The organism is Paraburkholderia ferrariae NBRC 106233 (assembly GCF_000685035.1).
In the GTDB taxonomy this organism is placed as follows: domain Bacteria; phylum Pseudomonadota; class Gammaproteobacteria; order Burkholderiales; family Burkholderiaceae; genus Paraburkholderia; species Paraburkholderia ferrariae.
Window position 1 is genome coordinate 57672 of the sequence record NZ_BAYB01000009.1, and the last position, 55951, is coordinate 113622.

The 55951-nt window shown below is 65.8% G+C and carries 52 protein-coding genes (2 of these 52 only partly in view); 24 read left to right on the forward strand and 28 right to left on the reverse strand.

Annotated features, from left to right (window positions below; genetic code table 11):
- Positions 1–1345 carry the 5' portion of a cellulose biosynthesis cyclic di-GMP-binding regulatory protein BcsB gene (locus BFE01S_RS10830; RefSeq protein ID WP_042337542.1) on the reverse strand. Its footprint begins 869 nt before the window's first position, so 1345 of the gene's 2214 nt are visible here — the first part of the coding sequence; it begins with the start codon at positions 1343–1345; the stop codon falls past the left edge of the window.
- Between the two features lie 155 nt (positions 1346–1500).
- Positions 1501–2697, reverse strand: coding sequence for a non-hydrolyzing UDP-N-acetylglucosamine 2-epimerase (gene wecB, locus BFE01S_RS10835; RefSeq protein WP_028225502.1), 1197 nt, complete (start codon positions 2695–2697; stop codon positions 1501–1503).
- 1405 nt (positions 2698–4102) lie between these two features.
- On the opposite strand from wecB, the gene BFE01S_RS38260 reads away from it, so the two are divergent.
- Positions 4103–4888 (forward strand): response regulator transcription factor, encoded by a 786-nt coding sequence (locus tag BFE01S_RS38260; protein ID WP_042337485.1) that lies wholly within the window; start codon positions 4103–4105, stop codon positions 4886–4888.
- A 399-nt stretch (positions 4889–5287) separates the two neighbouring features.
- Here the strand turns inward: BFE01S_RS38260 and BFE01S_RS10845 are convergent, their stop codons facing one another.
- From BFE01S_RS10845 to BFE01S_RS38265, 7 genes are all read right to left on the reverse strand, one after another.
- Complete coding sequence (locus tag BFE01S_RS10845) at positions 5288–5590, reverse strand: putative quinol monooxygenase (RefSeq protein WP_028225503.1); 303 nt, start codon at positions 5588–5590, stop codon at positions 5288–5290.
- Positions 5591–5614: 24 nt separating this feature from the next.
- Positions 5615–6190, reverse strand: a complete 576-nt coding sequence (locus BFE01S_RS10850) for a glycerol-3-phosphate responsive antiterminator (protein WP_028225504.1) — start codon at positions 6188–6190, stop codon at positions 5615–5617.
- A gap of 9 nt (positions 6191–6199) precedes the next feature.
- The gene (locus BFE01S_RS10855; protein ID WP_028225505.1) at positions 6200–7750 is read right to left on the reverse strand and encodes an FAD-binding oxidoreductase; all 1551 of its coding nucleotides are present in this window, start codon (positions 7748–7750) and stop codon (positions 6200–6202) included.
- A complete protein-coding gene (locus tag BFE01S_RS10860) occupies positions 7747–9426 on the reverse strand; it encodes a glycerol-3-phosphate dehydrogenase/oxidase (RefSeq protein ID WP_028225506.1) in 1680 nt (559 codons plus the stop codon). Before BFE01S_RS10860 ends, BFE01S_RS10855 begins: the two co-directional genes overlap by 4 nt.
- Positions 9427–9443: 17 nt before the next feature.
- Positions 9444–10967, reverse strand: coding sequence for an FGGY family carbohydrate kinase (locus BFE01S_RS10865; protein WP_028225507.1), 1524 nt, complete (start codon positions 10965–10967; stop codon positions 9444–9446).
- Entirely contained in the window at positions 10964–12427 is a 1464-nt protein-coding gene (locus BFE01S_RS10870; protein WP_028225508.1) for an MFS transporter, read from the reverse strand. Before BFE01S_RS10870 ends, BFE01S_RS10865 begins: the two co-directional genes overlap by 4 nt.
- A gap of 313 nt (positions 12428–12740) precedes the next feature.
- Positions 12741–13841 (reverse strand): DUF3443 family protein, encoded by a 1101-nt coding sequence (locus tag BFE01S_RS38265; RefSeq protein ID WP_052420856.1) that lies wholly within the window; start codon positions 13839–13841, stop codon positions 12741–12743.
- On the opposite strand from BFE01S_RS38265, the gene BFE01S_RS45000 reads away from it, so the two are divergent.
- Entirely contained in the window at positions 13822–14217 is a 396-nt protein-coding gene (locus BFE01S_RS45000) for a hypothetical protein (RefSeq protein WP_169742619.1), read from the forward strand. The genes BFE01S_RS38265 and BFE01S_RS45000 overlap by 20 nt on opposite strands.
- Before the next feature lie 4 nt (positions 14218–14221).
- On the opposite strand, the gene BFE01S_RS38270 is transcribed toward BFE01S_RS45000, so the two are convergent.
- Positions 14222–14794 carry a DUF2844 domain-containing protein gene (locus BFE01S_RS38270; RefSeq protein ID WP_052420858.1) on the reverse strand — a complete coding sequence of 191 codons (573 nt, stop codon included), beginning with the start codon at positions 14792–14794 and terminating at the stop codon, positions 14222–14224.
- Between the two features lie 322 nt (positions 14795–15116).
- Between BFE01S_RS38270 and BFE01S_RS10885 the strand changes: the two genes are divergently transcribed.
- Entirely contained in the window at positions 15117–16202 is a 1086-nt protein-coding gene (locus BFE01S_RS10885; RefSeq protein ID WP_028225509.1) for a porin, read from the forward strand.
- 147 nt (positions 16203–16349) lie between these two features.
- On the opposite strand, the gene BFE01S_RS10890 is transcribed toward BFE01S_RS10885, so the two are convergent.
- The 4 genes from BFE01S_RS10890 to BFE01S_RS10905 all read right to left on the reverse strand — a co-directional run bounded on the left by BFE01S_RS10890 (position 16350) and on the right by BFE01S_RS10905 (position 21574).
- On the reverse strand, positions 16350–17636 hold the full coding sequence (locus tag BFE01S_RS10890; protein ID WP_052420859.1) for a lactonase family protein: 1287 nt from the start codon (positions 17634–17636) through the stop codon (positions 16350–16352).
- 13 nt (positions 17637–17649) lie between these two features.
- Positions 17650–19020, reverse strand: coding sequence for a GntT/GntP/DsdX family permease (locus BFE01S_RS10895; RefSeq protein WP_028225511.1), 1371 nt, complete (start codon positions 19018–19020; stop codon positions 17650–17652).
- Positions 19021–19087: 67 nt separating this feature from the next.
- Positions 19088–20224, reverse strand: coding sequence for a porin (locus tag BFE01S_RS10900; RefSeq protein WP_174464446.1), 1137 nt, complete (start codon positions 20222–20224; stop codon positions 19088–19090).
- A 144-nt stretch (positions 20225–20368) separates the two neighbouring features.
- On the reverse strand, positions 20369–21574 hold the full coding sequence (locus BFE01S_RS10905) for an aminotransferase class V-fold PLP-dependent enzyme (RefSeq protein ID WP_028225513.1): 1206 nt from the start codon (positions 21572–21574) through the stop codon (positions 20369–20371).
- A 124-nt stretch (positions 21575–21698) separates the two neighbouring features.
- On the opposite strand from BFE01S_RS10905, the gene BFE01S_RS10910 reads away from it, so the two are divergent.
- Together BFE01S_RS10910 and BFE01S_RS10915 are read left to right on the forward strand one after the other, a co-directional pair.
- The gene (locus BFE01S_RS10910) at positions 21699–22616 is read left to right on the forward strand and encodes an IclR family transcriptional regulator (protein ID WP_028225514.1); all 918 of its coding nucleotides are present in this window, start codon (positions 21699–21701) and stop codon (positions 22614–22616) included.
- A 53-nt stretch (positions 22617–22669) separates the two neighbouring features.
- Positions 22670–23146: a RidA family protein gene (locus tag BFE01S_RS10915; RefSeq protein WP_028225515.1), complete on the forward strand. Its 477-nt coding sequence runs from the start codon at positions 22670–22672 to the stop codon at positions 23144–23146.
- 23 nt (positions 23147–23169) lie between these two features.
- Here the strand turns inward: BFE01S_RS10915 and BFE01S_RS38275 are convergent, their stop codons facing one another.
- The gene (locus BFE01S_RS38275) at positions 23170–24132 is read right to left on the reverse strand and encodes a LysR family transcriptional regulator (protein WP_063834414.1); all 963 of its coding nucleotides are present in this window, start codon (positions 24130–24132) and stop codon (positions 23170–23172) included.
- 122 nt (positions 24133–24254) lie between these two features.
- Between BFE01S_RS38275 and BFE01S_RS10925 the strand changes: the two genes are divergently transcribed.
- The 4 genes from BFE01S_RS10925 (at position 24255) to BFE01S_RS10940 (ending at position 28513) form a co-directional block, all read left to right on the forward strand.
- Positions 24255–25448, forward strand: coding sequence for a M20 aminoacylase family protein (locus BFE01S_RS10925; protein WP_028225516.1), 1194 nt, complete (start codon positions 24255–24257; stop codon positions 25446–25448).
- Positions 25449–25603: 155 nt separating this feature from the next.
- Complete coding sequence (locus tag BFE01S_RS10930) at positions 25604–26800, forward strand: porin (RefSeq protein ID WP_028225517.1); 1197 nt, start codon at positions 25604–25606, stop codon at positions 26798–26800.
- 22 nt (positions 26801–26822) lie between these two features.
- Entirely contained in the window at positions 26823–27221 is a 399-nt protein-coding gene (locus tag BFE01S_RS10935; protein WP_042337487.1) for a BON domain-containing protein, read from the forward strand.
- Positions 27221–28513, forward strand: a complete 1293-nt coding sequence (locus BFE01S_RS10940) for an MFS transporter (RefSeq protein WP_028225519.1) — start codon at positions 27221–27223, stop codon at positions 28511–28513. The genes BFE01S_RS10935 and BFE01S_RS10940 overlap by 1 nt, the downstream gene beginning before the upstream one ends.
- Positions 28514–28519: 6 nt before the next feature.
- Here BFE01S_RS10940 and BFE01S_RS38280 read toward each other — a convergent pair whose 3' ends face one another.
- The 6 genes from BFE01S_RS38280 to catA all read right to left on the reverse strand — a co-directional run bounded on the left by BFE01S_RS38280 (position 28520) and on the right by catA (position 34058).
- Positions 28520–29227: a trimeric intracellular cation channel family protein gene (locus tag BFE01S_RS38280; protein ID WP_084169757.1), complete on the reverse strand. Its 708-nt coding sequence runs from the start codon at positions 29225–29227 to the stop codon at positions 28520–28522.
- A gap of 141 nt (positions 29228–29368) precedes the next feature.
- Positions 29369–30163, reverse strand: coding sequence for a benzoate diol dehydrogenase BenD (gene benD, locus BFE01S_RS10950; protein WP_245621082.1), 795 nt, complete (start codon positions 30161–30163; stop codon positions 29369–29371).
- A gap of 2 nt (positions 30164–30165) precedes the next feature.
- Positions 30166–31188: a benzoate 1,2-dioxygenase electron transfer component BenC gene (benC, locus tag BFE01S_RS10955; RefSeq protein WP_028225521.1), complete on the reverse strand. Its 1023-nt coding sequence runs from the start codon at positions 31186–31188 to the stop codon at positions 30166–30168.
- Between the two features lie 40 nt (positions 31189–31228).
- Positions 31229–31717: a benzoate 1,2-dioxygenase small subunit gene (gene benB, locus BFE01S_RS10960; protein ID WP_028225522.1), complete on the reverse strand. Its 489-nt coding sequence runs from the start codon at positions 31715–31717 to the stop codon at positions 31229–31231.
- Positions 31714–33072, reverse strand: coding sequence for a Rieske 2Fe-2S domain-containing protein (locus BFE01S_RS10965; RefSeq protein ID WP_028225523.1), 1359 nt, complete (start codon positions 33070–33072; stop codon positions 31714–31716). Before BFE01S_RS10965 ends, benB begins: the two co-directional genes overlap by 4 nt.
- A 65-nt stretch (positions 33073–33137) precedes the next feature.
- Positions 33138–34058: a catechol 1,2-dioxygenase gene (gene catA, locus BFE01S_RS10970; protein WP_028225524.1), complete on the reverse strand. Its 921-nt coding sequence runs from the start codon at positions 34056–34058 to the stop codon at positions 33138–33140.
- Between the two features lie 246 nt (positions 34059–34304).
- Between catA and BFE01S_RS10975 the strand changes: the two genes are divergently transcribed.
- The 4 genes from BFE01S_RS10975 (at position 34305) to BFE01S_RS10990 (ending at position 38171) form a co-directional block, all read left to right on the forward strand.
- On the forward strand, positions 34305–35222 hold the full coding sequence (locus tag BFE01S_RS10975; RefSeq protein WP_028225525.1) for a LysR family transcriptional regulator: 918 nt from the start codon (positions 34305–34307) through the stop codon (positions 35220–35222).
- 124 nt (positions 35223–35346) lie between these two features.
- A complete protein-coding gene (locus tag BFE01S_RS10980) occupies positions 35347–36492 on the forward strand; it encodes a muconate/chloromuconate family cycloisomerase (protein ID WP_028225526.1) in 1146 nt (381 codons plus the stop codon).
- Positions 36493–36528: 36 nt separating this feature from the next.
- Entirely contained in the window at positions 36529–36807 is a 279-nt protein-coding gene (catC, locus tag BFE01S_RS10985) for a muconolactone Delta-isomerase (RefSeq protein WP_028225527.1), read from the forward strand.
- A 254-nt stretch (positions 36808–37061) separates the two neighbouring features.
- Positions 37062–38171 carry a branched-chain amino acid aminotransferase gene (locus tag BFE01S_RS10990; protein ID WP_028225528.1) on the forward strand — a complete coding sequence of 370 codons (1110 nt, stop codon included), beginning with the start codon at positions 37062–37064 and terminating at the stop codon, positions 38169–38171.
- A gap of 69 nt (positions 38172–38240) precedes the next feature.
- Here BFE01S_RS10990 and BFE01S_RS10995 read toward each other — a convergent pair whose 3' ends face one another.
- On the reverse strand, positions 38241–39578 hold the full coding sequence (locus BFE01S_RS10995; RefSeq protein WP_028225529.1) for a type II toxin-antitoxin system HipA family toxin: 1338 nt from the start codon (positions 39576–39578) through the stop codon (positions 38241–38243).
- A 3-nt stretch (positions 39579–39581) separates the two neighbouring features.
- Positions 39582–39845, reverse strand: a complete 264-nt coding sequence (locus BFE01S_RS11000) for a helix-turn-helix domain-containing protein (RefSeq protein ID WP_028225530.1) — start codon at positions 39843–39845, stop codon at positions 39582–39584.
- Between the two features lie 498 nt (positions 39846–40343).
- Between BFE01S_RS11000 and BFE01S_RS11005 the strand changes: the two genes are divergently transcribed.
- The 4 genes from BFE01S_RS11005 to BFE01S_RS11020 all read left to right on the forward strand — a co-directional run bounded on the left by BFE01S_RS11005 (position 40344) and on the right by BFE01S_RS11020 (position 43526).
- The gene (locus BFE01S_RS11005) at positions 40344–41504 is read left to right on the forward strand and encodes a porin (protein WP_028225531.1); all 1161 of its coding nucleotides are present in this window, start codon (positions 40344–40346) and stop codon (positions 41502–41504) included.
- Positions 41505–41681: 177 nt separating this feature from the next.
- On the forward strand, positions 41682–42368 hold the full coding sequence (gene lepB, locus BFE01S_RS11010) for a signal peptidase I (RefSeq protein ID WP_028225532.1): 687 nt from the start codon (positions 41682–41684) through the stop codon (positions 42366–42368).
- Between the two features lie 17 nt (positions 42369–42385).
- Positions 42386–42889: an ASCH domain-containing protein gene (locus BFE01S_RS38285; protein WP_052420860.1), complete on the forward strand. Its 504-nt coding sequence runs from the start codon at positions 42386–42388 to the stop codon at positions 42887–42889.
- 43 nt (positions 42890–42932) lie between these two features.
- Positions 42933–43526, forward strand: coding sequence for a histidine phosphatase family protein (locus tag BFE01S_RS11020; protein ID WP_042337492.1), 594 nt, complete (start codon positions 42933–42935; stop codon positions 43524–43526).
- On the opposite strand, the gene BFE01S_RS11025 is transcribed toward BFE01S_RS11020, so the two are convergent.
- The 4 genes from BFE01S_RS11025 to BFE01S_RS11040 form a co-directional block, all read right to left on the reverse strand.
- Positions 43523–44914, reverse strand: a complete 1392-nt coding sequence (locus BFE01S_RS11025; RefSeq protein WP_028225534.1) for an LLM class flavin-dependent oxidoreductase — start codon at positions 44912–44914, stop codon at positions 43523–43525. The two genes, BFE01S_RS11020 and BFE01S_RS11025, sit on opposite strands and share 4 nt — an antisense overlap.
- Positions 44914–46167, reverse strand: a complete 1254-nt coding sequence (locus BFE01S_RS11030) for an SfnB family sulfur acquisition oxidoreductase (protein WP_028225535.1) — start codon at positions 46165–46167, stop codon at positions 44914–44916. The genes BFE01S_RS11025 and BFE01S_RS11030 overlap by 1 nt, the downstream gene beginning before the upstream one ends.
- Positions 46168–46170: 3 nt before the next feature.
- The gene (locus tag BFE01S_RS11035; RefSeq protein WP_028225536.1) at positions 46171–47421 is read right to left on the reverse strand and encodes an SfnB family sulfur acquisition oxidoreductase; all 1251 of its coding nucleotides are present in this window, start codon (positions 47419–47421) and stop codon (positions 46171–46173) included.
- A 192-nt stretch (positions 47422–47613) separates the two neighbouring features.
- Positions 47614–48945, reverse strand: a complete 1332-nt coding sequence (locus tag BFE01S_RS11040; RefSeq protein WP_028225537.1) for an LLM class flavin-dependent oxidoreductase — start codon at positions 48943–48945, stop codon at positions 47614–47616.
- A 268-nt stretch (positions 48946–49213) separates the two neighbouring features.
- Between BFE01S_RS11040 and BFE01S_RS11045 the strand changes: the two genes are divergently transcribed.
- Complete coding sequence (locus BFE01S_RS11045) at positions 49214–50047, forward strand: MetQ/NlpA family lipoprotein (protein ID WP_042337493.1); 834 nt, start codon at positions 49214–49216, stop codon at positions 50045–50047.
- A gap of 201 nt (positions 50048–50248) precedes the next feature.
- Positions 50249–50584 (forward strand): DUF4148 domain-containing protein, encoded by a 336-nt coding sequence (locus BFE01S_RS11050; RefSeq protein ID WP_028225539.1) that lies wholly within the window; start codon positions 50249–50251, stop codon positions 50582–50584.
- A gap of 27 nt (positions 50585–50611) precedes the next feature.
- On the opposite strand, the gene BFE01S_RS11055 is transcribed toward BFE01S_RS11050, so the two are convergent.
- Entirely contained in the window at positions 50612–51499 is an 888-nt protein-coding gene (locus tag BFE01S_RS11055) for a LysR family transcriptional regulator (protein ID WP_028225540.1), read from the reverse strand.
- Positions 51500–51713: 214 nt separating this feature from the next.
- Between BFE01S_RS11055 and BFE01S_RS11060 the strand changes: the two genes are divergently transcribed.
- The 5 genes from BFE01S_RS11060 to BFE01S_RS11080 form a co-directional block, all read left to right on the forward strand.
- The gene (locus tag BFE01S_RS11060) at positions 51714–52460 is read left to right on the forward strand and encodes an SDR family NAD(P)-dependent oxidoreductase (RefSeq protein ID WP_028225541.1); all 747 of its coding nucleotides are present in this window, start codon (positions 51714–51716) and stop codon (positions 52458–52460) included.
- A 78-nt stretch (positions 52461–52538) separates the two neighbouring features.
- Entirely contained in the window at positions 52539–53639 is a 1101-nt protein-coding gene (locus BFE01S_RS11065) for an alkene reductase (protein WP_028225542.1), read from the forward strand.
- A gap of 241 nt (positions 53640–53880) precedes the next feature.
- The gene (locus BFE01S_RS11070) at positions 53881–54627 is read left to right on the forward strand and encodes an SDR family NAD(P)-dependent oxidoreductase (RefSeq protein WP_028225543.1); all 747 of its coding nucleotides are present in this window, start codon (positions 53881–53883) and stop codon (positions 54625–54627) included.
- A gap of 56 nt (positions 54628–54683) precedes the next feature.
- Complete coding sequence (locus BFE01S_RS11075) at positions 54684–55829, forward strand: alkene reductase (protein ID WP_028225544.1); 1146 nt, start codon at positions 54684–54686, stop codon at positions 55827–55829.
- Between the two features lie 34 nt (positions 55830–55863).
- Positions 55864–55951, forward strand: the 5' end (the start) of a protein-coding gene (locus BFE01S_RS11080) for a DUF427 domain-containing protein (protein ID WP_028225545.1). It continues 302 nt past the right edge of the window; only the first 88 of its 390 coding nucleotides appear in the window; the start codon lies at positions 55864–55866; its stop codon lies off the right edge, out of view.

Here is a 55951-nt window from a genome sequence, read left to right on the forward strand (position 1 = left end):
CCGCGTTGTTCGCGGCCGGTGCGGCGGCCACGTCCAGCACCACGGCGCCCGGCAGCTTGCCGTCGCCGGACGCGGCGCCGAGATCGAAGCTGGCGTCCCACGTCGCACGGCCCTGCACGTCGAGCGTGCGCGGCTCGCCGCCCAGCAGTGACAGCGCGATCTCATCGCCTTTGGTATTCGGCGCGTTGTCGATCTCGTGTACCACGAGGCGGTTCGTCACGCCAATCGGGCGCCACGCGCGCGCGAGCACCGACACGCCGGAGGTGTCGCCCACCACGATCACGGCCTGGCCGCCGGGATGCGCGAGGCGCACCTCGCCGGGCTCGAGCGGCGCGGCGAGAGGACCGGTCACGCTGTTGCGCCAGGCGTCGAAGACCTCGCCCGCGTTCGGCGCGACGCTCGCCACCTGGGCGCGCAGCGCATCGAGCGAAGTCTTGAGCGCGGCGCGCAGCGTGTCGTCGGCGACGATCACATCGGGCGCGAATGCCGTGCGCGGCGCGAGCGCAATCAGCGCCCCCACTTCGGCCGGATTCGCGAGTGTGTGCGAGCCGCCCGCGGCAAGCGCCGCAAAAGCGGGAATGGCGCGCAGCGGCGCGGGCACGTCCACCTGGCCCAGATCCACCGTCTCGCCCACCGCCGGCAACGCGTGCGTGACCGGCACGCGGCCGTCGCGCTGCAGCAGCGCCTCGGTGCGCCACGCCGCATCGAATGCGGGCGTGCCCAGCGTGCGCGAGCCGAGCATCACCACGGGATGATCGGGCAACGCACTCCAGGCGCCGCGCAGATCGACGATGGCATTCGGGTCGAAACGATACGTGAGGCGCGAGGTGGGCGCGATACGCCAGACATTGCCGATCGCCGTCTGGTCGGCGCAAAGGTTGTCGCTCAGCACCGAGGACCAGTCGAGACCCACGCGCACGAAGCCCGTCTTGCGCGGTGCACCGTCCACGCCGACCGCCGCCGAGGCGTCGCCGCGATCCTGGGTGGGCGTGTTCGCAAGCACCGGCGAGCCGTCGATCGACACCAGCAGGGTCACGCGGCCGCCGTTGGCGCGCAGATAGGTGCCGTCGATCTGCAATGCGGCGTCGGTGAGCGGCACGCCGGCGGGCACCGGCAGATACAGTTCCTGGCGAGCGTCCGGCGCATGCAGCACGATAGGTTCGCGAATGCCGAGCTCGGCGAGCGATACCGTACGTGTGGCGAGGCGATTGCTGCCGAGCTGGGCGAAACCGCCGGCGAGATCGACGGGCTGCTGTGCGTGAGCACTCGCGCAAATCAGGAACAGCGCGGGCAGCACCGGCAGACGGGCGCGCACAATCGCGCGCCAGGGCGTGAGGGGATTCATGATGTGTTTATTCTCCAGGTGCGCACCTGGCACGGCCAGGCCGGCGCGCATCGTTTGTCGGGTGAAGCCGGGCTGGCGTGTCGCCGGGCTCTGTCTCTCGTTCCTTGCGGTTCTATGGGTATCGGCGTGCGATACCTGCTGCGCTGCCGACCGTACTAATAAACGGCAGCGGCAAGCGATGCGCGGGCGGCAGCAGGCGCCACACCGGTCTCGCCTGCGTGGAAGGGTTCGAATGCGCGTCCGGTAAGCGCCGCGACGATGCGCTGCGACGCGTAGCCGTCACCGTAGGGATTGATGCGGCGGGCGAACTCGGCGCGGGCCCCCGCGTCGCCCAGCAAGCCCGTCACCGCGCTCACGATCGATGCGCGTTCCGTGCCGACGAGGCGCACCGTGCCGGCCACTACCGCTTCCGGGCGTTCGGTCACGTCGCGCATCACGAGCACGGGCTTGCCGAGCGCGGGCGCCTCCTCCTGCACGCCGCCCGAATCGGTGAGAATGATCGACGCCCGCTGCATCAGCCGCACGAAACCGAGGTAGTCCATCGGCTCGACGAGGTGGACGTTGCGCGCCCCGCTCAGGGTTTCCTGCACCGGGCCGCGCACATTCGGGTTCAGATGCACCGGGTAGACGATCTGCACGGCGTTGGTACTCGCAAGATCGGCGAGCGCGCCACAGATGTTCGCGAAGCCCGCGCCGAAGCTCTCGCGCCGATGCCCCGTGACGAGCAGCAGCGGCAGCGCGTTGTCGAGAAACGGCAGGCGCGCGTCGAGTTCGGCGCGCAGGGCCGGCGTGTTGTCGATGCGTGCCGTGGTGAGGTTCAGCGCGTCGATCACCGTGTTGCCGGTCACGACAATGCGGCCTTGCAGCGACTCGCGTTCGAGGTTTGCCTTCGAGCTCGCGGTGGGCGCGAACAGAAGGTCGCTCACCACATCCACGGCGCGGCGGTTCATCTCTTCGGGCCACGGCTGTTGCAGGTTGCCGGTGCGCAGCCCCGCCTCCACGTGCCCCACCGGAATGCCGCGGTGAAACGACGCGATGGCCGCGGCGAACGCCGTGGTCGTGTCGCCGTGCACCAGCACACGGTCGGGCCGCACGGTGGCGAGCACGTCGTCGAGCGCCGCGATGAGCTTCGCGGCCAGGCCGTTGAGCGTCTGGTTGCCCGTCATCAGGGCGAGGTTGACGTCCGGTGCGATCTCGAACAGGTCGAGCACCTGCTTGAGCATCTCCTGATGCTGCCCCGTTACGCACACTACGGACTCGACGTGGGCACTGGCCTGCAGCTGCATGACTAGCGGCGCCATTTTGATGGCTTCTGGCCGCGTGCCGAAAATCGACAAAATCTTCGTTCGCATGGTCTCTCTAGCTCTTTTCAATTGGGGCGGCCAGGCTGACGCCTCTCCGTCCACGTGCGGAACCGCCCACCCGGCTCTGCGGCCCGGAAAGCGCTTCCCCGTTGCGAGCGCCTGTCTGGTGAAGTTCCGATTTACCCGCAAGACTTACATACCGCTCACGGAGAATATTTTCTTCTAGCGGAAAAAATGTTTACTCCAGGGATTCGCCACCTGCAATCTGTCAATTCTTGACAATTTTCACCCCCGAGTAATCCCGGATCGGCTCGGAAAATAGCGAAAGCGAACGATCATTCGCTATTTTTTGAAATCGTCGATTTATGTGTGCATTCGAATCGCCCCTGGCAACCGGATATCGTCGCCCTGACGAATGCAGGCGGTAGTATAACAACCTGATTCATCAGCGAGAACTCGGCAATACAAACCCGAATCGGAAATGAGACAAAGCGTCACACGTCATTTCAGGGAATCATTCCATTGACGTACCCAGGGTAAATCCTGAAACCGCGTTGCGCCCCACCGTTACGAGCGACACATCAATCCACCTCGTCCGACACCCGCAAAGCACCGCCGGCATTCGGCCTCAAGGTCTTTTTGTATGTGACGGCGTATGCAGGCGAGCCCCGTGATAGTGCTTGAAGTACTTTGCGCCGTTAATTGACTGCCGCCCCCTGAACCTGAACACTGAATACCCTATCGGCACTCACTATTCCCGGATGCAAACGTTTTACGCGCGGAAATAATCCGGTAACTTCGGACAACTCCAAAAATTTACAATATTGAAATATCTACCCGGTAAGGATGGAAACTGGCTACCCGCCATTCTTCTCGACTCGCTTTATTCCCTGCCGTCCACTTCGAGATCGTTTGATGCTGCAATGCAGTTTGATGCATAATCGTGTAGCGCGATTTTGACGTACCCAGCGGAAACGACTGGCATTGCCGCCATCAACCGTGATTTTCTCTTTGCTCCCTTCGGCACAAAACCCGTGCCGAGTGCATGACGAAATGCGCTTAGCAGCGCACGCAGACATTTTCATTTCCCCATTACCGGCGATACACCCAGCAACCGCGATCGGGAAAAATTCCGGCTTTTCGAACCGGGCGAAGTTTCAGAAGCGCCTGTCGCGCGTTTCGGCACGACACCGAAAGAAGCGCGCCGGCAACGCCGTACTGTGGTGCCGGCAACAGACGGCGCCACGCATTTTATCGAATCATCTTGCGGCATTCGGCGCGACGCACAACGACGGCCGCCGCCACCGCGTGACGCGTCCACGCGAGCAATTCATACCGACAAAGACCGTCATGAGCTTCCAATGCCAACAGCGCCAACAGCGACCGGCTTTCGGGCCAGGAGTCGAGGGGCATGCCACATCGTTCAGCCCACCGAGATTGACAGCATTGCACCATGTTCGAGGACAAGCACATACTCCTGGTCGATAGCCAACCCGACGACCTGTACCTGCTCATCGCCGCGCTGCGCAATACGCGCTGCCGCATCAGCATCGTGTTCGACGGCGAACAGGCCTACCACCGCGCGCAGGCCCAAAAGCCGGATCTGATCGTGATGGACGTGAAGATGCCGCGCATGGACGGGCTCTCCGCCTGCCGTCTGCTCGCGGCCACCCCGGCCACGCGGGGCATTCCCGTGATCCTGCTGACGGGCGCCGACGATCTCGCCACACGTCTGGACGGATTCGACAGCGGCGCGGTGGACTTCGTGACCAAGCCCTACGAGCCCGCGGAGATGATCGCGCGTATCCGCGTGCACCTGAGACGTTCCGCCCATGCCGATGCCCACGCATTGCCGGATCTCGGCCATTCGGCGGACGCCTCGCTCGTGCGCGCGGCGCTTCAGTATCTGGCGGCCAATCTGAGCGATCCGCCTTCGCTCGACAACCTGGCCCGGCGTCTCGGGACGCACGAGAAGCGGCTGTCGCGCGCTTTTCGTGAACATCTGGGCCAGAGCGTGTTCGAGCACCTGCGCGAGAAGCGGCTTGATCAATCGCAATACCTGCTCACTTATACGTCGCTCAGCATTGCCGCTATTGCCGACGAAACCGGTTTTTCGAGCGCGGCGAATTTCGCCACTGCATTCCGGCGGCGATTCCTCAAAACGCCTTCCGAGTACCGGCGGGAAATGCAGCAGAATGGAGCCGGTCAGTCGGAGTCGTTCGAAGCGATAGAAAAATGATGCGTGGCCGCCCGGCGCATTGAATGCGCATTCATTCTTGATTGCACAAAAAAAAAGGACACCCCTGAAGGTGTCCTGAAAGAGGGCTCTACATTTACCTGGCCACAGGCTTGGTCAGCCCCTACCCAGGCCCGGCAAGTGTGCCGTTCAACCCCGACCCGGTCAATCGATTTCCGCGAATGAAAAGAAACGTCTGCGCAATCAAACGCGGCAATTCCGTCAGCTTTCGCTGTGTCATTTTTTAAGGGGATTTAATTCCCTCTTTCGGTTGCCAGTCGAAACATTTTCTATTGGATTTATCACAGCCTACCCGTAGGGAGGGTTCAGTCTTTAATGGGTTGTCATGTCAATGCGCCCGCAACGACCCCGCAAAGAAATGCCCTCTATCCCGGCACCCTCTCACGCCTCGTTGACCATATGGCTCGTCACTTCGCGCCGCTCCAGCAGCGGCACAATGGATTGGAGGCCAAGGCGCTGGAAATGCGCCGTCTCGCGATGCCCGGCAAGTCCGCTCGCGTCGCTGTACTGCTCGAGTATCACGAAGTGGTCGGGAATGGCCGGCGAGCGGAAATAGTCGTAGTAGAGATTCTTCGGCTCGCCGCGCGTGGCCACGGCCAGTTCTCCCAGCAGGGCCGCGACACTCTCGCCATGGCCCGGCTTGACGTGGTAATGCGCGATCACCTGCAAATAGGTCTTCGCCATGAGTCGCTCCTGAAATCGTGCTGTTCAACGTTCGAGTTTCATGTTCCACATCGCGCTCTCGCTCGTCGAAACGGCAATCGCGCCGCCCTTGAGCGCTTCGAGCGCATCCGCCTCGTTGCAGACGAACCCCGAGGCCACGATGGGCGGCAGCGCGCTGCGGTCCTGCTGGGAGAGGCGCGCGAGCATGGGAGCCGGCATCAACTGCACGATGTTCGGATCGCTCTGCTCGAGCGCCTTCACGCTGCGCGGCCAGGTGGAGCGGTCCGTCACGAACACCTTCTGGATCGTGACGAGGCCCGCACGGTTGCCGCGCTGGATCGTGGCCACCCGGGTGGAAACGAGGCTCGTCACGCCGATATCGGCCAGGTACTCCACGCCGCCCTTGTCCTGCGAAAGGCCGTCGCAACTGTCGATATTGACGATCACGTATTTGGCCGCCTTCGCGAGCGCCGCGACCACCCGGTGCAGCTTGCGCAGATCGACGTTCGCGACGATGGCCACCTCCGCCGCGCTCGTCACGAAATCGTCGAACTGCTCTACGCCGTAGAGCGTCGCGATGACCGGATGGCGGGCGAGTCGCGCCCCGAGTGACATATCCATGTAGATCGGTTACTTCGCTTCGTGTTCGAGCGTATCGGTCAGGCCGAGCTTGCCCGGGTTGAGAATGTTCTTCGGGTCCAGCGTGCGCTTGATCGCCTCCAGCAGCGGGAAGGCGCTGCCGAGCGAATCGCGCATGTAGGGCGCGCGCAGCAGACCTACGCCGTGGTGGTGGCTCAGCGTCGCATTGTATTGGATGATCACGCGGTTCGCGGCATCCCACGCGGTGCGATACCAGTGCGCGCGGTCGGCCACCTCTACGTCGCCGCGCAGCGAGAAGTACAGGCAGGCGCCATCGACATAGGCATGCGACTGGTGCGCGGACCCGGCGAGCGTGCCCGGCACCGCGTTGATGGCCTTCACCACGTCGTCGTAGATCCCCGCGAGATCCTTCCAGGGGCCGATCATTTCGAGCGTATCCGCCACGAGGCCGGGACTGCGTTTGAAGCCCTCCGCGCTCTTGCCGGTGAGGTAGCGCGTGTCGAGCCACTTCTCGAAGATCGCGCCTTCGTCGAGTTTTTCGCCGAGCGTTTTGCACACGCGCTCGCTGATCGCGAGTACGGCATCCACCCTCTCGCGCGGGCCTTCGTCCGCCACGAGCAGCACGTTCGTCTCGGGCAGCCCGAACTGCAAGCCGCTTTCGAGTTCGTCGTAGAGCCGCAGCGCCGCCGGATTGGCGCCGCCTTGCAGAATTTCGCGGCACGCTTCCAGGCCCTTCGCAAACGAGCTGAAACCGTAGGCGATCGCACGCCCATAGTCGGGCAGACGGTGCAGCTTCAGGCGCACGCGCACGATCACGCCCAGGGTGCCTTCGGAGCCGATGAAGAGCTGCTGGAGGTCCGGCCCCACCGCCGCGCGCGAGTAACCGCCGAGCGTGACGAGGCGCCCATCCGCGAGCACCACGTCCATGCCGAACACCATGTCTTCGATTTTGCCGTAGCGCGTGGAAAGCTGCCCCGCGCCACGACATGCCACCCAGCCGCCCACGGTGCTGATCGCATAAGAGGACGGCCAGTGGCCGAGGGTCATGCGATACTCGCGCTGGATCGTCTCTTCGAAGATGTCGCCGAACATGCCGGCTTCGACTTCCACGATCTGGCTCTCGCGGTCGAAGCCCAGTAGCCGCTTCAGTCCGCACACGTCCAGCACGATACCGCCGCGCACCGGGAGCGCTGCGCCCGTCACGTTGCTGCGGCCCGCCGATGGCGTGACCGGAATCGCCGCTTCGTGCGCAAAGCGCATCACCGCCTGCACCTGCTCCACGCTCGAAACGCGCACCACGACCGCATGCGGCGTCGCCGGCTTGCCGCCCGTTTCGGCGATCATCGTGCGCGCCCACCAGTCGCGCGTGCAGGCCACCACGTCCGGCGTCGCCACGAGCACTTCGTCCGCGAGCGTGCCGAGCCTATCGATCTGTTGCGCGGTGAGCCGCACCGGGTCGCGCTGGAGACCGGCTTCGGTGCCGGTTTCCTTGAGCGAGGCCGACCATGCGGGCGGTGTAGGCGCACCGACGATATAGTTGCCACGGTTATAGCCACGCTTGATTGCTTCCTTGCTGATCATTCGCTGTCTCCCATCAGAACGGATTTTTCGTGCTCGACCGAAGCGACGTAGTCGCGCACCTGGCTTGCGACTGTGTCGGCGGACAGGCCGAGTTCGGATTGCAGAATTTCACCTACGCGCGCCGCGGCTTGCGCCGACGCGTCGCGTGCCATGAGACGCGCGCGCATGCGGCGCGAGAGCACGTCGTCCACGCTGCCCGCCAGTTCGTGGCGCACGGCATAGAGCACTTCGGCTTCGGTATAGGGCAGCCCTTCGACCACGGGCTTGACGAGGCGCGGGTCGGCCTGAAGCAGATCGCTCACGAAGCGCGCTTCGGTGCCGTAGCGCTCGCCCAGATGCGCGCCCAGGCCGCCCGAGGCGACGATAGCCTGCGCGTCGTAGCCCGCCGCGCCGAGCAGGTAAGCCGAGCGCGTCGAACAGCGGCGATGCTGGCCGATCACCTTCTGTGCCGCGTCGATGGTCTGCTCGGCCATATGGCGCGAGGTCGTGAGCTTGCCGCCCACAATCGTGACGAGACCATCCGGCGCGGTATGTATCTCGTGATTGCGCTTCATCTCCAGCGTCTTGCCGCCCGGCGGCCCCACGAGGGGGCGGCAGCCGGCAATGCTGCCCACCACGTCCTCGGCGCACAGATCGGTCTTGAGCGCGGAGCGCGCGCCCTCCAGCAGGAAATCGAGTTCCTGGCGCGTGCAGTACACGTCGTCGAGATTGCCGTCGTAGTCTTCGTCAGTTGTCCCAAGGTACGAGACGTTGCCCCAACGCGTGATGGTGGCGCGGCGGCTGCGGCCCGGCACGGGTATCGTCACCGTGCAGTCGTTGCGGATCTTCAGCCAGGGAATCGCCACGTGCACGCCCTTCGCGGGCCGGATCTGCAGCGCTGCGGTGTCGCCCTTCCTGGCCCCGCTCCAGTCGCGCAGCCACACGCCCGTGGCCATGATCACCACGCCCGCCCGCACACGCCGCTCGCGGCCGTCCGCCTGCACGATCGCACCGTCCACCTTGCCCTGCCCGTTGCGCGTGAGCTCCACCACCTTCGCGTGATTGACGACCGCCGCGCCGTGGAACGCCGCCGTGCGCGCCAGCGTGAGCGTGAGCCGCGCGTCGTCCACGCGGGCGTCGAAGTACAGGAAACCGCCCTTGAGATGAGCTTCGTTGAAGGTCGGGCAATGCGAAAGCACCTCGGCCTTCGTGAGCTTCTGGTGCAGAATGCCTTCGCGCCAGCCGCCGGCAATGTCGTAGGTCCACAGCAGGCTTTCGAATGCTTTCGCGAGGCGCGGATCGAATACGCCATCCTTCTCCAGCACCGGAAAAAGAAACGGCAGGCGCTGCACGAGATGGCGCGCATTTCTGCGCAAGCGCTGGCGCTCCAGCAGCGAATGACGCACGAGGCCCAGATTGCCCTGCTCGATATAGCGCAGGCCCCCATGCACCATTTTCGACGACTTCGACGAGGTGCCCGAGGCGAAGTCGCTCTTTTCGATCAGCGCCACGCGATAGCCGCGCAGGCTCGCATCGAGCGCCGCGTACGCCCCCGTCACCCCGCCGCCCACGATAACGATGTCGAATGCTTCGCTTTGCAGCCGGTCAAGCTGTTCCGCACGCACGAGCCGAAGCGGCTCGGTTGCGGTCAGCTTCGCGCGTTCGCGATTGGCATTTCTGGATGGCATCCACAGCATGTAGTTCGTTCTCCTGCTCAAGCTTGGTCGAATTGCGCCGCGTGCGCGAGCTCCGCCTCCACGCGGGCGCGCCAGGTTGCGCGGCGGTGCGTGCGGGTTTCCGGCGAGGCATTGGGTTCGAACACCGCATCGGTGGCGAGCGTCGCGCGCGCCTCGTCCAGCGAGTCCCACAGCAGCCCCGAGGCGCCCGCCAGAAAGGCCGCGCCGCGCAGGCTCGCGCGGTCGCTTTCCGCCATGCGGCGCACCGGCACGCCGCACAGATCGGCCTGCATCTGCAGCAGCGTATCGCTACCCGAAAGGCCGCCGCCGACGATGAGTTCCCCCGTCGCGACATCCGCCACTGCCTCGTTGGCCTCCACGCAGAGCGCGACCGACTGCGCGATGCCTTCGAGAATCGCGTAGGCAATCTCGGCCTGCGTGGTGGCAATGGAGATGCCGCAGAGCGACGCGCGTGCCGCGGGTTCGAGCTTCGGCACGCGCAGGCCCGTGAGCGCGGGCAGGAACGCAACGCCGCGTGACGACGCGACCGTGGCGGCCTGGGCGGCAATCGCCTTCGGGTCGTCGAACCAGCGCAGCTTCTCGCAGATCCAGTTCAGCGCGGAACCCGTGGTCGGCACGAACGTTTCGAGCGAGAAGTGCGAGACGCCGCCGTGGCGGCGCGCGGTCATCACGAGCGTGCCGTCGTGGCCCGCCGTTGCGGGCGGCAGCGCCGTGCCGATCAGGAGATCGACGAAGCTGCCGGTGCCGTGCACGCACATCGACTGCCCGCGGTCGAGACAGCCGAGCCCGACGCCGCCCGCAAGCTGATCGCCGGCACACGCGAGAATCGGCACGTCGATGCCGAGCAGGTCCGCGCGCGTGCGGCCGAACGTATCGGCATCCTCGCGCAGCGCCGGCAGCAGGTCCGCGGGAAAGCCCAGCGCGTCGAGCCACGCGCGGTAGTAGCAGTGCCCGGCGAGCACGTAGGCGCTCGCCGAAGTCGCGTTGGTGGGCGTCGTCACGCACGCGCCCTCGTTCGAGAGATGCCAGAGCAGCCACGTATCCATCGTGCCGAACGCAAGGCGCCGCTGGCGCTGCGCCTCTCTCACTGCGGCGGTTTCGCGCAGATGCCCCGCGGCCCACAGATACGGCGAGCGCACGCCAGCGGGCCGCCCCACGCGCTCGATCAGCGTCCGGTCCCAGTCGGGCGCGAGTTGTGCGAGCGCGTCCCGGTGGCGCGTGTCCTGCCACACCATCGCGGGCACGAGCGCCCGTCCGGTGCGCGTGTCCCACAGCACGGCCGTGGCGCGCTGCGTCGCGATGGCCAGCGCGATCACCTCCAGCCCTTCCTGTGCTGCCTGCGCGAGCGTGGCGCGGCACACTTCCAGCGTTTTTTCGAGCGTGACGTTCGCGTCCTGCTCGACCACGCCGGGCTGCGGGCTCTCCACCCGCAACGAACGGTACGCGAGGCACGACACGCGGCCCTTCGCATCGACCACTGCGGCGCGAGTGCCCGACGTTCCTTCATCGATGGCGAGTATGACTCGCTGCTGCTGGCTCATCGCCGGGAATCCTCCATGACCGGGTTGAGGAAGGCGTCGGCTTGACGGTCGTCGCCTTCGAATTGCGGCGCATCGGGCTCGTTATCGGGCGTGACGGTGCTGCGCGTGGGATCCCAGCGGATCGCGAAGCAGATCACGCTCGCGACGCACGGCACGACCGCGAGAATGAGAAACGTGTGTTCGAGCCCATAGCGCTCGCGGAACAACGGAAAGACGAGCAGCCCGAGCGCGGCGCCGATCGAGCCCAGCGCGCCGACCACACCGTTCGCGCCCGCGCGCAATTCGCTGCGAAACGAGAGCGAAGAAAGGCTCTTGCCGTTGGCACCGGGCCCCACCGAGTGAAACAAGATGAAGAGCGACGGCACGACCACGGACATCCACATCGGCAGCTTCGCTCCATAGAGTCCGAGCACGAGCAGCATGGCGAACACGGCGGCAAAGCCGATAGCCGAGGCGCGCCGCAACCCGATCCAGCGGCCCACGAGCGGCGACATGAAACCGCCCGCGATGCCGAACACGTTGAAGAGCAGCGCGCCGAGCGTCGCATAAACGAAGTCCTTGCCGAAGAGCGCCGCGCTGATGAGCGGCAGATACCAGCCAATCGCAAAGTATTCGAGCGACTGGCCGATCTGCACGGTGGCGGCAAGCAAGGTGCGCGGAAGATAGATGCCGCGAAAGATCAGTGCGACGTTCGCGAGGCCGCGCCGTGCCTGGTTCAGCACCGGCACGCGCTCCTCAACCGGAGCGGCGACGAAGCTGCGCCCATAGATGCGGGTCATGGCCGCGGCCGCATCCACGACCCGTTCCTTGCGCGCGAGCCAGGTGGGGCTCTCCACGAGCAAGAGCACCTGGAGCACGAGAATCGCCACGCTGAATACGGCGGTGGCCGCAATCGAATAGCGCCAGATGGCATCGCCCACCTGCCACGAGTGAAACAGCAGCGCGAGCACGAGGTTCAGGCAGACGGCCGTGTACCACATGCCCTGCCACGCATTGAGGCGGCTTTTCAGGTGCGCCGGCGTGAATTCGGCGAGCATCGCCATGGCGATGGCGAAGTCGATGCCATAAGCCATGCCGACAAAGAAACGGCCGGCGAGCACGACTTCGAAGCCCGGCGCGAACATGACGAGCAACGCGCCTGCGAGCGCCAATACCTTCGCGAGCACGAGGGGCCTGACGCGCCCCCAACGGTCGGCCATCCACCCGCCGATGGGATTGAATGCAATGGCCACCCACGAAGCGAACGACGTCATGAGCGCGACTTCGGCCGCGTCGAGACGCAGGTCGCGCGTCATCGGCGCGAGGCCGGCGCTCAAGGCGGAATTGGAGAATGCGTCGAGAAACAGGCCACCCAGTGCGAGCCACCAGATGATGCCGGCGCGGCCGGCTATGCCCGAACAGGAATCGATAAAGGCTATGACGTCGTCGACGCCACGAATTTTGACCGCGATTGTTTGCACAAGCCGTCTCCTGGTTATTTCTGCAAGAGGGCCCATGCAATTGCTTCGCGCATAAGAGACCATCTTACAGATAGTCTCTTATCTAGATCTGCCGACGTAGATTACGGTGTGCGCTGACAGTGTGTCAAGGAATTATTCGGGCGCGGGGCCTGGGGTTTTTATCGAGGCGACCCGGTCTTGACCGTGCGCGGCACCAAGGCTCTCGCATCGCCATGATCGACCCCGGGCAACCTGAGAAATTACTTCGGAGTCCCGTATTTCTTGCCAAAAAAGAAGAATCCGCCTTGCGGCGGACTCTTCCTTGGGTTCTACCTCAAAGCGGACCAATCGCCGTAAATGGCCCCGCCTGCCCCAGCGCGGTTTGCCCCTCGTTGAGCACCGCAATCGATCGCCCAAAGAAGAACGGCAGCCCGAAATCGATGGCGCCCGTATAGCCCGTGCCGGCGATGTTGTTGAACGCCACGTCGCTCGGGTAGCTATTGAAGAGCGTCTGCGCGTTGGCAATCGAAAAGCTCTCGCTGAGCGCCGCCCCGGTAGCCGATGCCATGGAAACGGTCCGGTACAGGGTACCCGACGGGCAATAGAAGTCGTTCGACGACGAGCAGCGCGGAATCGTTACGTCGTTCAGGAAGAAGAAGTTCGAGCCGCTGTCGATGAAGCTGTCCGGATAGAGCGCGCCCTCGTACGTCACCACGTTGTTGAACGTGTTCGGGTCGGTTTGGAGCACCGTGGCGCCGGTCATGGCGTTATTGGTCTGCGTCGCCACGCCGAAATAGAGCGTGCCGGACACGGAAGCCGCCCCCGTGGCGCCAATGGCGGGCAAGCTCAGCACCACGCCGTTATTGTCCTGCGCGAAACCGGCCGCGAGATTCTGCGCCTGCTGCGCCAGCGGTACGGTCGTGCTCTGGCACGTGCCGCCCGCACACGCGTAGTAGGACGACGAAAGCGCTTGCTGAACGCAAGCCGTGCCGCAATCCTGCAAGGCCGCCGACACGCCGATCACACCGTTTTCGCCGAACTCGGCCGGGGTGTTTTCGGATGTGAGCGTGCCGTTGTCGCTGCAATCGTTCGGCACGTAGCCAATCGAGGTATCACCGAAAATCTGCAGCGGCTGCGACGAAGCCGACTTCGGCCCGAGCGTCACGTCGGCCACGCGCATCGATCCCCACGTATAGCCGTCGAGGAACTGTTCGCAGGAGCCGAGCGCCGAGCCGCTCACCGTTTCCTGCGGCAGGGCCGCAAGCAGTTGCGGGCTCAACGCCGCGCTCGCAATGCGCACGCCGGTCGAGCCCGTGTCGATCAGCACGTGGTCGATGGTCTGACACACGTTCGTGCCGGGCGCGCAGATCTGCACGCTGACTTCGGGCTGGTTCGCGCCGTCGCCGGCTACGCCCTTGCCCACCGCGAGCGCCATCGAATTGCCCTCGACCGGGCCGTTCGCGCCGCCTGCCGATGCATTCCCGTTCCCCGATCCGGAGGACGACGCGCCGCTGCCCGACGACGACGAACTGCCGGTGCTGCCCGACGACGACGCACCATTCGCACTACTGGCGCCGCTCGCCGAACCCGCGGCGTTGTCGGTGGCGGAACTCGATCCACCGCCGCCGCAGGCGCTCAACACCATCGCGGCAGCCACGCAGACCGCGGCGAAGTATCCGCGCCCGCCGCCGATCCTGGCCCAGCCGCGCTTCATAGAATTCCAATCCGTTGCGCCCGCACCGATCTCGGCGCACTGCCCCGTTTGCTGTGCCATGTTCGCTTTTTTGTTTTCCGGGCACCACGCCCGTTGAAGATTCAGGTACCCGAAACAATACCCAGTGCATCGGGCTTCACGCCCGCGGGCAGCTTTTGCGGCAGCCACGCAATGCCTGCCGAATAGCGCTGGCGCACGATGGCGCGTGCGGCGAAGGTCCCGCCAGCCAGCGACGTCACGCTATGCGAGCCCAGACCCGCCTTGCGCATCAGCCGGGCGCTCTGCGCCATCTGCGTCGCGTAGCCGGCGCCGAGCAGCGTCGAGAGCTCCGGGCGGCGCGGGCCGCGCCACGCAACGGCGAACACGAGGCCATCCGCGCCCACGTACTCGCGCTCGACCGTGCCGTTGGCGAGCGTCGTCTCGCGCGAGCTCCATGCAAAAGCGCTGCTCGTGGCTGCCCCCGCCGTGCTATCCGTGGCGTGCGCAACTTCCTTCGCCCGGGAGGCCGCCGGCGCCGACGTTTGCGGAGCCGCACCGCCAAGCGTGGGCATACCGCCGAGTTCGGCAAAGGCCGCCGGCGTCACTCCGGTGAACGCGAAAAGCACGAGCGCAGCGACAAACGGCAGACGGCCTCGGGCGGCGCCTATGCGTCGTACCTTTCGCTCGCATTTCATGAAAGATTCTCCAGACAAAAGTCGTCGGATTTTAACCAGATATCCGGGAAACGTGTATCTGGCCTTTTACGGTAGATGGGGAAAACCCGCGCGCGCCGGCAGGCACGGCCTTTTGGGCGCCTGGCGAAACATGGCGCCCGATAATCGGAAGTCAACTCCATGTTGCGGCAGGACGACACCCGAACGATTTAATAACAACACTTAATTTAATGGAAATATCATCCCGTCCGTTCGGTCGCCGGAAATTGCCGGCGTATTCGATTCAATTGCAATGCTGGCGATTGCGTACGCGCAACGCCGGCGAACAACGTCGGGGACACACATGAAGAAAACAGCAGTTGCGGTCGGCGCCGCCCTCCTTGCCCTCTCGGCTCAGTCCGCCTTTGCGCAAAGCTCGGTGACGCTGTACGGCCTCGTCGATACGACGGTGCGCTACCTCACCAACGCCAATTCGAACAACGACGGCCAGGTCGCCATGGGCGAAGGCGTCGAAACGCCGAGCCGCTTCGGTTTGAAGGGCACGGAAGATCTCGGCGGCGGCACGTCGGCGATCTTCAAGTTGGAAAACCAGTTCCAGCTCTGGTCGGGCAAACTCGACAACAGCAGCAACCAGCTGTTCCAGCGCAATGCTTACGTCGGCCTTTCGAACACGCAGTACGGTACCCTGACGCTCGGTCGCCAGCAAACGCCCTTCTTCGAGATGATGGGCAACATCTACGATCCGCTGACCGTTGCCGACTTCTGGCAGGACAGCTGGGCGTATAACCCGGTCGGTCCGTTCCTGTTCACCAACAGCTCGATCAAGTACCAGAACGACTTCGCCGGCCTGCACGTGGAAGGCATGTACGGCTTCGGCGGCGTGCCGGGCAGCACGGGCGAAAACAGCATGTACGGCCTGACCGCTTCGTACACGCTGGGTCCGGTCCAGGCCATGGCGGGCTGGCAGCAGAACGACGTCTCGGGCAAGAAGTTCAACATCGGCAACCTGGGCCTCGTCTATACCGTCACGCCGGACATCAAGCTGCTGGCAGGCTGGCTGCACTCGCAGGATCAGACGGGCACGGTCGATCTGGCTGAACAGCAATCGGGCGCGCCGTCGCTCGCGCACGTGAGCCCGAACCGTATCGACGACAACTTCTACGTGGGCACCACGTGGCAGGTGACGGCACCGCTGGCGCTCACGGCAGCGGGCTACTACGGCCACGCACGCAACGCGGAGACGCTCGACGGAACGCTTGGCGTCGGTATCAACTATTCGGCAACGCTGCTGGCCGAGTACTCGCTCTCGAAGCGCACGGAAGTCTACGGCACGGTGGACTTCACGCGCGGCACGGGCGCTTACCTCGCGGACTACCCGGGCCGCAACAACCAGACCGGCGTCGCTGTCGGCCTGCGCAACATCTTCTGATCGCGCGTCCGGCCAGGCGCCGGACCTGTGGTGACAGAGGCGAACCGCACACGCTTTTTCGGCGTGTGCGGTTTTTTATTTCCGATCCGAAAACACGCAGCCGTTCAGCCGCGTATCCGACCTGTACCCGGGACCTGCACCCGAGATCTATACCGCGGCAAACGCGATATCCGAAGGACTGCCCACCGCGACATACGTGCCGGTGAAGCGCAGCTTGCCGCTTGCCTTGTCGGCCGCGAAGATGGCGATGTGATCGCTGCGCTGGTTCAGGGCGTAAAGGAAACGCCCGGTGGGATCGAAGCGGATCACACGCGGATAGTCGCCGCCGGTGTGGATTTCGCCGATCCAGTGAACGCGGCCGTCCGCCCCGATGCCGAACTGCGCGATCGTATCGTGCAGCCGGTTGGCCACGTAGATGAAGCGCGCATCGTGCGAAAGCATGATTTCCGATGCGAAACTCGTGCCTTCGTAGCCCGCGGGCAAGGTCGAAACCGACTGGAGTTGCGCCAGCGTGCCGCGCGCGGCGTCGTAGCCGTAAGTCACGAGTGTCGAGGCCTCCTCGGTCACTTCGTACAGGTAGCGGCCGTTCGGATGGAAGGCAACGTGGCGCGGCCCCGCCCCCGCCGACGCCGCGACGAAAGGCGGATCGTTCGGCGCGAGAGCGCCGCTCGTCTCGTCGAACTTCCACATATAGGTTCGATCGACGCCCAGGTCCGTCGAGATCGCAAAGCGGCCGTCCGGCGACGGCACGATCGTATGCGCGTGCGGACCGTCGTGGTCGCTGATCGCGAAGCTGCCCGGCACGCCTTCGGCCGCATGCTGCGCGCCCGCGGGAGCCTGCGGGGCCTGCACGGAAACCGCTTCGCCCAGCGTGCCGTCACCGCCCACCGGCAGCACCGCGACGCTGCCGCTCACGTAGTTCGCAACCAGCAGGAAACGGCCGTTGGGATGCAGGCTCAGATACACCGGCCCCGCACCCTGCGAATTGACCGTGCTGAGCTGGCGCAACGCACCCGTGCCCGGTTCGATTGCGTACGAACTCACCGAACCGTTCGTCGTGCCGTTGTAGTTCTTCACCTCGCTCACACTGAAGAGAAAACGCTGTTGCGCGTCGATGGCAAGCGCACTCGGATTCTCGATGCCCTGCACCGGCTCCAGCGCGTCGAGCTTGCCCGTTGCGCGATCCACGCGAAAGCGGTGGATACCGAGCCCATGCGGTGTGTAGGTGCCGACAAAGGCCATGAGTGCCTTGCCGTCCTGCGCCGCTTTCATGGGCGCCGCGGACTTGCTCGCTGCCGCCGCGCGCGCAGGCGGTGCGCCGGCGAGCGTGCCCATGGCCGAAACTGCCGCCATGGCACTCACGCTCTTCAACCACACGCGCCGCGCCGACGAACCGGGAAAACCAGGAATCTCGAGTTGCCGAACCTTGCTCATCGTTTGCTTCCTCCTAAATGACGACCGAAAGACCCAGCGTGAACGCCAGCGCCACGACGGAAATGATCGTTTCGCAGACGGTCCACGTCTTGAAGGTCTGGGCCACGGTCATGTTGAAGTATTCCTTCACCAGCCAGAAACCGCCATCGTTCACGTGCGAGAGGATCAGCGAGCCCGCACCCGTTGCCAGCACAAGCAGTTCGGGCCGCACCGCCGAAGCCGTGCCGGCAGCCGCCGCCGCGATAGGCGCGAGGATACCCGCGGCAGTCGCCATGGCCACGGTGGCCGAACCCGTGGCCACGCGAATCAGCGCCGCCACGAGCCACGCGAGCAGCAGGAGCGGCACGTGAGCGCCCAGCGCGACATCGACGATAGCCTTCGAAGTGCCGCTGTCGATCAGGATACGACCGAAGCCGGCCCCCGCGCCCACAACGAGCGTAATGCTCGCGGTGGGCGCGAGGCACTCGTTGGTGAACTTCAGGATCGCGTCGCGCCCGAAGCCGCGCGCCGTGCCGAACGTATAGAAGCTCAGCAGCACGGCGAGCAGCAGCGCCATGTCGGGATGGCCGATCAGGTGCAGGAAGTCGTTCGCCTTCGTCTTCGGCGCGACCAGCAGGTCGGCCCAGCTGCCGAGCAGCATCAGCACCACGGGCAGCAGCACCGTGAGCAGCGTGATGCCGAAACCCGGCAGGGCCTGCTTCATGCGCGCCTGCCCCTCTTCGACGAACTGTTGTGCGAGCGGGTTCGGGCCTTCGAGCACGACCATGCGGTTGGCGAACCCCGAGAACAGCGGCCCCGCGAGCACGGCGGTGGGGATGCCGACAATCAGCGCATAGAAAATGGTCCGGCCGATATCCGCGTGATAGGCGGTCACGGCCAGCAGCGCGGCCGGGTGCGGCGGAATCAGTCCATGCACGACCGAAAGCCCGGCGACCATCGGAATGCCCACGCGGATCATGGAGGTGCCGGTGCGCTGCGCGACGTTGAACGCAATCGGAATCAGCAGCACGAAGCCCACTTCGAAGAACACCGGCAGGCCGACCAGAAACGCAATGCACATCATCGCCCAGTGCACGTTCTTCGGCCCGAACCGTTCGATCATCGTGCGCGCGATGCGCTCCGCGCCGCCCGATTCGGCCATCATCTTGCCGAGCATCGTGCCAAGACCCACCACGATCGCGATGTGGCCGAGCGTGCCGCCCACGCCGGTTTCGAACGACTTGAGTATCGACGCCATCGGCATGCCCACCGCGAGCGCAAGCACGACGGACACGCCCATCAGCGTGATGAACGGATTGAGCCTGAAGCGCGCGATCAGCACGACGAGTACGACGATCGCCACCAGCGCATAGACGAGGAGCAGGCTGCCCTGAACAGTCGCCATAGGGATTCCTGAAGAAAAGTAGGGAAAACCGCCGCGCGCGGCGCATGCCGCACGCGGTGGCGCACGATCAGAACTTGTGGCGAATGCCTGCCACGGCGGCGATCTGGTTGCCGCTGCTCGACGCCTTGCCGATGCCTTCGATCCAGGCGTTCATGCCATTGGCGCGCTGGTAGATGCCGTTCAGGTAGAGGTCGGTCGACTTCGAAAGGAAGTACTCGCCGCCCAGTGCGATCTGGTTGTAGTGCGCATCGGGCGCGCTCGCCGCGCTGCTGTTCTGGCTCGTGTAGATGTAGCCGAGCGAGACCAGGGTGGCCGGCGTGAACTGGTAGCGCAGGCTCGCCTCGTAGTTCGCGAAGCGCAGCGTGCCGCCCGAAATAATCTGGAACTGCGAGTTCGTGTACAGCAAGGCGAGCGTGGCCGGGCCAAACGTGTAGGCGCCGCCCGCGCCCCACACCTGATTGCGCTTCACGTTGCTGATGATCGAAGAGCCGGTGCCGTAGTAGTTGTCCGAAGGCGCTGCCCCGGCGGTGTTCGAGGCCGGGTTGTTCGTGAGCGAGTACGCAGCGTCGAGGCGCAGCGGTCCCGACACATAATCGGCGCCCACGCTCCACGCGCGGTTATTGGCGAACTCGCCCGGCGTGTTCGAGAACGCGTACATCGCGTTGGCCGTGAGGCCGGCAACGGTCGGCGTGGTGTACTTCACCGCGTTATCGGTACGGTACGTGTTGTTCAGGTCGTCGTTGTCGTACACCGCGTTGGCGTACTGGCTCAACGCGCCCACGCCGTTGATCTGCAGGTTCGAGAGGTAGTCCTGCACACTGTTGTACTGGCGCCCGAGCGTGAGCGTGCCGAAGCGGTCGTTGGCGATGCCCACCCATGCGCTGCGGCCGAACATGCGGCCGCCCTGCCCCAGTGCGCCGGTTTCCGCGCTGAAGCCGTTTTCGAGCCGGAACAGCGCCTTCGTGCCGCCGCCCAGGTCTTCGGTGCCGAGCAGGCCCCAGCGCGAGCCCTGCACGTTGCCCTGGGTCGCCTGCCAGGCACTGTGGCCAGCCTGATTGCTGGTGTAGGTGATGCCCGCATCGACGATGCCGTACAGCGTGACGCTGCTCTGCGCCCACGCGCTGCTCGCGCCGAGGGCGGCACCCGCGCCGGCGATACCGACTGCACCGGTCACAAGCGCTGTACGAACGAATTGTTTTTGCATGATGGTTTCCTCAAGCCGTAGAAAGACCTCGCGATGAAGGCTGCATCGCGATATAGGTAGTAGTACTAATTTGAAACGACGAACGTGAAGCGCCCAGCCCGATGCCGGGCCGCGGTGCTTCCCGCCTTACCGCCCGGTTACCACTCAGTCAGGCCAGCGCAGGCGCGCGGCTTGACGTCTTGCATCACGCTGATGGAACGGCGTGACGACAGGCTCGCTCGCGCGCTGCGCATGGCCGATTTCCTCGACGAGCCGCTCGGCAACGAGCTGCGCTTCGCCCGGATGCAGATTGCACGGATCGAGAAAGAAGTAGTTGAGCTCGGCCTCGTGGTCGCGGGCGATCACGGGCCGCGCATCGCCGCGCGGCCGCGCCAGCGCATCGACGAGATCCCAGGCGCTGATGCGCGCGAGCTTCGTATCGACCGACACGCGCAGGCGTTCGAGCGGATTGCCGGTGGGATCGGGATCGAGGGTGGCCGTGAAACCCGGCAGGCCGTTGAGCGCATCGCGCCACAACTGGAGATAGCCACGCTCGCGTTCGCGCACGGCCGCGTGATCGCGCGTGCGCCAGGCTTCGAGTGCCGCGATCGCGCCGGCAATCCCTTCCTTGCCCACCTTCATGCCGCGGCCAATGCCGCCGTTCTGGAAATACGCGGCCCGCACGAGCGCCTTGCGCCCCGCGACGATGCCGGCAGTTGGGCCGCCCAGGAACTTGTGCGCCGAGTACAGCACGATGTCCGCGCCCGCCGCAATGAAACGCCGCAGGTCGTATTCGGAAGCGGCATCGACGATCACGGGCACGCCCTTGCCGTGCGCGACGGCAATGAATTCTTCCAGGTGGATCAGGCCGTAGCCGACGGTATGATGCGAGACGACGAAGAGCGCCGCGGTGGTGCGTTCGCCGATGGCCGAGGCGAGCTGGTAGCCGTGCGCCTCGGTGGCGGCGCCCACCGGCACGACGCGCGCGCCCGCAAGACGGATGGCCTGGTCGATCGGCGCGCCGTAGTTGACGAGATGCCCGGTCTGCACGACGACTTCGTTAGCGAGGCCCGCGGTGTCGGGCAGCCGCTCGATGAGGCCGGGGTCGTCGCCCGTCATGGTGGCGGCGATGGAGAGCGTGATGGCGGCCGAACAGGAGGCGGTCACGTAGCCGCTTTCGGCGCCGCAGGCGGCGGCGATGGCAGCCGACGCCCTGCGCTGGAGATCGTCGATCTCGACGAACTGCGACAGGACGCCGGCAACGGTTTCGATCACCTGCGGGCCGACGATCGAAGCCCCCAGGCTCGTCATCGTGCCGGACACGTTGATCACCGGGCGCAAGCCGAAACGCGAGCGGATATCCAGTGTCATCACCATCGCCTCCGAGTTTTATTCCGTAATTACGAAATATATGCTTTAATTACGGATCAGTCTAACATAGAACAAACGCGGGTCAACTGGTCAAAATTGACCCGCCCAGCATCAGAGGAAACCGATGACACGCTCGTCCCCGTCGCCGCGAGCCGGCCGCCCCGCGGCCGCGGCTCATCAGAAGACCGAACCGCACGCCGCCTCCAACGCCGGAGAAAACGGCAGCGCGGAGAGCCCCCAGGCCCCGGCCAGCGCGCCGCGCACCCGCACGAACGCCATCGAGCGCGTGGTGCAGATCCTGGATGCGCTGCAGGAAGCCGAACGCCCCGCCACGGCATACGAAATCGCGCGCACGGTCGGCGCTCCGCTCTCCACGGTCTACACGATCATCAACGACCTCGTGGAGCGAAACCTGCTCTCGCGCGCGGCGGACGGCACGCTGTGGCTCGGCTCGCGCCTGTACGGCTATGGCCTCAGCTACGCGCGCTCGCTCGACTACATGACGGTGGCCACCGAGGAGATGCAGCGGCTCTCGGCCGAGGCCGAGGAAACCGTGCAGATCTGCGGGCTCGTGGAAGGGATGATGGTCGTGCTGCAGATGGCCGAGGGGCCCGGCCACTTCCGCGTGACTTCGCGCGTGGGCAGCCGCGTGCCGCCGAACTGGACCGCGTCGGGGCGTCTGCTCGTCGGCCATCTGCCCGACGACGAGCGCCTTGCCTTCTTCAGCCGCTACACCCGGCCTTCGCCCACGGGACGCGCCGAAACGCGCATCGAAGTACTCGCGAAGAACGCGCGCGACGCGCTCGATGCGCGGCTCTCGATCCAGATCGGCGAGTCCGACGCGTCGGTGGCCTGCCTCGCCGCACCCGTGATCGACAACGCGGGCGTGTGCGTCTTCACGATTTCCATCGTGATGCCCGAGGTCAAGGCCGCCAAGGGGGCCGAGCCTTACGCCCAGGCCGTGCGCGAGGCCGCCGCGCGCATCGAAACGCGTCTTGGCTGGCAGTACCGCCGGCACGAATCCCAGGAGCCGTCCGCCTGAACCGCGGCCGCCGTCCCTTCACTGACTCTTAAATCGCACTCCTGAACTTCTTCATGGCATCCGATCCGACGACCTGCTACGACCGTCTGCTTCACCGCGGCCTCGCGCTGCCTCAGGTGCCCGCGCCGATCGGCAACTTCGTGCACTGCGTACGGGAAGGCGATCTGCTGTTTCTCTCCGGGCAAGGCCCCGTCAATGCCTGCGGCGAGCTCATGACCGGCAAGGTGGGGGCGACCGTGAGCGCCGAGCAGGCGTATGACCACGCGAAGCTCGTGGGCCTCAACCTGCTTTCGGTGCTGCATCAGGAACTGGGGGATCTGGGGCGCGTGCGGCGCATCGTCAAGCTGCTCGGCATGGTGAACGCCACGCCCGATTTCGCGGAACATCCGCGCGTGATCAACGGCTGCTCCGATCTTTTCGTCGATATTCTCGGCGACGCCGGACGTCACTCGCGCTCGGCCGTGGGCGTGGGGTCGCTGCCGGGCAACATCACGGTGGAGATCGAAGCCGTGGTGGCCGTGCAGGACTGAAGCGCGCACCGCCGCCGGCGGCTTCAGCTACGGCGGCTCAACCGCCGGTCGATCCCCTCGCGGCCAACGCCCTGCCGGTTCGACGCCTGCCCCATGCGCCGCCGGGCGACTTCGAGAATGCAATCGACGAAGTATTCAGCGGGACGCGTGAGTTGCGCCTCGGGCGGCGAGTACAGGTAAAGATGCAGCGGCGGCGGCGGCTCCGGGAGATGGAGTTCGACAAACGAACTACCGAGCTGCGTTTCTTCGAGCGAATGGCGAGTCCACGCGAACACCGCGTCGGTGCTCAGCGTCAAGGCGTAGAAGAGCGCGTACGAGGTGCAGCGCGTCACGCGACGCGGCGGCTCGAGCTGCGCACGCTCGTACATCGCGCGAATGTAGAGCGGGTAGTTGTCGGTCACGTCGGTGTGGATCCACTCGGCTTCCTGCAACGCTTCCAGGCTCGCCGCGCGGGCAAACGTGCCCGTCGCGCGCGTCACGAACACCGATTCGAACGAGAACAGCGCCTGCACGGACCCGGCGCCGTCGTCGGGGCGAACCGGAAAGGCAGCAAACGCAAGATCGAGGGTCCGGTTGCGCAACTGCTCGCCAAGCTGATGAAAGCCTAGCTCGCGAAACTCGATCGAGACGAGCGGCCAGCGCCGCCGGAACTCGGTGAAGGCGTCGGTGAGCCCGGAGGTGCCCGCAATAGGCGTCACCCCCACCAGAAGCTTGCCGTCGCGCTGCCCCTTCAGATGCGCGAGATCCTCCTCCGCGCGCTCCATTTCGCGCACCACCGTATGCGCCCGTTGCAAAAGCGCCGCGCCCTCGGCCGTGGGTACGACGCCCCAGGGGTTGCGCTCCAGCAGCCGCACGCCGAACTCGTCCTCCAGCTCGCGTATGGCCTTGGTCACGGCCGGCTGGGTAACGTGCAGCCGGCGCGCGGCGCCGTTGAGGCTGCCGGTAGCCGCAATTTCGACGAGCGCGCGCAACTGGTGAATTTTCATAATGCGGGTGATATTACCATTGGTTATCGGCATTCGAATTTTTGCTTTTTTATTTCGACCGATCGTCCTTACGCTTGGTCTCCAGAAGCCGTCACCGCCCACGGCCATGGAGACCCCAGCACATGACGCAGGACTACGCCCCGCTGCTCGCCGCCCTTCGCGAGTCGGAACACCGGTTCATCTCGATCCGCCACGATATCCACGCCCACCCCGAACTCGGCTTTGGCGAAACGCGCACCGCGCAGATCGTTGCCGAACAGCTTGCCCAATGGGGGTATGACGTCACGACCGGCATCGGCGGCACCGGTGTGGTCGGGCAACTGAAGCGCGGCGGTTCGTCCCGCGCGATCGGCCTGCGCGCCGACATGGATGCGCTGCCCATTCAGGAGGCCACGGGCCTGCCCTATGCCAGCACCGTCGCCCAGACCATGCACGCGTGCGGCCACGACGGCCATACCGCCACGCTGCTCGCCGCCGCGCATCACCTCGCCACCCAGGCGCAGTTCGACGGCACGCTCAACGTGATCTTCCAGCCGGCCGAGGAGGGCCTGGGCGGCGCGGCGCGCATGATCGCCGAGGGCCTGTTCGAGCGCTTCCCGTGCGACCGCGTGTACGCGCTGCACAACGCGCCGGGACTGCCGGTGGGCCACTTCGCGGTGCGCCACGGCTGCATGCTGGCCTCCTCCGACACGGCGACCATCACGATCACGGGCCGCGGCGGCCACGGCGCCATGCCGCATCTCGCCTGCGACCCGGTAGTGGCCGCAGCGAGCATCGTGATGGCGCTGCAAACGATCGTCTCGCGCAACATCGAGGCCACGCGCGCGGCGGTGGTAACGGTCGGCTCGATCCACGCGGGCACGGCCGGCAACGTGATCCCCGCGAGCGCCACACTCCAGCTCTCCGTTCGGGCGCTCGACAGCGAAACCCGCAACACGCTCGAAGCCCGCATTCGCAGCATTGCGGAATTGCAGGCGCAAAGCTACGGCGCCACGGCCGCGGTGGACTATCGCGCGATCTCGCGCCCGCTCGTGAACGAGCGCGAATCGACCGAACTCGCCATCGAAGCCATCGAGGCCGTGGCCGGCAAAGCCGCGCTTTCGATGATGCCCGAAGCGGTGATGGGCAGCGAAGACTTCTCGTGGATGACCGAGAAGCTTCCCGGTTGCTACGTACTGCTAGGCAATGGCGTGGGCCAGGTGGGCGGCTGTGCCGTCCACAACCCGGCCTACGACTTCAACGATGCGGCGCTCGCCTGGGGCGCGGCATGGTTCGTCGCGCTCACGGAACGCTATCTGAATCTGAAGCGCGATTGACAGGGTGTTATCCGGCGGCGGCGCGCATCCACTTCTCGCCCCCTGCGCGACGCCGCTCATTTCCCGCAGTGTCTGACCAACCTAAAGAAAAGAGCCCATCAATGTCAGCAAGCAGCATCCTGCCGTCTCCATCCGCCCGATCCGGATTGCCGCGCATGCGGCTTGCCCGCACTGCACGGGGTTTTGCCCGCGGCGCGCGGGGTCTTGCGTATGCGAGCGCGCTCGCCGCCGCCAGCCAGGGCGCGCGCGCCGATTCGCCCGCTCTCTTTCTCACCGACTACTTCCAGGGCGTGCCCTACGCCACGAGCGCGGCGTACACGCCCGGCGTCACGCTCTATGGCGCTGTAGACCAGTCGGTGGGCTTCACCAAGGGCGCGCAAACCGCCTTCGTGCAGCAAAGCGGCGGCGAATGGACCTCGAAGATCGGCCTGTACGGTGTGGAAGATCTGGGCGGCGGCTACCGCGTGCGCTTCGCCCTCGAAAACGGCTTCAATGCGGCCGACGGCCAGCTCGGCACCGCGAACACGATGTTCAATCGCGAGGCGTGGATCGGCATCGGCTCTTCGAAGACGGGCGAACTCAAGCTCGGCCTGCAGGACGACGTGGGCGTGCCGCTCTTCATCGATGTGTTCGGTCAGGTGGGCACGGTTTCTTCCGTCGCGTATCTCACCGCGTGGACGTATGACCTGGGGCCCGGCGCGAGTTACGAAGCCGCGCGCCTGCAGAACGCGATCAGCTATTCGTCGCCGTGGTTCGGGCCGTTCAATGCGCAGGTGGCGCTCTCGCTGCACGACGCAGGCTCGAACGCACCCACCATCACCACGCGCGCGGTCGCGTTCAACTACTACGACGGCCACCTGTTCGGCACGCTGAGCTATCTGGGCAATTACGGCCTGAATGCGCTCACCACTTCGCAGTACGTACGAACCGACAACTTCGCCGCAGGCCTGCTGTACGACGGCGGCCACTACGTACTCTCGGCCGGCTACAGCTTTCTCGCGCCGCGGCTCGAAGGCGACCGCGTGGCCTCGCTCTATACGCTCGGCGCGCTGTACCGCTACCAGAAGCGCAACGACTTCCGCGTCGAACTCGCGTATCGCACGGTCGGCGGCTGGGCCGACCACTCGTACGGCCTCACGCTCGGCTACGACTACAACCTCTCGCAACGCACGGCGTTCTACGTGCGCGGCGCGCTGATCCGCAACACGGGCTCGGCGCCGACCTACGGGCGCTACCCGTCCGAGCAGCCCACGGTCGACAACATCACCACCAACTACACCGGCGCGAACGGCGAGACGCAGTTCTATCAGGCGCCGCATCTGGTGCTCGTCGGCATGTACCACAAGTTCTGATATTCGAGAGAGGAGATTCGACATGACCTTACGACCTGCCCATCGCCCCCAGCGCGCGCTGGCCTGGCTGGCCGCCCTGCTGCTCGCGACCTCGGGCCTCGCCGCGCATGCCCAGGGCGGCAGCGAAGCGAGTGCCGCAACCGGCGCGTCGTCGTCGCCCGCGCCCGCCGCTTCCGCGCCCACGGACCGCCAGCTTGCCGCCTCGGTGCGCCATGCGCTGCGCGCCGCGCGCAAGCAGGGGCTCAAATCGACCTATATCCGCGTGCGCGCCCGCAACGGCGCCATCACGCTCACCGGTATCGTGGCGAGCCAGGATCAGATTGCGATTGCCGCCTCGGTCGCGCAGGGCGTGAGCGGCGTGCGCTCGGTCACGAGCCGCATCGAAGTGCGCGACGGCGAAGGACTCAAAGGCAGCCAGTGATGCACACCGCCTCTCACCACGCCGCTGCGACGCGCAGCACGCCCGGCCGCCGCACGACGGTCCTTGCCGCCGCGCTCGGCAACGGGCTCGAGTTCTTCGACTTCACGGTCTACAGCTTCTTCGCCTCGATCATCGGCAAGCTGTTCTTCCCCGCCGGCGACGAACTCGCCTCGCTGATGATGTCGCTCGCCACCTTCGGCGTGGGCTTCGTCATGCGGCCGCTCGGAGGCGTGGCGATCGGCGCCTATGCGGACCGCGCGGGCCGCAAGCCCGCGCTGCTGCTCACCGTTTCGCTGATGGCGCTCGGCACCGGGTTGATTGGTCTCGCGCCCTCGTATGCGCAGATCGGCATGGCGGCGCCTGCGCTGATCGTGTTCGGGCGGCTTTTGCAGGGCTTTTCGGCGGGCGGCGAAGTAGGCGCGGCCACGACGCTGCTGATGGAAGCCGGCAGCGTGGGGCGGCGCGGCCTGCTCGTGAGCTGGCAGATGGCGAGCCAGGGCGGCGCGGCGCTGGCGGGCGCGCTGATCGCCGTGCTGCTCTCGAAATCGCTCACGCACGAGCAACTGCTCGCATGGGGCTGGCGCGTGCCGTTCCTGATCGGGCTCGCCATCGGCCCGCTCGGGTTCTATCTGCGCAGACGCCTCGACGAGTCGCTGCCCGCGGCCCACGCCGCGGCCAATGCCCAGCCGGCGCCGCGCACGCGCCTGCCCCTTCGGCAGATCGCCGCGGGCACGCTGCTCGTCATAGGCGGCACGGCCACGATGTACACCATCGTGTTCTTCCTGCCCGCGTTTCTCTCGCTCACGCTCGGCATGCCGACGGCCACCGCTTCGCTGAGCGGCTGCGCAGCCGGCATCGTCTTGCTGATCGGCTCGCCGTTCGCCGGCAAACTCGCCGACCGCATCCCGCGCCGCAAGCCGCTGATCGGCGTGGCGTCCTGCGTCTCGCTCGCGCTGGTGTTTCCGGCTTTTCGCGCCATCGCAGCCTGGCCCGCCGTCGGGACGGTTCTGCTCGCCGTGATCGTGCTGATCGGCTTCATGACGCTCACGAGCCCGGCCGGCTTCCTCATGATTCTCGAAGCGCTGCACCCGCAAGTGCGCGCCACGTCGCTCGGCATCATCTACGCCCTTGGCGTGACGCTCTTCGGCGGCTTCGCGCAACTCGCCGTGGGCGCCCTGTGGCGCGCCACCGGCAGCTTTTATGCGCCGGCGTGGTACGTGTCCGGCTGCGGGCTCGTGAGCCTCGTGGGGCTCGCGCTATTCAAGGAAGGCGCGGTCGAAACCGCGCGGTGAGCGGGCTCAGGGCTTTTTGGTGTCGGCCTCGCCTGCCGCCTCGTGCGGGTCGCGCTGCGAGTCCGGCGCCCCGTGCTGCTGCGCCCTGTGCGCGAGATCGCGCGTATGAAACGAAGGCAGCCGCCAGCCGTAGTACAGCGACGAGAGCCGTAGCAACACGCACGCGAGGGTGCCCACCCAGGGCGTCCAGAACGAAGACCAGCCGAGATACGTGAGCCCCATCTGCAAGCCCGCGCCCAGCAGCGCCGCCGAGGCATAGATCTCGCGCTCCAGGATGGCGGGCACGCGCGAAAGCAGGATATCGCGCAGCACGCCGCCGCCCACGGCGCTCACCATGCCGAGCACCACGGCCGTTTCCGCGCTGTTCGTCCAGATCCACGCTTTCTGCGCGCCGGCCACGGCGAAGAGCCCGAGGCCGATCGCATCGAAAAACAGCACGGGATGACGCAGGCGCCGCACCTGCGGATAGGCGACGATGGTGAGCAGCGCCGCGACGAGCGATACGGCCAGATAGGCCCAGTTCGAGAGCCCGGCGGGCGGAATGGCGCCGATGCAGACATCGCGCAGGATGCCGCCGCCGCATGCCACCATGAAGGTCACGACGATGATGCCGAAGAGATCGAGCCGCCGCTGCCGCGCGGCCACCGCGCCGGAAATCGCGAAGGCGAACGTGCCGATCAGGTCGAGCGCCGTGTAGGCCGTGTGAGCGTTCATATGCGCACTCACGTGCGTGCCCAGATCGACGTTCATGTGCCCTCGCGCAAGACCGCGCTTCCGTTGCAAAGCCGGCGGGGGCCGGCGACGCATCGGAGTATATCCAGACGCCCGGAAATTTCAACGGCCGGCGCCGGCGAGTCAGCCGTTGTCGCCGCCGGCCACCGGCAATACGGCGCCCGTGATGTAGCTGGCCTCGTCCGAGGCGAGAAAGAGGATGGGCGCCACCTGTTCGTCAAGCGTGCCGTAGCGCTTGACGAAGGTCGATTCCGTGACCTGCTGCACGGCTTCGTTCATCCAGGCCTTTTCCTGTTCGCTATCGCCCGCGGCATTGCGGGGGACGCGCCGCGGCGGCGCGCTGGTGCCGCCCGGTGCGCTGGCCACCACGCGAATATTGTGCTGTGCGTATTCCATCGCGAGCGACTGGGTCAAGGAATTGACGCCGCCCTTGGCCGCCGAATACGGCACGCGCCGAATACCGCGCGTGGCATTCGACGATAGATTGACGATCGTGCCGCCCCCGCGCCGGAGCATATGCGGCAGCACAGCGTGACAGGTATAGAGCGTGGGCATCAACGAGCGGCGAATCTCCGCGTCGATCTGTGCCGGCTCGAATTCGGCGAACGGGCGCATGCGGATGGCGCCGCCCACGCCGTTGATCAGGATGTCGATGCCGCCGAACCGCTCGACCGCAAACGCCATGGCCGCCTGCGCGCCTTCGTACGTCTCCAGGTCGGCGACGAATCCGGCCGTGGCCGCACCCTGCGCTTCGGCGGCCACCTCGGCCACGAAATCCGCCCTGTCGACGAGGACGACCTGGCCGCCCTCGGCTGCCGCCCGCAGCGCTACGCCACGGCCGATACCCTGCGCGGCGCCCGTGACCACGATGACCTTGCCCGCGAATCGTTGCGGGAATCGTTGCATAAGTCGTTGCATGATCATGCCGCCCTGGCGACGACGTTCGGGGTGAACTTCTCGTAATGGAAGCTGTTCGGCTGCATGCCTTCGTCGTCGAAGTACTTCCGTACGGCATCGACCATCGGCGGCGGACCGCAGAGGTAGACATCGACGTCGCCATCGTTCAGGGCATCGGCGGGGATGTGCTGCGTGACCCAGCCCTTGCGCGGATGCGTCGAGTCCTCGTGCGCCACGACGGTAGCAAAGCTGAAGTTCGGCAGCTTCGCCGTGTAGGCCTCGATCGCCTCGACCTGCACGAGATCGAGATCCCGCGTGACGCCGTAGATCAGATGCACCTTCTGTTGCGGCGCCGTGCGCGCCAGCACCTTGAGCATCGAAAGGAACGGTGCGAGCCCCGTGCCGCCGGCGAGGAACAGGAGCGGCCGCTGCGCGTCGCGCAGGTAGAAGCTGCCAAGCGGCCCGTGCAGGTCCAGCTTGTCGCCGGGCCGGGCCGCTTCCAGCCAGTGGCTCATCACGCCGCCCGGAATCTTCTTGATCAGAAAGCTGATCTTCGTTTCGCCGGGCGCCGACGAAAACGAATACGAACGGTGCTGGCCACTGCCCGGCACGTCGATATTCACGTACTGACCAGGCAGGAAGACCGGGGCCGTTGCGTCCACATCGAGTTCGAGCACCACGGCCGCGTCGTTGTGCGGCTCGACTTTCGCCACGGTGGCAACGAAGCGGCTCTGCTCCGTCTTGCACGCGGTGGACGAGGTGGGAACCGCGATCACGCAATCGCTTTGCGGCACCATCTGGCAGGTCAGCACGAGCCCACCCGCTTTCTCGTCCTCGCTCAGGGCGTCTTCGATGTAATCGTCGCCCAGATCGTAGCGCCCGCTTTCGGCGCGGCACTTGCAGGTGCCGCACACGCCATCGGAACAATCCACGGGAAGGTTGATCCTCGCCCGAAACGCGGCATCGAGCACCTTCTCCCCCGCCTTGCAGTCGATGAAGCGGGTGACGCCGTCCTCGAAATTCAACGCAACCTTGAAACTGGACATGGAAATCTCCTCCCCTGCTTTTAATACGGAATGCAGAACATCAAACGTGATAGACGTCGAGAACCTGGCGGATATAGTCGTTCTTCAAAACGATCTTCTTGTATGAGATCAGCAGGTCTTCGCCCGCCCGGCGCAGCGTCACGAACATCGTGCCGAAGAAGTGATCGGTCACGCGGTAACGGTGATTGAGCGTGTGGAAGTTGTAGCGTACGTCCACTTCGTCGCCGCGCTCCGCCAGCACTTCCACGTTCGTGACGTTGTGGCTGGTGCGCGGCTCGGGCGTCGAAGCCCCGCTGCGCTCGGTCTTGATGCGGAACACGCGATCTTCCAGGCCGCCGCGGTCCGGGTAGTACATCAGCGAGATCTGGCTGTCGTGGTCATGGGTGATCTGGTCGTCGTCGTCCCATGCCGGCATCCAGTAGGTGACGTCTTCCGCATAGCACGCAAGCCACGCGTCCCACTGGCGGTCGTCGAGCAGGCGTGCCTCTCGATACAGCGCGGCACAGACACGCGTATAGTCGAAGCTCATGCCCGTGCCTCCCCGCTTTCCTTCTTGAGCGCATCGCGCATCACGCGCACCCAGTATTCGTGCTGGCACACGAACAGCCCTTCGTCTTCGCTGCGCTCGCCCGAAATGAGCGGCTTCAGCCCCATCTTCTGCGCGTTCTCATCCGGGCCTTCGATCCACAGGGGCGCGCCGCGCGAGAGGTCGTTCCACATCGCCGTGATGCCCGCGTAGCCCGACTGGCAGGCGCGGAACTCTTCGAGGTCGTCCGCCGTGCCCATGCCGGTGACGTTGAAGAAGTCCTCGTATTGGCGAATGCGCGTGGTGCGATCCGCGGCGCTCTCGCCCTTCGGCGCGAAGCAGAAAATGGAAACTTCGGTCTTGTCCACGCTGATCGGCCGCACCACGCGAATCTGCGTGCTGAACTGGTCCATCAGGAACACGTTCGGATACAGGCAGAGGTTGCGCGTCTGGTTCACGATGAAGCCGGCCTTCGCCTCGCCCACGCGTGCCGTGATTTCGTCGCGATGGCGGTAGACCGGCCGCACGTCGGGATTCATCGTGTTGGTCCACAGGAGAATGTGGCCGTGCTCGAAGCCATAGACGCCCGCCACGGACTTGCTCCAGCTATTGGCGTCCACTGCCTGGGTGCCGTCTTCCTTGCGCCGCCCCATCGTCGCGGCGTAGTTCCAGTGCACGGTGCTGACGTGATAGCCGTCGCAGCCGTTCTCCATCTGCATCTTCCAGTTGCCTTCGTAGACATAGGAAGAGTTGCCGCGCACCACCTCCAGCCCCTCGGGCGCCTGATCGACGATCTGGTCGATGATCACCCGCGCTTCGCCCAGGTAGTCTTCCAGCGGCATGACATCGGCATTGAGACTCCCGAACAGGAAGCCGCGATAGTTCTGGAATCGCGCGACTTTCTTCAGGTCGTGCGATCCGTGGGTGTTGAACTGCACCGGATATTCAGTGGTTTTCTCGTCCTTCACCTTCAGCAGCTTGCCGGTATTGGAGAAGGTCCAGCCGTGGAAGGGACACGTGAAGCTGCCCTTGTTGCCGTGCTTGCGCCGGCACAGCATCGCGCCCTTGTGCGCGCAGGCGTTGATGACGGCATGCAGTTCGCCGGTCTTGTCGCGCGTGATGACCACCGGCTGGCGGCCGATCCACGTGGTGTAGTAGTCGTTGTTCTCGCTGACCTGGCTCTCGTGCGCCAGGTACACCCAGTTGCTCTCGAAGATGTGCTTCATTTCGAGGTCGAACAGGCTGGCGTTCGTGAAGATGTCGCGGCGGCAACGGTACACACCCGCTTGCCTGTCGTCCTGCACGGCGGTGGCCAGCAGGTGTTCCAGTTCGTTGCTTTGGTCGATGATGGCGGACATGTTTGCTCTCCCCAGGCGCGAACCGGGCCCTGCCCGGAAGTCGCGCACCGGTATCGAATGATGCTTCAGGCCGCGGCGCGGACGCGCCCGACTTCGGCGGCCGGCGCGGTGTCGCGCTCGGCGTTGAGGCGGAAATCGAAATCGATCGAGGCGAACGGCTTGTCCACGCCGCGCTGCTTCAACAGATCGGCCGATGCGACGTGCTCGATGGGCGGCACGAGCCCTTCGCGGCTCGCGAATGCGAAGTCGTCCCAGAGGTAGGCATCGCCGTCGATGTTGATCTGCGTGGTCAGCTTGCGGTGGCCCGGCGCCGAAACGAAGAAGTGGATATGCGCGGGGCGCTGGCCGTGGCGGCCGAGCTTGTCGAGCAGGCGCTGCGTCGTGCCCTCGGGCGGGCAGCCGTAGCCCACCGGCACGATGCTGCGGAACTGGTAGCGGCCGTCCTGATCGGTCACGATCGTGCGGCGCAGATTGAAGTGCGGCTGCGTCTTGTCGAAGAACGAGTAGTTGCCGAGCGTGTTGGCGTGCCAGACCTCCACCTGCGCGCCGGACAGCGGCTTGCCGTGGCCGTCGTACACCGTGCCCTGCATGAAGAGCAATTCGCCCTTGCCGTCTTCGCTGCCGTCGTCGAGACGCGCATAGCCCACGCTCTTCGGCGCACCCGCCACATAGAGCGGGCCCTCGATCGTGCGCGGCGTGCCGCCCGTCAAGCCGGCCTTCGCTTCGGCTTCGTCCATGCGGATGTCGAGGAAGCGTTCGAGTCCGAGGCCCGCGGCCAGCAGGCCGAGTTCCTGGGTGGCACCCGCTTCGGAGAGGTACTCGATGCCCTTCCACACTTCGGTAGGCGTGAGATCGAGGTCTTCGATGGCCTTGAAGAGGTCGGTGGCGAGACGTACGACCACCTGCTGAACGCGGGGATCGATTTCGCCTTTGGCGGTATCGACGACGAACCCTTTTACGAGGGTTTCGATTTCTGCGTGCTTCATTGTCTGCTCCTATGCTCTGATCACGGAACCTCGCGCGCACTGGGGGACGAGCGTGGGATAAGCGCGCTGTTTCCCAGGTGCCGCCGCCGCGTGAACGGCTCCTTGCCTGCTTGGGGCGAGGGGCTTTCTTTCATGCCCAGAAGGTATAATGAGATGCGGCTGAGGACGTGGCTGAAGCATAGTTGGCGCCGAATCGGCGCGTCCAACACTGATTTAGTATCGAGACAATATCTCCAGGGTATGAACATCGAACTTCGACATTTGCGCTACTTCGTGGCCGTGGCCGAAGAACGCAACTTCACGCGCGCCGCCCAGCGGCTGCATATCGCGCAGCCGCCGCTCTCCCGCCAGATCCAGCAACTCGAAGAGGCGCTGGGCGTGCAGTTGTTCGAGCGCAACTCCCGGCCGCTCAAGCTCACCGACACCGGCCGTTTCTTCTATTCGCACGCGGTGCAACTGCTCGCGCAGACCGCCGAACTCGAATCGATGACGCGGCGCGTGGGCAAGATCGAGCGCAGCCTTTCGGTGGGGTTCGTGGGCTCGACGCTGTATGGCCTGCTGCCGAAGATCATTCGCCGCTTTCGTCAGGAGAATGGCGCCGTCGAACTGAGCCTGCACGAGATGTCCACGATGGACCAGATCCAGGCGCTCAAGGAGGGGCGCATCGACGTGGGCTTCGGACGCATCCGGCTGGAAGACCCGAGCATCCGGCGCGTGGTGCTGCGCGAGGAGCGCATGATCGTGGCGCTGCCGATCGGCCATCCGCTCATCGACGCCAAACCCGTGCTCGCGCTTACCGACCTCGTGAGCGAAACCCTCATCATCTTCCCGAAGGCGCCGCGCCCGAGCTACGCGGACCAGGTGCTGGCAGCCTTCCACGACCGTTCGCTCAAGCCGGCGCACCTCTACGAAACGCGTGAGCTGCAGATTGCGCTCGGGCTCGTCGCGGCGGGCGAAGGCATCTCGATCGTGCCGAGCAGCGTGCACGGGCTGCGGCGCAGCGATGTCATCTACAAGGACCTGGACGACCCGCGGCTCGTTTCGCCGATCATCATGAGCATGCGCATGCTCGACGAGTCGGAGGATCTCACGCGCATGCTCGAACTGATCTACCGGCTTTACACCGAGGAACAGATGGAGTTCATTGCGCCGGCGGCGCCGTGAGGGATGCGTTGAAGAGGATCGGCTCAATACTCTCAAGGTATTGAATCAGACATTATCGGTGTTGGACATCGCCCGCTGAGGCCACGCATACTGCGTTCACATCATCCAACGGTATCTTCCGGGTATGAACGCAACCGTCAGCTCCATTGAGGCGATCCTCGTCGATCTGCCGACCATCCGCCCCCACCAGCTCGCGATGGCGACCATGCAGCAGCAAACGCTCGTGGTCGTCAAACTCCTGTCCAGCGACGGCGTGGTGGGTATCGGCGAAGCCACCACCATCGGCGGCCTTGCCTACGGCGACGAGAGTCCCGAGGGCATCAAGCTCACCATCGACACCTATCTGGCCCCCGCCCTCGTGGGCACGGACGCGACCAACGTGCACGCCGCCATGGCGAAGCTGAACAAGGTGGCGCGCGGCAACCGCTTTGCGAAGTGCGCGCTCGAAACGGCGCTGCTCGATGCGCAGGGCAAGCGCCTGAACGTGCCGCTCGCCACGCTGCTGGGCGGCGCGGTGCGCACTGCGCTGCCTGCGCTGTGGACGCTTGCGAGCGGCGACACCGGCCGCGACATCGACGAAGCCGAGCGCCTGCTGGCCGAACGCCGCCACGACACCTTCAAGCTCAAGATCGGCCGGCGCAGCGTGCGCGACGACGTGGCCCACGTCGCGGCAATCAAGCGCGCGCTCGGCGAACGCGCGCGCGTGACCGTGGACGTGAACCAGGCCTGGAACGAAGCCGAGGCGGCAACCGGCATCGCCCTGCTGGAAGATGCGGGGATCGACCTCGTCGAGCAGCCTGTGCCGCGCGAGCAACGCGCGGCGCTCGCGCGGCTCGCGGCACGTTTCGTAGTCCCGATCATGGCCGACGAAACGCTGATGGGCCCCGAGGACGCAATCGATCTCGTGCGCGGCGCCTGTGCCGATGTGTTCGCGCTGAAGATCATGAAATCGGGCGGCCTGTACGGCACCCTGCGCACGGCCGCCGTGGGCGACGCGGCGGGCATGGCGCTCTACGGCGGCACGATGCTCGAAGGCAGCGTGGGCACGCTGGCGGCCGCGCATGTTTTCGCCACGCTGCCGCAACTCGCATGGGGCACCGAACTGTTCGGGCCGCTGCTGGTGAAGGACGACATCGTGACCGAACGGCCCGTGTACCGCGACTTCTGCCTGCACCTGCCCACTGGCCCGGGCCTCGGCATCGCGATCGACGAGGACAAGCTCGCGCACTATCGCCGCGATGCCTCGCGCAAGTCCGTGGCGCTCGCCTGAGTTTTCCCAACCTTCTTTGCCGGAACTCCACCACCCATGCTCTTTCTCGTCAGAATGGACGTGCATCTGCCCGCGGACCTGCCCGCGGCGCAGGCCGATGAAATCAAGGCGCGCGAAAAGGTCTACTCGCAGGAACTGCAGCGCTCGGGCAAGTGGCAGGCGCTCTACCGGATCGTGGGCGAATACGCGAACTACAGCGTGTTCGACGTCGAATCGAACGACGAACTGCACATGCTGCTCTCGGCGCTGCCGCTCTTCCCCTATATGAAGCTGCACGTCACGCCGCTCGCGAAACATCCTTCGTCGATTCGCTGATCGCGCCCCGCTGCCAGGCGGACACAAAGCGGGAAAAATGCGGGGACCAATGTGGGCACACGCGCGGAACAAGCGCGGACACAAACGCGCGCACAAAACAGGGGCCCAAAACGGGGCCGCATTGACCTCCCACGGCCCCGTTTTGCGGCTCAACCGCCTTCCAGGCCCCAGCCCGCCGGAAAATCTGCACCAAACCTCAAAAAAGACCGAAAATACGCAGGCAGCCGCAATCAACAACCGCGAGACACCGAAACATGAGCACTAGCAGTCGCCTGGCATTCTCCGTCGAACAGCACCCCAACCCCACGCCTGCCGCCCAGATCGCCGAGCGCCTCGAAAGCCCGGTCTTCGGCCGCGTGTTTACCGACCACATGGTCACGATCCGCTGGAGCGAAGGGCGCGGCTGGCACGACGCCAAGGTCGAGGCACGCCGTCCGTTCCAGATCGACCCGGCCTGCGCGGTCCTCCACTACGCCCAGGAAATTTTCGAAGGCATGAAGGCGTATCGCCGCGAAGACGGCTCGATCGCCCTGTTCCGCCCGCAGGAAAACGCGAAGCGTTTTCGCGCCTCGGCGGCACGCATGTCGATGGCGGATCTGCCCGAAGAACTCTTCATGCAGGCGATCGAAGCGCTTGTCGACACCGACCAGGCGTGGGTTCCCGGCGGCGACGGCAGCCTCTACATTCGCCCGTTCATGTTCGCGACCGAGAGCTTCCTCGGCGTGCGCGCCTCGTCGGAGTACGTGTTCTGCGTGATCGCTTGCCCGGTCGGCCCGTACTTCAAGCCGGGCAAGTCGGCAGTGACGGTGTGGGTGTCGGACCAGTACACGCGCGCGGCGCCCGGCGGCACGGGCGCGGCCAAGTGCGGCGGCAACTACGCGGCCAGCCTGATCGCGCAAACCGAAGCTTCGAGCAAGGGCTGCGACCAGGTGGTCTTCCTCGACGCGGCCCAGCACCGCTGGATCGAGGAACTGGGCGGCATGAACGTGTTCTTCGTGATGGACGACGGCTCGCTCGTCACGCCGCCGCTCTCGGGCACGATCCTGCCCGGCATCACGCGCGCGTCGATCATCGAACTGGCGCGCAAGGAAGGCATCGAGGTCAAGGAAGCGCCCGTTGCCTTCGACGCGTGGCGCGACGACGCCGCCAGCGGCCGTGTGAAGGAAAGCTTCGCGTGCGGCACGGCGGCCGTGGTCACGGCCATCGGCCAGGTGCGTCACGCGGACGGCGAATTCACCATTGGTGACGGTGGCGAAGGCGAAGTCACGCGCCGCATCCGCACCCTGCTCACCGGCATTCAGCGCGGCAAGGTGGCCGATCCGTCGAACTGGGTCTGGAAGGTGGAATCGGGCAAGAAGGCGTAAGCGCCGGTCCGGTTTTGTCCAAGAGCGGGGCGCACTCAGGTGCGCCCCGTTTTTTTTGCCGCGTTTTTATCACGCCCCTGCCGCAAGCCGCTCCGCCGACACTCGCAGCCCCTCGAAAAGGCGCGCGGCGACCCGCTCCGGAAAACCGGCGGGCAACGCCTTGCCCACCGCTTCGATCACGGCGGGCGTGCGCTCGATGAAACGCATGACGAGCGGCCCGGCGTCGTCGCCGTAATGGCACAGCCGCGCGGTGGCGTCGAAGTGGGTGCGCTTCACGTCCCGCATGCGGTAATGGCGGCCCCGGCCCCACACCGCCATGACGAGCGTCGCCTTGTGCCAGGACCACTGGTTGCCGCCGTCGCCCTCCACGGGCCAGATGGACATCACGTCGTAGAGCGGCGCGAGCTGGAAGCGGCCGCCCGGCAGCAGGCGCAGGCTGAAGTTTTTTGCGTGGCCATCGGGCGCGGCCAGCATCCAGAAAGCGATCTGCGCGCCGAGAAAGGTTTCGATGTCTTGCAGGGGCCGCTGCGATTGCCGCAGAATGCCCGCGATTTCGCGCATGCCCGGGCCGCCCTGCGACTCGTATTTGCGATGCGGCGGCACGCCCAGGGCCTGGCAAAAATCCTCCTGGGGCAGACGCAATAGCGCGCCGCGCGTGGACCATGCGCGGTCGAAACGCTCGACGCTCAGCACTTTCTGCGCGCCGAACGTTTCGATGCGGGCTTCGGAAACCGGCAGCCCGTAGGCGCGCAGCACCGCGAGGCAAAGCCATTCGTTTTCGACCGAGGTCTGGAAATCGACCTTGCGGTGGCCGATCAGGCCAAGCGGCAGCTTGAGGATGTGCGTGGTCGGCGTGGCGCCGTGCGGCAGGTGCCACTGGCCTTCGTGGTACAGCAGCGCGGTCTTTTCCTGCGCGCCCGCAAGCGAAATGCGCAGTTCGCCGGCCTCGTCGTCCCCGGCTTCGCCGCCCGGCAGCGTGCCGGCGGTTTCGAGCAGCAGGCGTTCGATCGCGGCCTCGGAGAGCGGCGTGCCGTCGATGGCCTCGACGTTTGCCGGCACCTCGTCCTCATCGAGCAGTTGCACGGCGCCTACGCAATCGCGCCCGATTGCCTTGAGCAGGTCGAACGCTTCCACGGTCTCGGTGCGAAAGCGCGTTGCAATGCGCCGGCGGATCTGCGGGCTGTCGGGCAACAGGTTGTCGAAGTAGTTGTGCACGCGCTCGCCGCGCAGCGGCCGCGCGCCGATGCCGAACGGCAGCGAGAGCGACAAGGGCCGCCCCACGGCCGATTGCTTCCAGCCGGCGTCGTAATGCAGTTCCATGTCGCCGCCGGCCGGCAGGACCCAGGCGCCCACCCGTTCGCCGTTGGCCCAGACGGAAAGTGCGCGCGAATGCGATCGACGGCCCATGCGCTACCACTCCTGGATTTCGATGCCGGGGCTGTTTTCCGCCCCCGTGCCGCGCGGCTGGACACACAATTCAAGGCCGTAGAGCGCAAAAAGCGCGAGCATCTGATCGAATGAAAGGCTGGCGGTGCCGACAGTCTCGAGCGCGGAGAGCCGCGGCTGGCCAATGCCGATGCGTGCCGCCGCCTGGGCCTGGGTCATCCCCTGAGCCTTTCTGGCCGACTGCAGGATCTCGCCAAGCGCTGCCGGCGTATGGACGATGATTTTCATGAAATATTCCCGTGACGCATAAACCCAGTTTATGCCTGTTGACGATAATTTGTCAATATCGCTCACAAGCATAAAACATGAATATCGGCGAGAGGAATATCCAGTGGTGCGGCAGCGTGCACGCCCACCCGCCTTCGCCGCCCCTCTCACGTTGCAATGCACAAATTCCCGCATTAGTCGAGTGTCTAAAATGGAATGTTTTTTTGGCGCCACGCCTGCGCCAATTTCAACGCGATTTTTATTTTCTACACAATAAGATTCCCTCATCGCAATTCGCCGCATTGCACACGATCTGTCCCACGCGGCTCAGTCGCGATCCCCTTTGCCCAAGAGCAGTGGGGATCTGCGGGTATTGCGTCGCGAGCAATAATGGCCGGGAATTAATTCCATTTCCGAATGCCGAATAAATTTCTTTCGAATAAATTACACCCGCCTTTATTGCCGGTGAATAGCGAAATAAATCAACAGATCACCGCCCATACCCGGAGTTTAAAAAGCATGAAAAAAAGCCTGATCGCCCTCGCACTCGGTAGCGTTTTCGCGGTTTCCGCGCATGCGCAAAGCAGCGTCACCCTCTACGGCCTCATCGATACGGGCCTCGTCTACACGAACAACCAGCAGGGTCACTCCAACATCCAGATGAACACCAGCTCCACGCAGAACACGGTGTTCGGCCTGAAGGGCACGGAAGATCTCGGCGGCGGCCTGAAGACGGTCTTCAAGCTGGAGCAAGGTTTCCTGCTCAACAACGGCCAGCAAGCGTTCTCGGGCGACGGCTTCGGCTCGCAAGCCTGGGTCGGCCTGCAAAGCGATCCGTACGGCACGCTCACGTTCGGCCGCCAGTTCGACGTGATGAACGACCTCGTCGGCCCGCTCACGGCCGGCTCGAACACGTGGGGCGGCAACATGGCTGCGCACCCGTTCGAGAACGACAACCTCGCGGCCAACTCGGTGGTGGTCAACGACACCGTCAAGTACACGAGCCCGGTGTGGTATGGCGTGACGGTCGAAACGATGTACGCGTTCAGCAACAAGGCCGGCGACTTCGCGAACAACCGCTCGTACGGCTTCGCGCTCGGCTACTCGCAAGGCCCGATCAACCTCGCCGCCGGCTACCTGCAGTTCAACAACGCCGGCAGCGGCGGCGGCGCGATCACCACGGGCGACACGAGCGCGAACTTCCTCGCGCAGCGCCAGCGCATCTGGTCGCTCGGCGGCAACTACACGTACGGCCCGGCCACGGTCGGCCTCGTGTGGAGCCATACGCAGCTCGACAACGTGGGCGGCGTGTACTCGTTCGGCACCGGCACCTATCTCGGCGCAGCCGATCCTTCGTCGGGCTCGCTCGACGGCTCGCTGCGCCTCGACAACTTCGAGGTCAACGCCAAGTACGCGATCACCCAGGCGTGGAGCGTTTCGGGTGCCTACACGTACACGCACGGTGCGTACAACGGTGCGTCGCCGGGCTGGAACACGGCGATGCTGCAAACGGACTACGCCCTCAGCAAGCGCACCGACTTCTACCTCGAAGGCGTGTACGAGAACGTGCACGGCGCGCCGGCCGACTCGGTGCTCTCGCATGCGATGATCAACACGCTCTCGCCGTCCGCCACCAACACCCAGGTCGCCGTGACGGTGGGCATGCGCCACGCGTTCTGAGCGCAGGCGGCCACGCCTTGCACCTGTGCGGCATCGCGCACGCCCGAAGACCGGGCGCGGCGCGATGCCGTTTTCCATTTCTGCCGACGTTTGTGCGCAATCGGGCCGCCGTAGGTATATAGTCGCCATTCCGGTCGCCCCCGCGACGCATGGCGCCCAGGCGCCGAGACAATCCGTATGAAAATCCTCACCCGGCTCTGGAAAGAAAACAAAGGCCTCGTTGCATTTCTGCTGCTCATGACGGTGTTTCGCAGCGCCGTCGCCGACTGGAACGTCGTGCCGAGCGGCTCGATGCTGCCCACCATCCGCCTGGGCGACCGCATCTTCGTGGACAAGATGGCCTACGACCTGCGCGTGCCGCTCACGCATATCCGCATTGCGCATCTGGGCGACCCGCAGCGCGGCGATATCGTGACCATCGATTCGTCCGCTGCCCACGAACTGCTCGTCAAGCGCGTGATCGGCGTGCCGGGCGACCGGGTCGCGCTGCGCGACAACGTGCTTTACGTGAACGGCGTGCCCGCGAACTACCGGCCCGAAGGCACCAACCTGCTCGCGAGCGACGCCAGTTCGACCGGCGAATACTTCGCCGAACGCTTCGACGGCGTGACGCATACCGTGCGGCTCTCGCCCGACGCACCCAGCCCGCGCAGCTCGTTCGGCCCCGTTGTCGTGCCCGCGGGACAGTATCTGATGCTCGGCGACAATCGCGACAACAGCGCGGATTCGCGCTACTTCGGCTTCTTCCCGCGCAACGAGATCATGGGCCGCACGCGCAGCGTGGCCTTCTCGCTCGACCCCGCCCGCCACTACGCGCCGCGTTTCGACCGTTTCGGCAAGCCGCTCGACGCCCCGTTCGGTTGAGCGTTTCGCCAACCTCCATGAACGACCCCGACCAGCAAGCCCAACTCGTCGCACGCCTGCGCGAGCGCGGCGTCGATCTGACCGGCGCGCCTGTGCGCATGACCGGGTTCGGCGACTCGGCCGAACTCTCCGCCTCGCTCATCGCGCTCATCCAGGCCGGCGCCAAGCGCGCGACCTGCAGCCTGCAGGACTCCTGGACGTTCGACGGCGAACGGCTTCCCGTTGCGGGCGACTTCGAGATCGTGATGGATTTCGGCGGACGGCCCGTGCTGGTGCTGCGCACGACCGAGGTCCGCATTACGGCCTTCCAGGACGTACCGGCCGCGTTCGCCATTGCGGAGGGCGAAGGCGATCTCTCGCTCGACTCCTGGCGCCGCGAGCATTGGCGCTTCTTTCTGCACGAATGCGCGCGCGTCGGCCGCACGGCGACGCAGGACATGCCGCTCGTGTGCGAGTGGTTCGAAGTCGTGGCCGTGCTGAATCCGGACGACGACGGGTCCGCGATCCTCGCCCAGCCGTAGCGGCGCCGCCCCACCGATGTCGCCCCTACCTTCGGAGCGCCCCATGTCATCGACTCCCGCGAACCCGGCCACCGCGCTGCACGAAGCCTGGCTGATCCGCCACGGCGAAACCGAATGGAGCCTCTCGGGCCAGCACACCGGCAGCACGGACATTGCGCTCACGGAGCACGGCCGCGCCCAGGCGCGCGCGCTCGCGCCGCGCCTGGCCACGCAGCCGTTCGACGCGGTCTGGTCGAGCCCGATGGTCCGCGCGATCGAAACGTGCGAACTCGCGGGCCTCGGCAGCCAGCGCGTAACGCTGCCCGATCTGCGCGAATGGAACTACGGGATCTACGAGGGGCGCACCACGCGCGAGATTCGCGCGAGCGTGCCCGACTGGAGCGTCTGGCACTCGCCGGTGCCGCAAGGCGAAAGCCTGCTCGACGTCGAAGCGCGCGCCGAAGCAGTGGTGGCGCGCCTGCTCGCCGCCAGCGGACGCGTCGCCATCTTCTCGCACGCGCATTTCCTGCGCGCGCTCGCGGGCTGCTGGATGGGCGACGCAGCGGCCCTCGGCGCTCACCTCTATCTCGACACAGCCTCGATCAGCGTCCTCGGCTTCGACCACGAAGCTCGCGCGATCCGGCGCTGGAACAGCTAGGTCCGCTCCTGGACAACGGGGACTTCCGCCGCCTGCCGGAACGATGCGCCCGCGTGACGCGAAGGCAGCGTGTCGCCTTCGCCGAAGAGCTTCTGCCGGAGCGTGCCGGGCGCGTAGGCGGTCTTGTAGAGACCGCGATCCTGCAACTCCGGCACGATCAGATCGACGAAGTCTTCATAGCTCTCGGGCACCACGGTGCGGCTGAGATTGAAGCCGTCCACATCGGCTTCGTCGATCCAGGCCTGCAGTTCGTCGGCCACCTGCGCCGCGCTGCCGACGATCGCCGGATAGCGCCCACCCAGTTCGAACATTTCCAGCAGTGTGCGGCGCGTCCAGCCATGCTGCTTCGCCGTGCGCGTGGCCGATTCGATCGCATTGCCGGGGGTGTAATCGACGGGCGCATCGAGATCGTATTGCGCGTAGTCGATGCCGGTGCTCGCCGCGAAATGCGCAAGGCCCGCTTCGCGGCTCGCGTACTGGCGATAGTCGGCATATTTCTCGCGCGCCTCGTGTTCGGTTGCACCCGCAACGACTGCGGCACCCACGAACACCTTCACGTCGTCCGGACGGCGTCCCGCGCGCACGAGTTGCTCGCGCAGTGCGCGTACCGTCTCGCGGCCCACCTGGCGATTCGGCGGGGAGATGAACACGCATTCCGCATGGCGCGCCGCGAAGCGTTGCCCGCGCCCCGAACTGCCGGCCTGGAACAGCACCGGCGTGCGCTGCGGCGAAGGCTCGGCAAGGTGATAGCCGTCTACGTCGTAGTAGCGCCCCGCGTGCCGCACGCGATGCAGCTTCGCCGGGTCCGCGAAAACACGCGCGGCCTTGTCGCGCAGCACCGCGCCCTCTTCCCAGCTCCCTTCCCACAGCTTGTAGAGCACGTCGAGGTATTCGTCGGCGCGGTCGTAGCGCTCGTCGTGCGGCAACTGCTCCGAAAGCCCCATCGCACGCGCGGCGCTGTCCAGATAGCCCGTGACGATGTTCCAGCCAATGCGCCCGTCGGTCAGATGATCGAGCGTCGAGAAGCGGCGCGCGAGCAGATACGGCTGCTCGTAGGTCAGATTGACCGTCACGCCGAAGCCCAGATGCTGGGTGACCGCGGCCATGGCGGGCACGAGCAGCGTGGGATCGTTGACGGGCAACTGGATCGACTCGCGCAGCGTCACGTCCACGTCGCGCCGGTACACGTCGTACACGCCGACGATATCCGCGAGAAACAGCCCGTCGAACAGGCCGCGTTCCAGCGTGCGCGCGAGATCGGTCCAGTAGGCGAGCTTGCGGTAGTCGGTCGAGCGGTCGCGCGGATGCGTCCAGAGACCGTGATTGATGTGCCCCACGCAATTCATGTTGAATGCGTTGAGCAGAACGGACTTCTTCGTCTTCGTCATCAGAGCGCTCCGTGCCGCGGCGGCAGCGTGTCGTTCAGCCAGAAATTGCCGACTGCGTGGTACTTCCAGCGCACCGGGTCGTGCAGCGTGTGCGTGCGGGCATTGCGCCAGAAACGGTCGAGCCCGAGGCCATCGAGCGTCGCGGCCGTGCCGGCGAGTTCGAAAAGGCGCGTGCCGGCGTCGAGCGAGATCGTGGTGGTAAGCGCGCGCGCCTCCGCAACGGCAATCGACGCCTCGGCTACCGAGCGCTCATTGGGCGCGGCCTGCACCGCATCGACGTAGCGGCCCGCGCGGCGCACCAGCGCTTCGGCGGCGCGCAGCCGCACCGCGAGGTCGCCGAATTGCGCGAGCGTGAGCGGATCGTCGGCGGCGCGCTCGACCTTCGCGTCGATCCACGGACGCGAGCGCTCCCGCACGAACTGCAAGGCGGCCTGAAACGCGCCGCGCGCGATCCCCAGATCGATTGCCGCGTGAATGATCTGCGCGAGCGGTCCGATGGTGGTGGGCTTTTCGAACGATGCGAGAAACGGCACCACCCATTCGGGTTCGACCCGCACGCCATCGAACGCGACCGAGCCGCTGCCTGTCACGCGCTGGCCAAAGCCGTCCCAATCGTCGGTGATGGTCACGCCCGACGCGTGGCGCGGCACGAACGCGAGGTACGTGACGTCGCGCCCCGCCTCCTCCGCCACGACGAGCGTGGGAATCCAGTGCGCGTACAGCGCCCCCGTGCAGTAGAACTTGCGGCCGTCGATGCGCAGGCCCAGTGCGTCGCGTGTGAGCCGCGTGCGGCGCTTGAAGTCCTTGTGGCCGATTTCGGCGAGCGCGTTGCCGAAGCGCTCGCCCGCCAGCACGCGGTCGTAGAAGAAACGCTGCTGCTCGACGCTGCCGCCCACGCGCAGCACTTCGAGCGCATAGAAGTGATTTTGCGGAATCTGGCCGAGCGAGCCGTCGGCGGCCGAGATAATCGCCGTGACTTCGGCAAGCGTCGCGCTCGAAACGCCGGGGCCGCCGAACGCGCGCGGTACCGTGATCGCCCACAGGCCGCTCGCGACGAAGGCGTCGAGTTCGGCCCACGGCAGCCGCCGTTCGCGGTCGCGCAGCGCGGCGTCGCGGGCGAAGTCGGCGGCAACGCGCCGCGCGGTCTCGATGGCCGCGGCGTCGTCGGCAAGGCGAGCGGGTGCGCTGGGCGGCGCCGCGGCCGACACGTGCGTCACCGCATCGCGCGCCGCCAGAGAAAGTTCGTCGCTCATCGTTCAGTTCCAGGAGTGCCGTGCCGGCAAGACATGATTCAGGTGATAGTTGCCGAGCAGATGCAGCTTCCAGCGCACGGGGTCGTGCAGCGTATGCGTGCGGGCATTGCGCCAGTGCCGGTCGAGGTTGTGCGCGGCGCGCGTGGAAGCCGAGCCCGCGAGTTCGAAGAGCTTTTCGCTCGCTTCGAGGGCAATCCGAGTCGTGAGGATCTTCGCTTGCGCCACGGCGACCGAGGCGCACGCACTGGCTTCGGCATCCAGGGGGGCCGCCGCCAGCGCGTCGAGCGTATGGCCCGCTTCGAGCAGGACTTCGTGCGCGGCGTGCAGATCGATATGCAGGCGCCCCACGTCGGCAATGATGTACGGGTCGTCGGCCGCCCGCGCGACGCCGGAGTCGATCCAGGGACGCGCATGCTCACGCACGAAGCGCACGGCCTCGGCCACCGCCGCTTCGGCAATGCCCTGATCGATTGCGGCCTGGATCAGCTGCGAGGTCGGGCCGTACAGGCCGGGATTCCCGGCGAGCTGCCAGATCGGCAGCACGTCTTCCGGATCGACCGCCACGTTATCGAAGCGGACCGTGCCGCTTGCTGTCGTTCGTTGTCCGAATGAAGACCAGTCGTCGATAACGGTCAGGCCTGGCGCATCGCGCGGCACCCATACCTGGACGGCACGGCCCTCGTCGTCCACGGCGCGCGACGGCACACGGTGAGCGAACAGCGCGCCCGTGGAATAGAAACGCTCGCCGTTCAGGCGCAGGCCGTCCGCGGTGGCCGCGAGCCGCGTGGTGCCCTGCAGGATCGTGGCCGAGGTTGCCGAGCGGCGTTCGGGCCCGGCGTTGCCGAGCCGCTGCCCGGCCAGCACTTCGCCGTAGAAGCGTTGCTTCTGTGCGGGACTGCCGATCTCGCGCAACACGCCCAGCACGCCAAAATGGTTTTGCGGAATCTGGCCGAATGCCGGATCGGCAGCACAGAGGATGGCGAACACTTCGGCGAGCGTAGCGTACGACACATCGGCGCCACCGTATTCGCGCGGCACCGTGATGGCGCCGAGGCCGCTTTCCGACCACAGGTCGAGGGCGTCCCACGGGAGGATGCGTTCGCGGTCCCGCCGGGATGCGCCGGGCGCGACGGCGTCGGCCAGGACGCGCGCCGCGGCGAGGGCTTCGGCGTCGTTGCCGATGCGCTTCACGCGCGCGGGATCGGGAGGTTGCGGCAGGCGAGCTGCCGCATGAGGCGTTTCGGAAGTCTGCATTACGATTCGAACAGGCCGGTTTGCTTCCCGTTCGTTCGTCGTCGCGGGGCCACCGGCCGTCATCGTGTGACAACCGGCGCCGCTGCGCCGAACGGGTCCAGTCGCCCATTGAAACAGCGCAGACAGCGAATCCCTACCAGTAAATATGCCTTTGCATATGAGCTTTATTGCTATGCAGCGTGTGCCGGCGCATTACCGCGCAGGAAAGAACCGGTTCGCGGGCCGCGGCAGCCCCAGATGCTCGCGCAAGGTCGAACCCGTGTATTCGCGGCGGAAGATGCCGCGCCGCTGCAGTTCCGGCACCACCTTCGCGGTGAAGTCGTCGAGCCCCTGCGGCAGGAACGGGAACATGATATTGAAGCCGTCGCTGCCCTCTTCCACGAGCCACTGCTCCATTTCGTCGGCAATCGACTTCGCCGTGCCCACCATCTGCAATCCCGAGTAGCCGCCTACCCGCTGCGCCAGTTGCCGGACCGTCAGCCCTTCCTCGCGCGCCCAATCGACAATACGCTGGCGCGCCGACTGGCTGGCGTTGGACTCGGGAATCTCCGGCAGCGGCCCATCGGGGTCGAAGCCCGACGCGTCGTGACCGAGGGCGATGGAAAGCGAAGCGATGCCGCTGTCGTAGTGAACGAAGGTATCCAGCAGCGCCCGCTTTTCGCGCGCCTCGTCGAGCGAATCGCCCACCACCACGAAAGCGCCCGGCAGGATCTTCAGGTGATCGCGCGCGCGGCCGAGCGGCTCGAGCTGCGCTTTCACGTCTGCGTAGAAGCGCTTGCCCGCCTCGAGGTTAGGCTGCGCCGTGAACACGGCCTCGGCGGTTTGCGCCGCCAGTTGCCGCCCGGCCTCCGACGACCCGGCCTGCACGACCACCGGCCAGCCCTGCGGCGGCCGTGCGATGTTCAGCGGCCCGCGCACCGAGAGATGCTCGCCGCGATGCGCCAGCACGTGCAGCTTCGCCGGATCGAAATAGTCGCCGCTCTCCACGTCGCGAACGAATGCGTCGTCGTCCCAGCTATCCCAAAGGCCCGTTACCACGTCGAAGAATTCGCGAGCGCGCCGGTAGCGGTCGTCGTGCTCCATATGCTCTTCGAGGCCGAAATTCAAGGCCGCATCCGGGTTCGAAGTCGTCACGAGATTCCAGCCGGCGCGCCCGCCGCTCAGGTGGTCGAGCGACGCGAAGCGGCGTGCCACGTGGTACGGCGCGTCGAAGGTGGTCGAGGCGGTGGCGACGAGGCCGATCTTCTCCGTCACCGCGGCGAGCGCCGAGAGCAGCGTGAAGGGCTCGAACGACGTGGCCGTATGGCTGCGGCGCAGCGCCTGCACCGGCATGTTCAGCACCGCCAGATGGTCGGCCATGAAGAAGGCGTCGAAGCGGGCCGCTTCGAGCGTCTGCGCAAGACGCTTGATGTGCGCGAAATTGAAGTTTGCGTCGGGCCACGCGCCGGGAAAGCGCCAAGCGCCGGTGTGCAGGCTGACGGGGCGCATGAACGCGCCAAGATGCAATTGACGGGTGCGGGTCATGGTTCGGGCAGTGGAAAAACGGAGCCCCTACCATACGCCGGTTCTTCGATCGGCGCAGAATCCCAACGCATTGTGTGCCTATGCACAGGTTCCGGCCTTTTCACCCGTTGGAATAAGCATTTCACCCAGCGCCGTTCGCGCTCTGTCGTTCACAAAAGCAGTGCATATCACCGTGCCGCGCATAACCATAGCGCCCGAAATTGGTTGTCGCGACAGCGGGCCATTCCCTAGCATCGGCACATCTTCAACCCGTGGAATGGTGTATCGAATGAACCAGAACAAAAGAAAATGGCTTGCAACGCTGCTGGCTTCGGGGGTCCTTGCCGCAGGGTTCGGCAGCGCGCAGCGGGCGGTTGCCGCGGAGCAGACAGTACGTGTGGGCATCATGTCGGGCGAAGACGAGGACGTGTGGCGCGTGGTGGCCGCGAATGCCGCGAAGCACGGCCTCACCGTGAAAGTGACGACGTTCTCCGACTACACGCAGCCCAACGAAGCGCTCTCCGAACACGATCTGGACGCCAACTCGTTCCAGCACAAGCCCTATCTCGATGCACAGATCAAGGCGCGCAACTATGCGATCGTGCCGGTGGGCTACACCTATGTCCAGCCTATCGGGCTTTATTCGGTCAAGGTGAAGTCGGTGGCCGACCTGCCGCACGGGGCGATCATCGGCGTGCCGAACGATCCTAGCAACGAAGGCCGCGCGCTTCTGCTGCTGCAGGCACAGGGTCTCATCACCTTGCGCAGCGACGTGGGGCTGCTGCCCACCGCGCGCGACATCGCGAAGAATCCCAAGGACATCAAGATCAAGGAACTCGACGCGGGCATTGTCGGCCGTGCGATCGGCGACCTCGACGCCGCCGTGGTCAACACCGACTGGGCCATCAAGGCCGGCATCCGCATTCCGGATCAGCGCATCGCGCAAGAGGCCGTGGGCAGCAATCCGTACCGCAACTTCATCGCGGTCAACGCGAAGGACGAAACAGCCCCGTGGGTGAAAGCGCTGGTGCAAAGCTATCAGCAACCCAACGTAGCCGCGGAAATCCTCACCGTTTATCACGGCGCCACGCTGCCGGCCTGGCAGGGCGCGCGACAGCAGTAAGCTCGACGGGGGCATGACCAATCGCCGCGATTGATCTGCTCAATTGACCGATCAATTCGTGGCAATCGCGCGTCGATTGTCAGTTTCATCCGAATACTGATGTCGAAGCGCGCCTCTTTATCGAGCGCGCGCCGCTTTCTAGACTTGGCTCACGCTGCGAACGAAATCGTTCGCCCTTCTACCGAAATACGTGAGTCCATCATGAAATCGATCATCAAGCTTGCTCTTGCCACGGCCGCTGCCGTTACTTTGGCCGCACCGCTTGCCGCCACCGCGCAGGAAAACCAGCCGCTCACGCGCGCCCAGGTGCGCGCGCAACTCGTCGAACTCGAACAGGCCGGCTACCGGCCTTCGCTCGGCTTCGACCCCTACTATCCCGACGACATCCAGGCCGCCGAGCGCAAGGTCGCGGCACAACACGCAGCGCAAGCCCAGCAAGGAGGCTTCGGCGGCGTGGCCAACGGCACGTCGCAGGCTGGCGCGCGCGGCGACACGGCGGTGAGCTCGTATTCGCCGCCGATCAGCGTGGCACGCTAAAAACCGGGGAACCGGGACACCTGCCGCTCAAGCGGAAGGCTGCGCTACTTCATCGAGCCGCGACAGAAAGAGCTGCAACGTAGGCGAGGTATTCGCGCGGTTGTATCCGACCACGAGGTCGATGGTGGGTGCCTCGCCTTCCAGCGGGCGGCTGACGACCGACCACGGCAGCAGGTTGTTTGCATACTCCGGCATAAGTGCCAGCCCGCGCGTGGAAGCGACGAGCGACATGGCCATGGCGAGATTGTCCACGCCATGTTCGGGGGTAACCGCCACGTTGTTGGCCTCCAGGTAGGCGGCGATCACGTCGTGCAGCACGCGCGCCTTGTTCGACGCCATGACGAACGGCTCGCCGGCAAAGTCCCCGGGGCCGATGGCGGCCCGCGCAGTGAGCCGGTGGTCGCTCGGCATCAGGACGACGAGTTTCTCGCGGTACACCACCCGGTATTCGAGGTCGTAGCCCGGTTCGGCGCGCAGGAAACCCAGGTCGAGCTTGCCGCGGGCGAGCGCATCGGCCAGGTCGGGCGAGTAGTAGCTCGACACCGTCACGTCGATGTTCGGCAGTTCGTCGCGCAGAACCTGCATCGCACGCGGAAGCCACGTCATTTCCTGCCCGGTGAGGAAGCCGAGCGCGAACACCTTGCGTTCGGGCAGCGCCGCGCGGCGCGCCGCCTCGGCGGCCGCATCGACCTGCGCGAGCGCGAGCCGGGCATGGTCGAGAAAGGCCTTGCCGGCGGCAGTCAGTTCGACACCGCGCGCGCTGCGGCTGAACAGCTCCACGCCCACTTGATCCTCCAGGTCGCGAATCTGGCGGCTCAAGGAAGGCTGCGACGTATAGAGCCGCTGCTCCGCCGCGACGGTCAGGCTGCCCGTTTCCGCCACCGCCACGAAATACCGCAGATGCCGCAACTCCATCGCGCCCTCCTTGTGTCCCATGCCTCGCAGGTATGCCGGCAAGCCTACAAAGTCTTTTTCGTCCGCGCAAGCGGCAACTAGAGTACGGCACATGGCAGCACGCACGGCACGACAGGCAGAACCGCTGTTCCGTGCGAGCGCACCCGGTCATACCGCGCAGCGATGGCGCGCAGGCATGCCCGGCCCCTCCCACCGATTCATCAGGAGATTCGTCATGTCCCAGCTCACCGGCAAGACCGCGCTCGTCACGGGCGCCTCGCGCGGCATCGGCCGCGCCATCGCGCTCTCGCTCGCCCGTGCCGGCGCCCAGGTGCTCGTGCACTACGGCAATGCCGAAGAGGCCGCCGACGCAGTCGTTGCCGAAATTCGCGCCGCCGGCGGCAAGGCCCAGAAAGTAGCCGCCAACCTGCGCGACGCCGACGGCCCGCATCAGTTGGCAAAGCGCGTGCGGGCGATCGTCGGCGACCGGCTGGACATCCTCGTGGCCAACGCGGGCGTTTCGAAGTCGGCGCCGATCGAGGCAACGAGCGTCGAGGACTTCAACCAGCTTTTCGCCGTGAACGTGCGGGCGCCGTACTTCCTCGTGCAACAACTCCTGCCCACCATGTGCAAGGGCAGCAGCATCGTCCTGCTTTCCTCGCTGGCCGTGCGCACGGCCGTCGGCGCGATTTCGGCGTATGCCGCCAGCAAGGGCGCCGTGGACACGCTCGTCAAGCACTTCGCCGCGGCGCTCGGCCCGCGCGGCATCCGCGTGAACGCCGTGGCCCCGGGCGTGGTGGCCACCGATATGTCGAGCTTCACGAAGACCGAAGCGGGCCGCGAAACGGCACTCGGCATGCAGGCCTTCAAGCGCATCGCCCAGCCGGACGACATTGCCGAAGCGGTTGCGTTCCTCGCCTCCGACGCGGCCCGCTGGGTGACCGGCGACACGCTGCGCATCGACGGCGGTTCGCGTCTCTGATTCCCGATTTCACGCTTTCTTTACGGTAAAAACCTTCCCATTTATTTCGCATTGCGAATTACATTCCGGAGCATTGCAATGACCACCCTCTTCACCCCTGTCAAGATCGGCGCCTATGCCCTTTCGCACCGCGTCGCGCTCGCACCGCTCACCCGCATGCGCTCGGAAACGGGCGACATCCCCGGCGACCTGATGGTCGAGTACTACGCCCAGCGTGCCAGCGAAGGCGGCCTGCTCATCGCCGAAGCGACGCCCGTTTCGGTACGCGGCAACGGCTACCAGGGCGCACCCGGCATCTATGCCGACGAACAGATCGCAGGCTGGAAGCGCGTCGTCGATGCCGTCCACGCAAAGGGCGCGCGCATCGTCCTGCAGCTTTTCCATGCGGGCCGCCAGTCGCATCGCGACCTGCAGCCCGGCGGTGCCGCACCGCTTGCGCCTTCTGCGATCCCGTTCGAAGGCATGGCCCACACGAAAGACGGCTGGCAACCCGCCACGCCTCCGCGCGAGATGACGCTCGAAGACATCGCCACCGCTATCGAGGAATTCCGCGAGGGCGCGGTACGGGCGAAAGCAGCGGGCTTCGACGGCGTTGAGATCCACGGCGCCAACGGCTACCTCGTGGACCAGTTTCTCCAGGACGGCTCGAACCATCGCACCGATGCCTACGGCGGCCCGGTGGAGAACCGCGTGCGCTTCCTGGCGGAAGTGACGGCCGCCGCCGTATCCGTTTTCGGCACCGACCGCGTGGGCGTGCGCCTCGCGCCAGGCGGCACGTTCGGCGGCATGTCGGACAGCGACCCGGCCCGCACCTTCGCCCATGCGGCGCGCGAGCTGGACGCATTCGGCCTCGCCTGGCTGCACGTGATCGAACCGCGCGTGGCAGGCAGCCAGGAGGTGACGGAAGGGGCCCACGCCGTTGCCGCCCGCGATCTGCGGGCGCACTTCCACGGCCCGATCATCGCCGCCGGTGGCTTCTCGCCCGAATCTGCCGCGGCTATCGTCGCGGCGGGCGAAGCGGACCTCGTGGCATTCGGGCGCCATTTCATCGCCAACCCCGACCTGCCGCATCGCATCCGCCATGGCCTGCCGCTCAACGCGTATGACCGCAGCACGTTCTATGGCGGCGATCACCGCGGCTACACCGACTATCCGGCTGTGAGCGCTGTGGCCGCCTGAGCCCGACCCGCGCCCCGCGCGCCCAGCCAGGGTCGCCATGCCCACCGGGGATGGCGGCCCTGGCGCGTCTCGCTCACAGGGGTAGTACAGGGGCAGGCAGTGCCGCCGCGGTCATGCCTTGCAAGCATGCCCACCCACTTACAAAGTCTTTTTCCTTCGCCCTCGCGGCCACTAAATTAGTTTCCAGCAGCAGACATTCACCGGCCCCTTACGCCGAACCCAACCTCTCAGGAGAAAGATCATGTCGAAGCTCAACGGAAAGACGGCCCTCGTTACCGGCGCCTCGCGCGGCATCGGGCGGGCAAGCGCACTCGCGCTCGCCCAGGCCGGCGCATACGTGCTGGTTCACTACAACAGCGGCGCAGCGGCCGCCGATGAAGTTGTCGAAGCCATCCGCGCAGCCGGCGGCCGCGCCGACAAGGTGCAGGCCGACATGAGCGCCGCCGACGGCCCCGCTATCCTCGCGGCCCGCGCGCGGGAGATCGTGGGCGAACGGCTCGACGTGGTGGTGGCCAACGCCGGCATCGCGAAGGAACTGAGCATTCAGGACACCACGGTTGCCGACTTCGACGAACTCTTCGCCGTCAACGTGCGCGCACCGTATTTCCTCGTACAGCAGTTGCTGCCGGTGCTGGTCGCGGGCAGCAGTGTCGTGCTGCTCTCGTCGCTGGCCGCGCATGCGTCGGTGGGGCAACTGAGCGCGTACGCCGCGACCAAGGGCGCCATCGATACGCTCGTGCTCCACTTCGCCGCCGCGCTGGGCGAACGCGGCATTCGCGTGAACGCTGTCGCGCCGGGCGTGGTGGCTACCGATATGTCCGCCTTTGCGCGCACCGACGAAGGCCGCGACTTCACCCTCGGCCTGCAGGCGCTCAAGCGCGTGGCGAACGCGCAGGACATTGCCGATGCCGTCGCCTTCCTGGCCTCCGACGACGCCCGCTGGATCACCGGCGACACGCTGCGCGTGGACGGCGGCTCGAAGCTCTAAGGCCATACCTGCCGGATCCGAAACCAGAATCTCAAGCAAACAATAAGGAATCCAGAATGAATGCCAACGAACTCAAGCTGCTTTCGCCGGTCAACGTCGGCCCGCTCTCCCTCTCCCACCGCGTGGTGCTCGCACCGATGACGCGCCTGCGCTCCGAAGCCGACGACAGTCCGAGTGCGATGATGGTGGCGTACTACCGCCAGCGCGCTTCGGCGGGCGGTCTGCTCATCACGGAAAGCGCCCACCCGTCCTACGACAGCCGCGGCTACATCGGCGCGCCGGGCATCTATACCGATGCGCACGTCGAAGCCTGGAAGCAGATTACCGATGCCGTGCACGCCAGCGGTGGCCGCATCTTCATGCAGATCGCCCACGACGGCCGCCAGTCGCACGTGGACCTGAGCTGGGGCAACGCGCCGGTCGCGCCCTCCGTGGTGCCCTATGAAACCACCGTGCTCACGCAAGACGGCTGGGTGCCGAACTCGCCCCACCGCGCGCTGGAACTGCACGAGATTCCCGCGATCGTCGAGTCGTTCCGCCGCGCCGCCGAGCGCGCGAAGGAGGCCGGTTTCGACGGCGTCGAACTGCACAACGCCAACGGCTACCTTGCCGATACCTTTCTCCAGGACGGCACCAACACGCGCACCGACGCCTACGGCGGCACGGTCGCAAAGCGCGCGCGCTTCTCGCTGGAAGTGGTCGATGCCTTCGCCTCGGTGTGGGGCGCGGACCGGGTGGGCGTACGCGTTTCGCCGAGCGGCCGCTGGGGCGCCATCTCCGACAGCAATCCGCAAGCGACGTTTGGCTACTTTGCAGACCGTCTGAACACTTATGGGCTAGCTTATCTGCATGTGATCGAGCCGCGGGTGATGGGCACCGAAACGCTGGAGGAAGGCGCCGAGCCGGTGGCCTCGTCGTTCCTGCGCCAGCACTTCTTCGGCCCAATCATCGCCGCAGGCGGCTTCACGCGCGAAGGCGCCGAGAGCATCCTGCAACGCGGCGACGCGGACCTGGTGGCATTCGGCCGCTGGTTCTCGTCGAACCCCGACCTGCCGGAGCGCTTCCGCCACGGGCACCCGCTCACGCCGTACCGGCGCGATGCGTTCTGGGGCGGCAACGAAAGCGATTACATCGACTTCAAGACGTACGACGAAGAACTGCAGGCGCAAGTCGTAGCCGAGTCATGCACGAGCAATGAATGAGTCACTCCCAACCCTTTCGACAAGGAGCACTGCCATGACCACCCCGAGCGCAAAGACCGTAAAGATCCCCGGCCCCGACCACCCCATCACCATCGAGCCCACCGGCTCGCGCGTGGTGGTCA

Bases quoted from the DNA above. Each gene is read 5' to 3' on its own strand.
- wecB (WP_028225502.1), bottom strand. From the start codon at position 2,697: ATGCGAACGAAGATTTTGTCGATTTTCGGCACGCGGCCAGAAGCCATC.
- BFE01S_RS38260 (WP_042337485.1), top strand. From the start codon at position 4,103: ATGTTCGAGGACAAGCACATACTCCTGGTCGATAGCCAACCCGACGAC.
- BFE01S_RS10845 (WP_028225503.1), bottom strand. From the start codon at position 5,590: ATGGCGAAGACCTATTTGCAGGTGATCGCGCATTACCACGTCAAGCCG.
- BFE01S_RS10850 (WP_028225504.1), bottom strand. From the start codon at position 6,190: ATGGATATGTCACTCGGGGCGCGACTCGCCCGCCATCCGGTCATCGCG.
- BFE01S_RS10855 (WP_028225505.1), bottom strand. From the start codon at position 7,750: ATGATCAGCAAGGAAGCAATCAAGCGTGGCTATAACCGTGGCAACTAT.
- BFE01S_RS10860 (WP_028225506.1), bottom strand. From the start codon at position 9,426: ATGCTGTGGATGCCATCCAGAAATGCCAATCGCGAACGCGCGAAGCTG.
- BFE01S_RS10865 (WP_028225507.1), bottom strand. From the start codon at position 10,967: ATGAGCCAGCAGCAGCGAGTCATACTCGCCATCGATGAAGGAACGTCG.
- BFE01S_RS38265 (WP_052420856.1), bottom strand. From the start codon at position 13,841: ATGGCGCTCGCGGTGGGCAAGGGCGTAGCCGGCGACGGCGCGAACCAG.
- BFE01S_RS38270 (WP_052420858.1), bottom strand. From the start codon at position 14,794: ATGAAATGCGAGCGAAAGGTACGACGCATAGGCGCCGCCCGAGGCCGT.
- BFE01S_RS10885 (WP_028225509.1), top strand. From the start codon at position 15,117: ATGAAGAAAACAGCAGTTGCGGTCGGCGCCGCCCTCCTTGCCCTCTCG.
- BFE01S_RS10890 (WP_052420859.1), bottom strand. From the start codon at position 17,636: ATGAGCAAGGTTCGGCAACTCGAGATTCCTGGTTTTCCCGGTTCGTCG.
- BFE01S_RS10895 (WP_028225511.1), bottom strand. From the start codon at position 19,020: ATGGCGACTGTTCAGGGCAGCCTGCTCCTCGTCTATGCGCTGGTGGCG.
- BFE01S_RS10900 (WP_174464446.1), bottom strand. From the start codon at position 20,224: ATGCAAAAACAATTCGTTCGTACAGCGCTTGTGACCGGTGCAGTCGGT.
- BFE01S_RS10905 (WP_028225513.1), bottom strand. From the start codon at position 21,574: ATGACACTGGATATCCGCTCGCGTTTCGGCTTGCGCCCGGTGATCAAC.
- BFE01S_RS10910 (WP_028225514.1), top strand. From the start codon at position 21,699: ATGACACGCTCGTCCCCGTCGCCGCGAGCCGGCCGCCCCGCGGCCGCG.
- BFE01S_RS10915 (WP_028225515.1), top strand. From the start codon at position 22,670: ATGGCATCCGATCCGACGACCTGCTACGACCGTCTGCTTCACCGCGGC.
- BFE01S_RS38275 (WP_063834414.1), bottom strand. From the start codon at position 24,132: ATGAAAATTCACCAGTTGCGCGCGCTCGTCGAAATTGCGGCTACCGGC.
- BFE01S_RS10925 (WP_028225516.1), top strand. From the start codon at position 24,255: ATGACGCAGGACTACGCCCCGCTGCTCGCCGCCCTTCGCGAGTCGGAA.
- BFE01S_RS10930 (WP_028225517.1), top strand. From the start codon at position 25,604: ATGCGGCTTGCCCGCACTGCACGGGGTTTTGCCCGCGGCGCGCGGGGT.
- BFE01S_RS10935 (WP_042337487.1), top strand. From the start codon at position 26,823: ATGACCTTACGACCTGCCCATCGCCCCCAGCGCGCGCTGGCCTGGCTG.
- BFE01S_RS10940 (WP_028225519.1), top strand. From the start codon at position 27,221: ATGCACACCGCCTCTCACCACGCCGCTGCGACGCGCAGCACGCCCGGC.
- BFE01S_RS38280 (WP_084169757.1), bottom strand. From the start codon at position 29,227: ATGAACGCTCACACGGCCTACACGGCGCTCGACCTGATCGGCACGTTC.
- benD (WP_245621082.1), bottom strand. From the start codon at position 30,163: ATGCAACGACTTATGCAACGATTCCCGCAACGATTCGCGGGCAAGGTC.
- benC (WP_028225521.1), bottom strand. From the start codon at position 31,188: ATGTCCAGTTTCAAGGTTGCGTTGAATTTCGAGGACGGCGTCACCCGC.
- benB (WP_028225522.1), bottom strand. From the start codon at position 31,717: ATGAGCTTCGACTATACGCGTGTCTGTGCCGCGCTGTATCGAGAGGCA.
- BFE01S_RS10965 (WP_028225523.1), bottom strand. From the start codon at position 33,072: ATGTCCGCCATCATCGACCAAAGCAACGAACTGGAACACCTGCTGGCC.
- catA (WP_028225524.1), bottom strand. From the start codon at position 34,058: ATGAAGCACGCAGAAATCGAAACCCTCGTAAAAGGGTTCGTCGTCGAT.
- BFE01S_RS10980 (WP_028225526.1), top strand. From the start codon at position 35,347: ATGAACGCAACCGTCAGCTCCATTGAGGCGATCCTCGTCGATCTGCCG.
- catC (WP_028225527.1), top strand. From the start codon at position 36,529: ATGCTCTTTCTCGTCAGAATGGACGTGCATCTGCCCGCGGACCTGCCC.
- BFE01S_RS10990 (WP_028225528.1), top strand. From the start codon at position 37,062: ATGAGCACTAGCAGTCGCCTGGCATTCTCCGTCGAACAGCACCCCAAC.
- BFE01S_RS10995 (WP_028225529.1), bottom strand. From the start codon at position 39,578: ATGGGCCGTCGATCGCATTCGCGCGCACTTTCCGTCTGGGCCAACGGC.
- BFE01S_RS11000 (WP_028225530.1), bottom strand. From the start codon at position 39,845: ATGAAAATCATCGTCCATACGCCGGCAGCGCTTGGCGAGATCCTGCAG.
- BFE01S_RS11005 (WP_028225531.1), top strand. From the start codon at position 40,344: ATGAAAAAAAGCCTGATCGCCCTCGCACTCGGTAGCGTTTTCGCGGTT.
- lepB (WP_028225532.1), top strand. From the start codon at position 41,682: ATGAAAATCCTCACCCGGCTCTGGAAAGAAAACAAAGGCCTCGTTGCA.
- BFE01S_RS38285 (WP_052420860.1), top strand. From the start codon at position 42,386: ATGAACGACCCCGACCAGCAAGCCCAACTCGTCGCACGCCTGCGCGAG.
- BFE01S_RS11020 (WP_042337492.1), top strand. From the start codon at position 42,933: ATGTCATCGACTCCCGCGAACCCGGCCACCGCGCTGCACGAAGCCTGG.
- BFE01S_RS11025 (WP_028225534.1), bottom strand. From the start codon at position 44,914: ATGACGAAGACGAAGAAGTCCGTTCTGCTCAACGCATTCAACATGAAT.
- BFE01S_RS11030 (WP_028225535.1), bottom strand. From the start codon at position 46,167: ATGAGCGACGAACTTTCTCTGGCGGCGCGCGATGCGGTGACGCACGTG.
- BFE01S_RS11035 (WP_028225536.1), bottom strand. From the start codon at position 47,421: ATGCAGACTTCCGAAACGCCTCATGCGGCAGCTCGCCTGCCGCAACCT.
- BFE01S_RS11040 (WP_028225537.1), bottom strand. From the start codon at position 48,945: ATGACCCGCACCCGTCAATTGCATCTTGGCGCGTTCATGCGCCCCGTC.
- BFE01S_RS11045 (WP_042337493.1), top strand. From the start codon at position 49,214: ATGAACCAGAACAAAAGAAAATGGCTTGCAACGCTGCTGGCTTCGGGG.
- BFE01S_RS11050 (WP_028225539.1), top strand. From the start codon at position 50,249: ATGAAATCGATCATCAAGCTTGCTCTTGCCACGGCCGCTGCCGTTACT.
- BFE01S_RS11055 (WP_028225540.1), bottom strand. From the start codon at position 51,499: ATGGAGTTGCGGCATCTGCGGTATTTCGTGGCGGTGGCGGAAACGGGC.
- BFE01S_RS11060 (WP_028225541.1), top strand. From the start codon at position 51,714: ATGTCCCAGCTCACCGGCAAGACCGCGCTCGTCACGGGCGCCTCGCGC.
- BFE01S_RS11065 (WP_028225542.1), top strand. From the start codon at position 52,539: ATGACCACCCTCTTCACCCCTGTCAAGATCGGCGCCTATGCCCTTTCG.
- BFE01S_RS11070 (WP_028225543.1), top strand. From the start codon at position 53,881: ATGTCGAAGCTCAACGGAAAGACGGCCCTCGTTACCGGCGCCTCGCGC.
- BFE01S_RS11075 (WP_028225544.1), top strand. From the start codon at position 54,684: ATGAATGCCAACGAACTCAAGCTGCTTTCGCCGGTCAACGTCGGCCCG.